The 57671-nt window shown below is 49.5% G+C and carries 51 protein-coding genes and 1 pseudogene (1 of these 52 running past the window's edge); 22 read left to right on the forward strand and 30 right to left on the reverse strand.

Going from position 1 to position 57671, the window contains the following annotated elements; genetic code table 11:
- Positions 1 to 222: 222 nt before the first annotated feature.
- The gene (locus EWA64_RS15630; protein ID WP_061894291.1) at positions 223 to 1842 is read right to left on the reverse strand and encodes an NAD(P)/FAD-dependent oxidoreductase; all 1620 of its coding nucleotides are present in this window, start codon (positions 1840 to 1842) and stop codon (positions 223 to 225) included.
- A 218-nt stretch (positions 1843 to 2060) separates the two neighbouring features.
- On the opposite strand from EWA64_RS15630, the gene fdxA reads away from it, so the two are divergent.
- Positions 2061 to 2384, forward strand: a complete 324-nt coding sequence (gene fdxA, locus EWA64_RS15635) for a ferredoxin FdxA (RefSeq protein WP_061894290.1) — start codon at positions 2061 to 2063, stop codon at positions 2382 to 2384.
- Positions 2385 to 2461: 77 nt separating this feature from the next.
- Here fdxA and EWA64_RS15640 read toward each other — a convergent pair whose 3' ends face one another.
- Together EWA64_RS15640 and EWA64_RS15645 are read right to left on the reverse strand one after the other, a co-directional pair.
- Positions 2462 to 3196 (reverse strand): RNA methyltransferase, encoded by a 735-nt coding sequence (locus EWA64_RS15640; RefSeq protein WP_061894289.1) that lies wholly within the window; start codon positions 3194 to 3196, stop codon positions 2462 to 2464.
- A gap of 68 nt (positions 3197 to 3264) precedes the next feature.
- Entirely contained in the window at positions 3265 to 4038 is a 774-nt protein-coding gene (locus tag EWA64_RS15645) for a siderophore-interacting protein (RefSeq protein WP_061894288.1), read from the reverse strand.
- A 463-nt stretch (positions 4039 to 4501) separates the two neighbouring features.
- On the opposite strand from EWA64_RS15645, the gene EWA64_RS15650 reads away from it, so the two are divergent.
- Positions 4502 to 6217, forward strand: coding sequence for an ABC-F family ATP-binding cassette domain-containing protein (locus EWA64_RS15650; protein ID WP_061894287.1), 1716 nt, complete (start codon positions 4502 to 4504; stop codon positions 6215 to 6217).
- An 86-nt stretch (positions 6218 to 6303) separates the two neighbouring features.
- Here the strand turns inward: EWA64_RS15650 and EWA64_RS15655 are convergent, their stop codons facing one another.
- From EWA64_RS15655 to EWA64_RS15670, 4 genes are all read right to left on the reverse strand, one after another.
- Positions 6304 to 6810 (reverse strand): GNAT family N-acetyltransferase, encoded by a 507-nt coding sequence (locus EWA64_RS15655; protein WP_061894286.1) that lies wholly within the window; start codon positions 6808 to 6810, stop codon positions 6304 to 6306.
- Between the two features lie 649 nt (positions 6811 to 7459).
- Positions 7460 to 7723 (reverse strand): hypothetical protein, encoded by a 264-nt coding sequence (locus tag EWA64_RS15660; protein WP_061894285.1) that lies wholly within the window; start codon positions 7721 to 7723, stop codon positions 7460 to 7462.
- A 352-nt stretch (positions 7724 to 8075) separates the two neighbouring features.
- The gene (locus tag EWA64_RS15665; protein WP_039428379.1) at positions 8076 to 11213 is read right to left on the reverse strand and encodes an efflux RND transporter permease subunit; all 3138 of its coding nucleotides are present in this window, start codon (positions 11211 to 11213) and stop codon (positions 8076 to 8078) included.
- Between the two features lie 11 nt (positions 11214 to 11224).
- A complete protein-coding gene (locus EWA64_RS15670; protein ID WP_082796651.1) occupies positions 11225 to 12385 on the reverse strand; it encodes an efflux RND transporter periplasmic adaptor subunit in 1161 nt (386 codons plus the stop codon).
- Between the two features lie 392 nt (positions 12386 to 12777).
- On the opposite strand from EWA64_RS15670, the gene EWA64_RS15675 reads away from it, so the two are divergent.
- From EWA64_RS15675 to EWA64_RS15695, 5 genes are all read left to right on the forward strand, one after another.
- A complete protein-coding gene (locus EWA64_RS15675; protein ID WP_061894283.1) occupies positions 12778 to 13179 on the forward strand; it encodes an NUDIX hydrolase in 402 nt (133 codons plus the stop codon).
- Positions 13180 to 13302: 123 nt separating this feature from the next.
- The gene (locus EWA64_RS15680; protein WP_061894654.1) at positions 13303 to 13842 is read left to right on the forward strand and encodes a YbhB/YbcL family Raf kinase inhibitor-like protein; all 540 of its coding nucleotides are present in this window, start codon (positions 13303 to 13305) and stop codon (positions 13840 to 13842) included.
- Between the two features lie 24 nt (positions 13843 to 13866).
- A complete protein-coding gene (locus EWA64_RS15685; protein ID WP_061894282.1) occupies positions 13867 to 14643 on the forward strand; it encodes a helix-turn-helix transcriptional regulator in 777 nt (258 codons plus the stop codon).
- 98 nt (positions 14644 to 14741) lie between these two features.
- Complete coding sequence (locus EWA64_RS15690) at positions 14742 to 15308, forward strand: mechanosensitive ion channel family protein (RefSeq protein ID WP_061894281.1); 567 nt, start codon at positions 14742 to 14744, stop codon at positions 15306 to 15308.
- Between the two features lie 105 nt (positions 15309 to 15413).
- Positions 15414 to 16964, forward strand: a complete 1551-nt coding sequence (locus tag EWA64_RS15695) for a cryptochrome/photolyase family protein (protein WP_061894280.1) — start codon at positions 15414 to 15416, stop codon at positions 16962 to 16964.
- A gap of 11 nt (positions 16965 to 16975) precedes the next feature.
- Here EWA64_RS15695 and soxR read toward each other — a convergent pair whose 3' ends face one another.
- Positions 16976 to 17425 carry a redox-sensitive transcriptional activator SoxR gene (gene soxR, locus EWA64_RS15700; RefSeq protein ID WP_061894279.1) on the reverse strand — a complete coding sequence of 150 codons (450 nt, stop codon included), beginning with the start codon at positions 17423 to 17425 and terminating at the stop codon, positions 16976 to 16978.
- 94 nt (positions 17426 to 17519) lie between these two features.
- On the opposite strand from soxR, the gene EWA64_RS15705 reads away from it, so the two are divergent.
- On the forward strand, positions 17520 to 18749 hold the full coding sequence (locus tag EWA64_RS15705) for an MFS transporter (protein ID WP_061894278.1): 1230 nt from the start codon (positions 17520 to 17522) through the stop codon (positions 18747 to 18749).
- Positions 18750 to 19086: 337 nt separating this feature from the next.
- Entirely contained in the window at positions 19087 to 21099 is a 2013-nt protein-coding gene (fusA, locus tag EWA64_RS15710; RefSeq protein WP_061894277.1) for an elongation factor G, read from the forward strand.
- Positions 21100 to 21126: 27 nt separating this feature from the next.
- On the opposite strand, the gene nqrM is transcribed toward fusA, so the two are convergent.
- The 5 genes from nqrM to EWA64_RS15735 all read right to left on the reverse strand — a co-directional run bounded on the left by nqrM (position 21127) and on the right by EWA64_RS15735 (position 22982).
- Complete coding sequence (nqrM, locus tag EWA64_RS15715; protein WP_061894276.1) at positions 21127 to 21336, reverse strand: (Na+)-NQR maturation NqrM; 210 nt, start codon at positions 21334 to 21336, stop codon at positions 21127 to 21129.
- A gap of 3 nt (positions 21337 to 21339) precedes the next feature.
- Positions 21340 to 21819, reverse strand: a complete 480-nt coding sequence (locus EWA64_RS15720; RefSeq protein WP_061894275.1) for a NifB/NifX family molybdenum-iron cluster-binding protein — start codon at positions 21817 to 21819, stop codon at positions 21340 to 21342.
- On the reverse strand, positions 21816 to 22100 hold the full coding sequence (locus EWA64_RS15725) for a DUF134 domain-containing protein (RefSeq protein WP_039429143.1): 285 nt from the start codon (positions 22098 to 22100) through the stop codon (positions 21816 to 21818). The genes EWA64_RS15720 and EWA64_RS15725 overlap by 4 nt, the downstream gene beginning before the upstream one ends.
- A 142-nt stretch (positions 22101 to 22242) precedes the next feature.
- The gene (locus tag EWA64_RS15730; RefSeq protein WP_061894274.1) at positions 22243 to 22437 is read right to left on the reverse strand and encodes a hypothetical protein; all 195 of its coding nucleotides are present in this window, start codon (positions 22435 to 22437) and stop codon (positions 22243 to 22245) included.
- A 197-nt stretch (positions 22438 to 22634) separates the two neighbouring features.
- Positions 22635 to 22982, reverse strand: coding sequence for a GlpM family protein (locus EWA64_RS15735; protein ID WP_061894653.1), 348 nt, complete (start codon positions 22980 to 22982; stop codon positions 22635 to 22637).
- A gap of 277 nt (positions 22983 to 23259) precedes the next feature.
- Between EWA64_RS15735 and EWA64_RS15740 the strand changes: the two genes are divergently transcribed.
- The 3 genes from EWA64_RS15740 (at position 23260) to EWA64_RS15750 (ending at position 25530) form a co-directional block, all read left to right on the forward strand.
- On the forward strand, positions 23260 to 24162 hold the full coding sequence (locus EWA64_RS15740) for a DMT family transporter (protein WP_061894273.1): 903 nt from the start codon (positions 23260 to 23262) through the stop codon (positions 24160 to 24162).
- Between the two features lie 84 nt (positions 24163 to 24246).
- Positions 24247 to 24771, forward strand: a complete 525-nt coding sequence (locus EWA64_RS15745; protein WP_061894272.1) for a DUF2799 domain-containing protein — start codon at positions 24247 to 24249, stop codon at positions 24769 to 24771.
- A 126-nt stretch (positions 24772 to 24897) separates the two neighbouring features.
- Positions 24898 to 25530: a DUF2057 family protein gene (locus EWA64_RS15750; protein WP_061894271.1), complete on the forward strand. Its 633-nt coding sequence runs from the start codon at positions 24898 to 24900 to the stop codon at positions 25528 to 25530.
- A gap of 73 nt (positions 25531 to 25603) precedes the next feature.
- On the opposite strand, the gene EWA64_RS15755 is transcribed toward EWA64_RS15750, so the two are convergent.
- Positions 25604 to 26368, reverse strand: coding sequence for a ferredoxin--NADP reductase (locus tag EWA64_RS15755; protein WP_061894270.1), 765 nt, complete (start codon positions 26366 to 26368; stop codon positions 25604 to 25606).
- A gap of 195 nt (positions 26369 to 26563) precedes the next feature.
- Here EWA64_RS15755 and EWA64_RS15760 point away from each other — a divergent pair, with 195 nt between their 5' ends.
- Together EWA64_RS15760 and EWA64_RS15765 are read left to right on the forward strand one after the other, a co-directional pair.
- Positions 26564 to 26998 (forward strand): acyl-CoA thioesterase, encoded by a 435-nt coding sequence (locus EWA64_RS15760; protein ID WP_061894269.1) that lies wholly within the window; start codon positions 26564 to 26566, stop codon positions 26996 to 26998.
- An 88-nt stretch (positions 26999 to 27086) separates the two neighbouring features.
- On the forward strand, positions 27087 to 28046 hold the full coding sequence (locus EWA64_RS15765) for a LysR family transcriptional regulator (RefSeq protein ID WP_369435841.1): 960 nt from the start codon (positions 27087 to 27089) through the stop codon (positions 28044 to 28046).
- Here the strand turns inward: EWA64_RS15765 and EWA64_RS15770 are convergent.
- Positions 28032 to 28322 (reverse strand): putative quinol monooxygenase, encoded by a 291-nt coding sequence (locus EWA64_RS15770; protein WP_061894268.1) that lies wholly within the window; start codon positions 28320 to 28322, stop codon positions 28032 to 28034. The two genes, EWA64_RS15765 and EWA64_RS15770, sit on opposite strands and share 15 nt — an antisense overlap.
- A 3-nt stretch (positions 28323 to 28325) precedes the next feature.
- On the reverse strand, positions 28326 to 28979 hold the full coding sequence (gene nfsB / locus EWA64_RS15775) for an oxygen-insensitive NAD(P)H nitroreductase (RefSeq protein ID WP_061894267.1): 654 nt from the start codon (positions 28977 to 28979) through the stop codon (positions 28326 to 28328).
- Positions 28980 to 29188: 209 nt separating this feature from the next.
- Here nfsB and EWA64_RS15780 point away from each other — a divergent pair, with 209 nt between their 5' ends.
- On the forward strand, positions 29189 to 30490 hold the full coding sequence (locus tag EWA64_RS15780) for an alpha/beta fold hydrolase (RefSeq protein ID WP_061894266.1): 1302 nt from the start codon (positions 29189 to 29191) through the stop codon (positions 30488 to 30490).
- Positions 30491 to 30578: 88 nt separating this feature from the next.
- Here EWA64_RS15780 and tnaA read toward each other — a convergent pair whose 3' ends face one another.
- The 4 genes from tnaA to EWA64_RS15800 all read right to left on the reverse strand — a co-directional run bounded on the left by tnaA (position 30579) and on the right by EWA64_RS15800 (position 36795).
- Positions 30579 to 31997, reverse strand: coding sequence for a tryptophanase (tnaA, locus tag EWA64_RS15785; protein ID WP_061894265.1), 1419 nt, complete (start codon positions 31995 to 31997; stop codon positions 30579 to 30581).
- A 211-nt stretch (positions 31998 to 32208) separates the two neighbouring features.
- A complete protein-coding gene (tnaC, locus tag EWA64_RS15790) occupies positions 32209 to 32280 on the reverse strand; it encodes a tryptophanase leader peptide (RefSeq protein ID WP_082796262.1) in 72 nt (23 codons plus the stop codon).
- A 219-nt stretch (positions 32281 to 32499) separates the two neighbouring features.
- Positions 32500 to 33591: a methyl-accepting chemotaxis protein gene (locus tag EWA64_RS15795; RefSeq protein WP_061894264.1), complete on the reverse strand. Its 1092-nt coding sequence runs from the start codon at positions 33589 to 33591 to the stop codon at positions 32500 to 32502.
- A 444-nt stretch (positions 33592 to 34035) separates the two neighbouring features.
- Entirely contained in the window at positions 34036 to 36795 is a 2760-nt protein-coding gene (locus EWA64_RS15800; protein WP_061894263.1) for a M16 family metallopeptidase, read from the reverse strand.
- A gap of 189 nt (positions 36796 to 36984) precedes the next feature.
- Between EWA64_RS15800 and EWA64_RS15805 the strand changes: the two genes are divergently transcribed.
- The gene (locus EWA64_RS15805) at positions 36985 to 38808 is read left to right on the forward strand and encodes a Na/Pi cotransporter family protein (RefSeq protein ID WP_061894652.1); all 1824 of its coding nucleotides are present in this window, start codon (positions 36985 to 36987) and stop codon (positions 38806 to 38808) included.
- A gap of 150 nt (positions 38809 to 38958) precedes the next feature.
- Positions 38959 to 40260 (forward strand): HD domain-containing phosphohydrolase, encoded by a 1302-nt coding sequence (locus EWA64_RS15810; protein WP_061894262.1) that lies wholly within the window; start codon positions 38959 to 38961, stop codon positions 40258 to 40260.
- A 128-nt stretch (positions 40261 to 40388) separates the two neighbouring features.
- On the opposite strand, the gene yghU is transcribed toward EWA64_RS15810, so the two are convergent.
- Complete coding sequence (gene yghU, locus EWA64_RS15815; RefSeq protein ID WP_061894261.1) at positions 40389 to 41246, reverse strand: glutathione-dependent disulfide-bond oxidoreductase; 858 nt, start codon at positions 41244 to 41246, stop codon at positions 40389 to 40391.
- Positions 41247 to 41415: 169 nt separating this feature from the next.
- Complete coding sequence (locus EWA64_RS15820; RefSeq protein WP_061894260.1) at positions 41416 to 43239, reverse strand: M4 family metallopeptidase; 1824 nt, start codon at positions 43237 to 43239, stop codon at positions 41416 to 41418.
- A gap of 363 nt (positions 43240 to 43602) precedes the next feature.
- On the opposite strand from EWA64_RS15820, the gene EWA64_RS15825 reads away from it, so the two are divergent.
- Together EWA64_RS15825 and EWA64_RS15830 are read left to right on the forward strand one after the other, a co-directional pair.
- Positions 43603 to 44598 (forward strand): D-2-hydroxyacid dehydrogenase family protein, encoded by a 996-nt coding sequence (locus EWA64_RS15825; RefSeq protein WP_061894259.1) that lies wholly within the window; start codon positions 43603 to 43605, stop codon positions 44596 to 44598.
- 87 nt (positions 44599 to 44685) lie between these two features.
- Positions 44686 to 44937, forward strand: coding sequence for a Rho-binding antiterminator (locus EWA64_RS15830; RefSeq protein WP_039428436.1), 252 nt, complete (start codon positions 44686 to 44688; stop codon positions 44935 to 44937).
- A 136-nt stretch (positions 44938 to 45073) separates the two neighbouring features.
- Here EWA64_RS15830 and ompW read toward each other — a convergent pair whose 3' ends face one another.
- On the reverse strand, positions 45074 to 45718 hold the full coding sequence (gene ompW, locus EWA64_RS15835; protein ID WP_061894258.1) for an outer membrane protein OmpW: 645 nt from the start codon (positions 45716 to 45718) through the stop codon (positions 45074 to 45076).
- Between the two features lie 447 nt (positions 45719 to 46165).
- Here ompW and EWA64_RS15840 point away from each other — a divergent pair, with 447 nt between their 5' ends.
- Positions 46166 to 46822 (forward strand): Qnr family pentapeptide repeat protein, encoded by a 657-nt coding sequence (locus tag EWA64_RS15840; RefSeq protein ID WP_061894257.1) that lies wholly within the window; start codon positions 46166 to 46168, stop codon positions 46820 to 46822.
- A gap of 30 nt (positions 46823 to 46852) precedes the next feature.
- Here EWA64_RS15840 and lhgD read toward each other — a convergent pair whose 3' ends face one another.
- From lhgD to EWA64_RS15860, 4 genes are all read right to left on the reverse strand, one after another.
- Positions 46853 to 48064, reverse strand: a complete 1212-nt coding sequence (gene lhgD / locus EWA64_RS15845; RefSeq protein ID WP_061894256.1) for an L-2-hydroxyglutarate dehydrogenase — start codon at positions 48062 to 48064, stop codon at positions 46853 to 46855.
- A 13-nt stretch (positions 48065 to 48077) separates the two neighbouring features.
- Positions 48078 to 50198: a TRAP transporter permease gene (locus EWA64_RS15850; RefSeq protein ID WP_061894255.1), complete on the reverse strand. Its 2121-nt coding sequence runs from the start codon at positions 50196 to 50198 to the stop codon at positions 48078 to 48080.
- A gap of 72 nt (positions 50199 to 50270) precedes the next feature.
- Entirely contained in the window at positions 50271 to 51284 is a 1014-nt protein-coding gene (locus EWA64_RS15855) for a TAXI family TRAP transporter solute-binding subunit (RefSeq protein WP_061894254.1), read from the reverse strand.
- A gap of 332 nt (positions 51285 to 51616) precedes the next feature.
- Positions 51617 to 52972, reverse strand: a complete 1356-nt coding sequence (locus EWA64_RS15860; protein ID WP_061894253.1) for a sigma-54-dependent transcriptional regulator — start codon at positions 52970 to 52972, stop codon at positions 51617 to 51619.
- A gap of 157 nt (positions 52973 to 53129) precedes the next feature.
- Here EWA64_RS15860 and EWA64_RS15865 point away from each other — a divergent pair, with 157 nt between their 5' ends.
- Positions 53130 to 55187, forward strand: coding sequence for a PAS domain-containing sensor histidine kinase (locus EWA64_RS15865; RefSeq protein WP_061894252.1), 2058 nt, complete (start codon positions 53130 to 53132; stop codon positions 55185 to 55187).
- Between the two features lie 15 nt (positions 55188 to 55202).
- Here EWA64_RS15865 and EWA64_RS15870 read toward each other — a convergent pair.
- Both EWA64_RS15870 and EWA64_RS15875 read right to left on the reverse strand, forming a co-directional pair.
- Positions 55203 to 55301 (reverse strand): annotated as a pseudogene (locus EWA64_RS15870) (AraC family transcriptional regulator); the annotation flags it as partial.
- Between the two features lie 185 nt (positions 55302 to 55486).
- Positions 55487 to 56392: a LysR family transcriptional regulator gene (locus tag EWA64_RS15875; RefSeq protein WP_061894250.1), complete on the reverse strand. Its 906-nt coding sequence runs from the start codon at positions 56390 to 56392 to the stop codon at positions 55487 to 55489.
- Between the two features lie 107 nt (positions 56393 to 56499).
- Between EWA64_RS15875 and accD the strand changes: the two genes are divergently transcribed.
- Positions 56500 to 57366, forward strand: a complete 867-nt coding sequence (gene accD, locus EWA64_RS15880) for an acetyl-CoA carboxylase, carboxyltransferase subunit beta (protein WP_061894249.1) — start codon at positions 56500 to 56502, stop codon at positions 57364 to 57366.
- Between the two features lie 108 nt (positions 57367 to 57474).
- Here the strand turns inward: accD and EWA64_RS15885 are convergent, their stop codons facing one another.
- A protein-coding gene (locus EWA64_RS15885; protein WP_061894248.1) for an MFS transporter crosses the window boundary here: on the reverse strand, positions 57475 to 57671 show its final stretch. It continues 1000 nt past the right edge of the window; 197 of the gene's 1197 nt are visible here — the last part of the coding sequence; the start codon falls outside the window, past its right edge — the gene reads right to left on this strand; the stop codon is at positions 57475 to 57477.

The following is a 57671-nucleotide window of genomic DNA, read 5'->3' on the forward strand; positions in this document are numbered from 1 at the left end:
TTGTTGGTAACCACTGACCAGCAACACGGTTTCTCTTAAGATATTGCGTTAAACCTCGGCAAAAGCTCACAAAACAACTGACCTCTCGCTTGATTGTGAGCTGGGCATTGCTGGTTTGACGCGGCGAAAACCATCGAGTTAAATGTGATTTACGGCTTTTAACCAAATAAAATCTACAAAAAAAGCAACTCTTTCGGAGTTGCTTTTTCTATTTAGCTTCACTTACGCATTTTCTAACTGTGCGACGATATCACGAGCCACCGCTTCGGCGACTTTGATGCCATCGATACCCGCTGACAAAATCCCGCCCGCATAACCTGCGCCTTCACCCGCTGGGTAGAAGCCTTTTAGGTTAATGCTTTGGAAATCTTTGCCACGCTTGATGCACACAGGCGAAGAAGTTCGAGTTTCTACCCCAGTCAATAAGCCATCGGCTGTGGCAAAACCTTTGATTTGGCTGTCAAATGCAGGAATTGCTTCACGAATCGCTTCAATAGCAAAAGCAGGGAGTGCTTTTGACAAATCGGTCAACTTGATCCCCGGCGTGAAGGATGGTTCAACATCGCCCAGTGCACTTGGATCGCGACCTTTGAGGAAGTCGCCAATTTTCTGCGCTGGCGCATCGTAGTTTTCACCGCCCAATCGGTAAGCATTCGACTCCAGTTCACGCTGGAAACGGATGCCCGCCAATGGATCGCCAGGATAATCGCGTTCAGGGTCGATACCCACCACGATGGCGCTGTTGGCGTTGCGCTCGGCGCGCGAATATTGGCTCATGCCGTTAGTGACAACGCGCCCCTCTTCTGACGTCGCCGCGACCACCGTACCGCCCGGACACATACAGAAGCTATACACAGTGCGGCCATTCTTACAGTGGTGCACCAGTTTGTAATCTGCCGCGCCGAGAATTGGATTGCCCGCATTTGGACCAAAACGCGCTTCATCAATCATCGATTGTTTGTGCTCGATACGGAAACCGACAGAAAACGGTTTAGCTTCCATGTAAACACCGCGCTCATGCAGCATCTCAAAGGTATCACGCGCACTGTGACCCACCGCGAGTACCACATGACGAGATTTCAGCTCTTCGCCGTTCGACAAGGTCACGCCGGTGATTTGCCCATCTTGCATATGGATGTCATCAACGCGAGTACTGAAACGGATCTCACCGCCTAACTCTAGAATTGTCGCGCGCATCTTTTCGATCATCGTGACCAGTTTAAAGGTGCCGATGTGCGGTTTACTCACGTAGAGGATCTCTTCTGGCGCGCCTGCGGCAACAAACTCGGTGATCACTTTGCGGCCATAGAAGTTGGGATCTTTCACTTGGCTATACAGTTTGCCATCCGAAAAGGTGCCCGCACCGCCTTCACCAAACTGCACGTTCGATTCTGTGTTGAGGGTTCGTTTTCGCCAAAAGCCGAAAGTGTCTTTGGTGCGCTCACGCACCTCTTTACCACGCTCAACAATGATGGGGTTAAAGCCCATTTGCGCCAACACTAGGCCAGCGAACAAACCGCACGGGCCAAAACCGATAACGATTGGACGCTCAGTCAGGTTAGCGGGGGCTTTGGCGACAAATTTGTAATCCATATCCGGCGTTTGACGCACATGCTGATCTTTGCTGAATTTGGCCAGCAACGCGGCTTCGTCACCCGCCACCACCACATCTAAGGTGTAAATCAGTTGAATTTGAGTTTTCTTACGAGCATCGTAGCCACGTCTAAACATGTTAAAAGAAAGAACCTGATCGGCCGGAATGGAGAGCTTGCGGGTTATCGCGTCGAGTAGCGCGCCTTCCTCATGATCAAGCGGAAGTCTGATTTCAGTTAAACGTATCATTGGATGTCTCGTTGCAGTTGGTGTCATAGCGAAGCCCAACCAAGTCAAGCCCGCTCACAATGGCGCGCATTTTACGAGAAATTGCCTTGTCTGTCATACTAAATCCCGTAAGCGAAAGGAGAAGAGCGAAGATTCACTGCGCGGAATGTTGAATTTTCGCTTCGGATCAGTATCATCCCCTTTCTTCAATTTTTGACTGATTTTAAGAGCGGATTGCCATGGCGTTTGTCGTAACCGATAACTGTATTCAATGCAAATACACCGATTGTGTGGCGGTGTGTCCGGCAGATGCTTTCCATGAAGGGCCAAACTTCATGGTGATCAATCCGATCGAATGTATCGACTGCGGCTTATGTGTCCCTGAATGCGACGCGCAAGCCATTTTTCAGGAAGATGAACTAGAAGACGATCAAAAGATCTTTGTGGAACTCAACGCCGAGCTTGCGGAAATCTGGCCAAATCAGACCGAAGTGAAACCCGCCATGGATGAAGCGGCGAAATGGAATGGTGTGCCCAATAAGCTGGACATGCTCGAACGCTAAAAAGCCAATCGAACCTAAGAAAAAGCGTGCCGATTTTACTGGGCACGCTTTTTTTGTTTTTAAATCAGCCGCTAACGTTAGCTATGCTGACGACGCATATTGTCAAGAATGATGCCTGTTGCCATCGCCACATTGAGTGATTCTGCGCCGCCAAATGCCGGAATGGTGATCTTATCGGTGACAAACTTTGACGCTTGTTCACGAATGCCATGAGATTCACTGCCCATCAGCAAAATACCTTGCGCTGCAAAATCCGTCTTGTGCACACTTTTCCCTTCAAGGAACGCACCGTAAATCGGCAAGTTGGACTGCTGCAAATAACTTGGCAGGTCAACTAAACTCACCTGCACTCGGCCAAAACTGCCCATAGTAGCGCTGATGGTTTTCGGGTTGTATGGGTCAGCGCAATCGCTGCTTGCCACAATATGTTTGATCCCGTACCAATCGGCCACACGGATGATGGTACCCAAATTACCAGGGTCAGAAACGCCATCTAAAGCAATCATCAAGCCTTGCGCCAGAGGAATTTCAACACGCGGAATCTCAACCACGGCAATGGCAGCATTGTTGCTCACCAAGGTACTTGCTTTGGTTAAGTCATCCAACGAGGCTTCAATGCATTCAAAGCTCGCCAACTCCTTGCCATTCTGTGCGAGAAATTCCTCAGTGGCAAAAATCTGTTGAACCGCAAGAGTACTCTTGGCGAGTTCAAGAACGTTTTTCTCACCTTGCACTAAAAAAAGGCCTTGCGCTTTACGCTGTTTCTTTTGTCCTAACGCACGCAGGAGTTTTAATTGGTTTTTCGAAATCATTGACTTTGTCCCAGATGAAAGCGGGCCGATTATAGAGCAAACCCGCGATCAGCTAAAGAGCGACACCGTTAGTCGACGTGACTTTCTGCATCCTCACGTTTAAGGACTTTGTGCCCATCTTCCGATACACCGTTTTTCCAATAGCTACTGATGTAGATATGTTCGCGTCCCACCTCGCGCTCATTGCGAAAGTACTGACGCAGTTGACGCATGGAGTCAAACTCGCAGGCACACCAAACTGATGCTCTGCCCGCCAGCCATGGCAAGTGAGTCACTTTCTGTGTCAACGTCTCTTCGCCGGTTAGCCAAATCAACTCCATATTGGCAGGCAGCTCAAGTGTCTGTTGGTCAGAGGCTTCGGTAATTTTGACCACAGCGTACCCTTTAGCTTCTTGTGGCAACCGTGCCGCTTTGGCAGAAAGTGCGGGTAACGAGGTCATATCTGCCACCATGAAGAACCAATCTGCGTCGGTGCTTATCGGCGCGATTGTGCCCGGACCGACCATCGAAATGGTGTCACCGACCTGCGCTGCCATCGCCCAGCGAGCAGCAAAGCCACAATGCGCGTCCGGGGTAATATGGCGCACAAAATCCACTTCGATTGCACCACGCTTGGCATCAAAACGGCGAATGGTGTAAGTGCGCATCACCGGACGTTCACCTTCCGCAAGCTGGCTTAAATCGGTATTACCGTGAGTATCAAACAGCAGTTTGATATAGCCGCCTTCGCACTCTTGCGGAAATTGCTTAAGAAAATCACCCTCAAAAACAATGCGTTGCATATTGGGTGTCAGGGTTTGCGTCGATACGACAGTCAGTACTTGAGGCGCAGGTCTATTCATTTCTCTACTCGATAATCATTCTCTTTTGCATTTATACTAGCAACCTCCCAGCAAAGCGCCTAGTCTCTTTAAGCAAATTTACATTCCGATTTCCTTTCTCGGCTTTTGACCAAGCACGATCAGCAGCTCACTTTGGGCAAAAAACGACGCGAAAGAGGCTGATCCTGTGTACATCTGCATCGGCAAGGCTAGAATAGCGAGCATGGTTTAACCCGAGAGTACCCAGTACTTTCCCAACGAAATTTAAGGAGGATCTTTATGTCTATGTGGTGTGCCATCTACCCACGTTTGTTTGGTATTAAGCTTCGCTCAAGAGTTTTAGATATCGCGCTGCGATAATCTCGACTTGAGCGAAACATCAACCACGACGACTAGCGTCCAATCCGAATACCTTCCCTCAAGCTCGAAGAATTATTGTCAGCCCTGACAACGGCCTTTTGCGCCCAAAATTCTTGAGAACATTATGAGTACTTTTTTAACTGCACAATCACTAACCCTTTCTCACACCTCACACGCACTGTTTGATGCGTTAAATTTTACCATCCAACGCGGCGACAAAATCGGCCTGATTGGTCATAACGGCTGTGGCAAAAGCTCCTTACTCAAACTGCTTAATGGCGAGTTGGAAGCCAGTGGCGGCCAAGTAATGAAAGCCAAACAATGCTTGATGCGCTATGTCGAGCAGTATCTGCCGCTTGCCGTGCAATCGATGAGTGTGATGCAAGCCCTCGCTGAACATTTAGCCGCAGAAAACACTTGGCAAGCTGAAGTGCTGTTGGGTGAGTTAGGCTTCGCGCCAACAGAGTGGCACATGCCAGTCAGCCACTGCAGTGGCGGTCAGCAGATGCGTTTACTGTTAGCCCGAGCCATCATTCATCAGCCGGACTTGCTGCTTTTAGATGAACCAAGCAACCACCTCGACTTGCCGTCGCTGATTTGGCTGGAGGGCTTTTTATCTCGCTGGAAAGGGGCATTTGTGTTGGTATCCCATGATCAAACGCTGCTCGACCGAGTGACCAACACCACTTGGATCATGCGTGATAAAGCCCTACACCACTTCGCCCTGCCATGCTCACTGGCAAGAGCTGCACTGGATGAGAAAGATCAGGCCGACCGACTGCGCCATCAAAGTGAGCAAAAAGAGATCGACCGAATCGAAAAAAGTGCCAAGCGTCTTGCACAGTGGGGCAAGGTGTATGACAACGAAGATCTCGCGCGCAAGGCCAAAACCATGTTTGCCCGCAAAGAGCGTTTAGAGGAGCAACAAACCGAGTTAAGTGAAGGAGCGCCTTGGTGTTTGAGCCTCAAAGGGGAAGCTCTGCCTGCCAAGCGGCTGGTGGAAATCTTGCCTTTTTCCGTGAAGCCAAGGTTAACGGATGTCACTTTATTCGCGATGAGTGAAGTACGGGTTAAAAGCGGCGATCGCATTGCTATCCTCGGCAGTAACGGCTGTGGTAAATCGACCCTGCTCAATGCTCTGCATGCGTCATTTCTGCGCCGCGACTTACCGACAGTGACTTTTCATGACCGCTGCCGTTTAGGGTATTACGACCAATCACAGCAGCAACTTTGTGATCACGACTCACTCAGTGACGCCCTGCTCACTTTTGCTCGCCTTAGCAATGAGCAATGTAAACGCGCTTTGATCAGCGCCGGATTTGAGTACGCGAGGCACCAACAGAAAGTCGTGTCACTCAGTGGTGGTGAACGCGCCCGTTTACTGTTTGTCGGGCTGAGCCTAGCCTGTTATCACCTGCTGTTTTTGGATGAACCGACCAACCATTTGGATATGGAAGGCAAGGAGGAGTTGATCGCCACCTTAAATACCTTTGCAGGCGCGGTGCTTTTGGTCAGCCACGACAGAACGCTGATTGAGCAAAGCTGCAACCGCTTTTGGTATATTCACGATGGCGCATTGACCGAATACCTCAGCGTTGAAGCGATCTATCAGCACATCTCTGAACTCGATCTCAATGCTGACACAGAGCAAAACGCAGCGTTGCAGGCAGGTCAAACCCATTCAAGCGTAAACCTGAGCGATGAAGAACAATTGCTTGAACGTCTTTTGCAGTTGGAAACCCTGTTGGAAGAAGATCTCGGGCGAAAGCCTAAGCATCAGAAGCCACAGTTACAACAGCAATGGAGAGAGGAGATTGCCAGCATCAACGCGCAGCTGTAAGTATCGAATATCACTCAACTTACCACTGCAACTTATCAAGCCAGAGCACTTTGCTCTGGCTTGTTTTCTCATTTCGCTCAAAGGCGTTAATCACATCGACGACGTGGATGGGTGAGCGTTTGCATGACCGCTTCAGCATCCAATCCATCAGCTAACACCATAAAATACCAAGCAAATTTCAGCCCGCTGTTGCTCAGGCTATAAAACCGCCCGTAACGGACAAAACCGTGCTGCACAAGATTATTCGCCGAGGCCTCGTTGTGATCTTTAATTACCGCATACAGCAGCTCCAAACCATGGGCCTTAGCGTATTCAATCCGCAGCCGGGTGAGTTCTTTGGCGATACCTTGCCTTTGATACTCTGGCAGTACAAACAAGTGGCCTAATTCGCCATTTTTTCCCTGCACTAAGCTCTTGATGGTCGCGACTCCCACTAACTGTTCACCATCCATCGCCACCACCACACAAAAGTCGCTGGCAAGATCAATGCTGCGCAGCAAACGTGCGGCATTTGGCAAGCTATTCAAATGCCTCTCGGCACAATCTCTCCGTTCTTTAGACGGATTAATCTCATAACGGAGGGAGGAAAACATTAAGTCTCCTATAACGCATTATTCCTAAAGAAATAAAACAAATTTATTCCACTGACTACGGCCACTCTAGCGTTACCTGAACCATAAAACCACAAGATCTCTAAGAATGTTAAACTGGTAACGTGATGGTTAACATTACCTTTTTCATCCTGATTTTTAGTTGGAGTAAACAACAATACATCAAAAGGTAAAAGACGGAACTAGGGACAAAATTCGTCAATTCAAACGTAAAACCCACAGACTTCGTAAGCATAATGGCGATATTTGTGCAAACTATGATTACCCAATTCACATTTTAACAATGGTAACAATAGTGTTACTTTACTTCCCGCTGGTCACACTGACTTGAAGCCATCCAATCCCGGGAAAGCTTCTTTACAGTAAAAGAAAATGGATCTTTTGCGACCATCTCCAAAATGAATAGACACACCAATATGGTGCCCTTTTTGCCCGTGTATCAGCCTATACACGGGCTTTCTTTTTTCAATGTCCTGAAAAGAAAAAAGCCAGGTACATAGGAGACCTGGCGAACGGGGCAAACAAGGCATATTTCATGACTGAAAGAATCACCTCATTTGCCTCAACTTTAAATTCGATCTGTTACGGGGCAGTGACAAGCGGTTCTGGCAAAGCAAAAATGATGCGCAGATTAGGACTCTTCATTGCCTTTTTGTTGGCATTTCAAATTCACTAATTGAGACTGTTCTTGTTTGATGTAGTTCACTAACAACGCGTCCTTATCTGCGATCGCTTTAACGTTTTCTTGCTGCACTTGAGCAATCGCTTCTTGTTTCATCGCTTCCATTTCGGCACTAAGATCACTGCTCAGGGAAGAGTTGTCCAGTGCGTTTGCGTTCGCAGCAGACGTCATCACCAATAGAAGCATTGCAGTAGATAGAATTGAACGGCGCATATTAAGTTCCTCGTGTAAATGAATAATCAACCAACGAACTCTATATAGCACTTAGCGTGCCAAGTTTTTATTCATTAAAAATCAACAACTTAATTTATACTGCTTAGAGATAAATACGTAACTTGGCGATATTTACAAAGTATGTGCAAATTTTACCAAGTATTTACAAGACGAATAATGTGCACATATTCCAACAGCATCACACACTCTGGTTCACCACTCCTCACTTATTGAGTATAGACATGATAAGCAGAGCGAGCTCAGACCATTCGAGCTAACCGGCATCTAGGATGCATAAAAAATGCAGCTCGAGAGCTGCATTTCGTTAGTGTTTGACCTAACTTTAACTTCACTAAGAGGAAGCAAGTTTACGCCGCCCAAACCAGCGCAGTGGGTAGGTCACGCCACGCCAAAGCTGTTTTAATCCGCGCTTAATGTCTTCCAAGATAAGATATAAACAGGGTACTAGCACTAAGGTTAACAGCGTAGCAAACAGCACGGCGAATCCCAATGCAACGGCCATGGGAATGACAAAGCGAGCTTGTAAGCTGGTTTCAAACATGATCGGCAACACCCCAACAAACGTGGTGATCGACGTCAGTGTAATAGCCCGAAAACGGGCGCAGCCCGCTTCAACCACGGCTTGTTTGATTGACATCCCCTCTTTTCTCACTTGGTTCACGTAGTCTGTCATGACCAACGAGTCGTTAATCACCACGCCAGCAGCAGCAATTAAGCCAAAGGTGGACATCATACTGATGTCGAGCCCAAGCCAGAAATGGCCCCAAATCGCGCCAGTCAAGCTAAATGGAATCACTGACATCACAATCAAAGGCTGGGTATAACTTTTAAGCGGTACGGCCAGCAGAATGTAGACGATGATCATCCCAGCGACAAAGAAGATGATCTGTTCATTGCGCTGTGCCTGCTGCTCTTCGATACTGCCACCCAATTCGGTACGAACACCAGGGAACTTCTCTTTGAGTTCTGGCAGTAGATTGTCACGAATGTTGTTCACCACCTCATTCGGCTCGATCAGCTCTTCGTCAATTGAGCCATAAACGTAAACCGTTTGATAACCCTGTTCGCGGCGAATACTGGTCACACCCGGTTGCTCGGTAATGTTCACCACATCGCCCAGCATCACTTTCTTACCCGATGGCGTTGTGATCACCGCATAGCGAAGTGAGGCAAAGGCTTCGCGCGTCAATTTAGGGTAGCGCACCATTACCTTAAGCTCTTCACCATCGCGAATAATCCGCTGCGCTTCACCACCGTAAAAGCTGCCACCAACCTGTTCGGCGATCATGGTGAGATCTAAACCCAAATCATAGGCAACTGGCGCTAGCGACAACAACACTTCTTTACTGCCTGAATCTATCGAGGAGGAGATATCAAACAAGCCATTTTGCTGCTGTAAACGGGTGATCAAGTAGCGCCCGGCTTCGTTAAGCTGCGCAATGTCCGATCCAAAGAGCAGATAACCAAACTCATCGCCGCCATCACCACTGTTGGTCGCGTCACGAATGGTCAAACTTTTCACCCCAGCGAGCTCTGGCATGCGTTCACGCCACATCCGCGAAAGTTCGAAGGTGTTAAATGGTCTGAGTTCTTCGTCCACTAGCGGTACCACAATGCGTCCTTTGGTACGACCACGATTGTAGGAGAGCATGTCACGAATCATTCCGCGTCCATGCGTTGCCACCGTTTCTTGTTCAACGTCCTTGATGACCGTTTCAATCGCTTTCAAGGTCGCAATGGTTTGTGCGCTGGAGACGTTATCGTTCATTTCCAACACCACCGCCGGGAAGTCCGTTGGCACTTTTGGGTTCATCACAATGCGCACATGGTTGGATGTCATCAGCGCAATGCTTATCACCAACAGGCCGACAAAAAAGGCCATCACACTCCAACGCCAGTGGGTGCAAGCCACCACAAAGCGCTTGTAAGGGCCATTGATAAAGCCAAAGAAACGGGCGTTGAAACGCTCACGCCAACTACCCGGTTCAATCGGTTTAAAATGGGTGTGTGCCAAGTGTGCAGGCAAAATCAGTTTCGATTCGATCAAACTGAAAGTCAGGCACAGGATCACCACCGAGGCGATGCCAAAAAAGAACGCACGCTCTGGACCTGAAGACATCAAAAACGGTGCAAAAACGGCGATGGTAGTCAAAACACCGAAGGTTGCAGGAGTGGCGACCCGCTTTACGCCTTTGATGACATTGTCAACGCCACCACCCTTACTCTCAATCTCACTGTAGGCACTTTCACCAATAACAATAGCGTCATCGACCACAATGCCCAGCACCATGATGAAAGCAAACAGCGAAACGATGTTGATGGTGACACCCAAGAACGGCATTAGCATCACTGCGCCTAAAAAACACACTGGCAAACCGATCATCACCCACAGCGCCAAACGTACACGCAAGAAAATGCTCAGCATCAGAGCAACTAGTACCGCCCCTTGCAGTAAGTTTTTCAGCATCATGTCGAGACGACCTTGCAGGTAGTAGGTCATATCCACCAGTGTTTTGATCTTAAGATCGGCAGGTAACTGAGCATTTTTATGCTCAATGTACGCTTTTACCGATTCCGCTACCGGAATCATGTCTTGCTCTTTGGTCGCTTTTACCGACAGATAAATCGCGTTTTGCCCCGAAAATTGGAAGTAACGTTCTGCCTCGGTAAAGCCATCTTTAATCGTCGCAATATCTTGCAGCAGCACTTTTGCGCCATTGGCACCCAGTTTCACCGGAATGTTGCGAAACTCTTCGCCTTTGTAGTACTGGTTTTCAATTCGAACCGCTATCATGCCCGCGTTGGTGGTGACTTCACCAGCAGAATAGTTGGCCGAATAACGGCGAATCGCATTGGTCACATCGTTTAAGGTGAGGTCATATTTACGCAACACCAGAGGGTCTATCTCAATCGCGATCTCCTCTTCCGGCGCACTGAGCTCGACCAGCATCACGTTTTGCAATTGCAGCAGTTCATCTTCAATTTGCTTGGCGATCGGCTTGAGTTCTTCCAGTGAACGATCGCCCACCAGCGACATTTCAATCACATCTTGACGAAACTCATATTGATAGATGTTGACCGGCTCCATCCCTTTGGGGAAGGTGGCGATGGTACTGATGCGCTGTTTGACATCGTCGAGCACCTCTTTGATGTCCGCTTTGACATCAATTTCCAGTTCAATCTGCGCACTGCCACGCGAGGCGGTGGAGACGGCTTTTTTTATCCCTGTGACATCTTTGAGCGACTCTTCCATCTTGATCAAAATGCTTTCTTCAATCTCCTGCGGTGACGCGCCGGGATAAGAAGCACTGACGTTGATGTAGTTCACTTCGATGTTGGGAAACATCTGCCTTTGAATAAAGAAAAAGCTCACAATCCCCATGATGATGATGAACACCATCAGCAAGTTTGCGGCCACGGAGTTATGAGCGAAATAGGCGATAAGCCCGCGTTGCTGGGTCGATTCCATGACGGCTCCTTCTAACCTTGCTTGTCGTTGCTGTCGGCCTCAGCGGACAATAACTTTACCGTCATGCCTTTTTGCGGATATTCAGGCACAGTTAACACCAGTTGGTCACTCTGTTCAATGCCTTCGGCGATGAGCATGAACTCCCCTTCAGCACGCAATACATTGACCGTTCTTGGTTGTAACTCATTGTTTTCATCAACCACCCAGACCGTTCGATTGTTGACCAATTCTTGAGGCAAGCGGTAAATATGCTTGAGCTCTTTACCCGCAAAGTTCACTTCAACGTAAGAGCCAAATTTGATCGCTGGCTGCTTACTGTTAATCCCGTAGGGATCACTAATGCGCACCACCACATTGGTCATCCGCGTGGCTGAATCGATCAAACCTTGATCGCGCACTACCTTGCCTTCGCGCTGCGTTTTTTGAATGCCATCCAACGTCACTAAAGCGTTTAGATCAGAGAGCTTCTCCGGCAAAAAGGCACTGTCGAACCCCGCAATCGGTAAGTGGATTTCGCCAGCTTCGATATTGTTAAGTACCGCAACCTCACTGCCCGCCGAAATAAACTGGCCGACACCTAAGTTACGTGACACGACTAACGCGTCGTATGGCGCAATCACTTTGCAGTTTTGCAGATCGCGTTTGGCGCGTTTTAGTGCCGCCTGCGCGGATTTCACCTGCGCCTCTGCGCTAAGCAGTTGCGGTTTGCGTAAGTAGAGGTCGGAAACTTGCTTATCACTCAGTTTACTTGCTTGCTTTTCCGCCACTTTTGCTTTGGCTCGCTCTTCAATCAGCGTAGCCTGTGCGCTGGCCAATGCCGCTTCGGCTTGTAACACAGCGGCTTCGTAGTTGTCACTTTCGATGGTGAACAGCACTTCGCCCCGCTTGACGATGCCACCGCTGACAAAGTTCGCATGCCACGAGGTCACCTCGCCCGACACTTGTGCCGAGAGTCGAGTCACTTCAAACGGCACTAACTCACCATGGCTGGTAATGAGCACGCGATGATTGGTGGGAAACAAACCTGCGACTTCAACCGTCGGTTGCTTTGATTCGACTTTTTTCTCTTCAACCACCGGGCCATGTGCCGCGATAGCCTGATAACCAAGATAGGAGCTGCCCAGCAGAGCGACTGGGACTAGCCAACGAATGGATTTGTGTAACATATGCATCCTTTATTGTAATGTACGCTTCCAGCGTGATTTCGACCTGAATCTGCTCATTTAATGTTTCGCGAACAGTTCTCACGCAAACTATTAATATTTTTCATAGAACTCAGACCAAGGATCGATAATTTATATCCCCGACCAATAAAAAACACTGTAAAAAATATTGCCTAACTCGTTTGGCGTTCTGATAGCAAATTAAGTGCCACATAATAAATTTATATTTTACATATAGTTAAAAACAAACTGCGGCAGTACCTCTGCGTTCTAACAGTGAAATTGACCAAAATTAAGTAAAATTCACCACATTTATCTGTTCACGATTCAAGCTGCGATGCAATACTATGATCCACGGTTTGGCCGTGCTGGAAAATCGAATAAATCTTAGAGGCTTTAACATGCAAGTTCACCCATGCGTATCATTTATCCTTCTGAAAGATAACCAAATTTTGCTTGAGAAACGCGCCAAAGAGAAAGCTTGTGATCCAAACATGGTCGCCATTCCCGGCGGTCATATGGAAGCGGGCGAAAGCCAAATCGAGACGCTTGAGCGTGAAGTCGCCGAAGAGCTCGGCGTCGCGGTTACGCAAGCCGATTATCTCTGCAGCCTCTACCATCCGACCTCTGAGCTGCAACTGCTGCATTACTACGTAGTGCGCGGCTGGCAAGGAGAGCTGAGCTGCCATGAAGCCGAATCGGTATTCTGGACTCCTTTACATAACCAAGCCGCCGACACAGAAGCCGACAACACCGCGCTGCAAGAGTTAATCCGCTTGCAGCAATATGGGCTATTCCTATAATCATCAAGAACAACCAAAAGTATCAAATTAATATTCAAATTCGTTAACATTGAAACTTTCAGGCAAAATAAGCACCCACGGATGACCTAGAATGGTGTTCACCACTTCAAGGAGAACACCATGATGAAAACGTTATTTAAAACCGCTCTAGCAATCAGCGCCTTTTGTTCAGCCAGTGCCATGGCAGCCAACTTTACCTTAACTAGCCAAGATATTGCGGAAGGACACAAGATGCACCGCAGTTTCGAATACGCCGGATTTGGTTGCCAAGGGGATAACCTGTCACCTCAGTTGAGCTGGCAAAACGTTCCAGAAGGGACCAAAAGCTTCGCCATCACCGCCTACGACCCCGACGCACCAACAGGCAGTGGCTGGTGGCACTGGTCGGTGATCAACCTGCCCGCCAGTTTGGCTTCATTGCCTCGCGGTGCGGATATGACCAAACTCGGGGCACGCGAAATGCGAAATGATTACGGCCAACACGCTTTCGGCGGCGCTTGTCCACCCAAAGGCCATGGAATGCATCGCTACCAGTTCACCGTTTGGGCACTGCCTGAAGAGAAACTGGCACTAGATGAAAACAGCTCTGCGGCGTTAGTGGGCTTTATGCTCAATAGCATGGCACTTGGCAAAGCCACGTTAACTGCCACTTACGTACGCTAAACAGACCCTCACATCGGAGAGAGAATGAACACGCACTTTGCTATCACCCATTACCGCGGCAACAAACTGCAAATGCTGCGTAATGTCGCCATTCTCTCTCCCAGCATCATTCAGGTACGCACAGGCAGCAAACGGCTGTATTGGCAGGAAAGCACGCTGGAGCTCAACCAGCGCCATTTGCTCTACTGCCCTGCGTCGCAAAAGCTCACGTTTGAAAATTTACCCGCACACGGACAATTTGCCTCACGACAGTTTAGCTTTTCTCTTTTGCCCGAGCCGGCGATGTTAGAGCTCAGCCAAGCGCGAGCGACATCAGATGGCCCGGTGCGCAAAACTTCGCCGAGCATTCTGCACAGCTTGGATATTCTTGTCTCGCTCAACACCCAAGAACTCACTTTAGCCACTCAGGCTTATTGGCTGTTTGGCCTATACCAGCAGCTTGCTGAGGCGGGGAAATTGCACCTTCTCTTTCCACTCGGTGCGGCGCGCTTTGAACAAAAGCTCAGTGAGTTCATCGCTGCCGAACCCGGAAAAAATCATCAGATTGAGGATGCCTGCCACCACTTTGCCCTGAGTAAAGCCACCTTGATTCGCCGCCTCAAAGAGGAAGGCACTCAGTATCGCCAAGTTTTAACTAACGTCCGGCTTGGCCACGCGCTTAACCTGATGCAAAACGGGGTTCGTTCTAGTGGCGAACTGGCTCTCATGTGTGGTTATCAATCCACCGAACGTTTCACCCAACGCTTTCGTCAGCGTTTTGGTCTCACGCCGCGTGAATACCTCAAAACGCTGCCAAGTTAGCCGTCCCACTGCAGCCACTGCGCTTGGTACTAGACAGTTCAACTGGATTGGGTTAATGATCACATTTCCTGTGCACCCAAACTAAGTTAAAGAAAACCATGCAGATATTTGACCTCAACGTCTCAGAATCCCTGATACATAAAGTGGTATTGGCGGTGGTGATGTATCTCATCTACCGCCTGTTCAAGCACCTGATAGGCAAAACGATTGTCGCGCTCGCCAACACCAAACAGGCGCACGCTTCACGCACCGCGTTCATTCTGCGCAGCGTCAATATCGCCTTACTGTTCGTTTTTGCCTCACTGTATCTTATCGCCACCGGCGTCGGTTATGGCGATGTGTCGCTGTTTCTCTCTTCGATCTTCGCCGTGCTTGGCGTGGCCTTGGTGGCGCAGTGGTCGATCCTCAGCAACATCACCGCCAGTTTTCTGATCTTTTTCGTTTTTCCTTATCGCGTTGGCGATTTGATTAAAGTGGTGGAAAAAGATGAAGATGTACGGGGCAAAATCATTGATATCACCATGTTCCATGTGTTGATCCAGCATGAATCGGGCACTGTCATCACCTACCCGAATAACCTGATTTTACAAAAAGGGGTGCTCAAATTGTCTGAGGCACCGAAAACCAAAAGTAAATCCCGTCTCTACACTCGTATTGGCAAATAGTTTTCGCTCATCCAGCCATCGCGGGTAGCAAACCCGCGTGGCAGCGAGTGATCTTCTGCCCAGCAGAGCGCGTACAAGCAGGCTAAAAACCGAGAAGCACGCCCGATGAAATTTGACACGCTACGCCTGATTTTGGGTGACCAACTCAATCGAGAACACTCCTGGTTTCAGCAGCCCAATGAAAACACTTTATATGTGATGGCTGAGCTTGCTCAGGAAACGGGCTATGTGAAGCATCACGTGCAAAAAATCTGCGCCTTTTTCTCGGCGATGCGCGCCTTCGCGCAAGAGCTGCGACAGGCCGGCCACCACGTCTGCTATTTCACTCTTGATGAATCGGCGGCTTACGCCGATCTGCCTGCGCTCTTGCATGCCCTTTGTGATTCGCACTCCATTCGCTATTTTGAATACCAGCAGCCAGATGAGTACCGCCTGCATCAACAGCTCGCTGCATTAGCTTTGCCGGTAGAGAGCCTTCGCTGCGTCGATAGCGAACACTTTTTGCTGCCGTTTAGCAATATTTCAAACCATTTTAAGCCCGGTCAACATCGACTGATGGAGCATTTCTATCGTCAGATGCGCAAGCAAAGCGGCATTTTACTCGATACGGATGGAAAGCCCGAAGGCGGAAAATGGAATTACGACAGCAAAAATCGCCGTAAACTGAGCGCCAAAGACATTGCCGAGCTGCCCAAGCCGCTTGAGTTTCGCAACGACGTTCGGCCGATTTTATCGCTGCTCGAAAAACATCAGGTCGACCATTTTGGTCAAGCCGACGAATGGCTGCTCTGGCCAATCAACCGCGCCCAGTCGCTCACCTTGCTGGCCCATTTTTGCCAAGTCTGTCTGCCAAGATTCGGCTATTTTCAGGATGCGATGACGGGCGAGCATGAGAGCCAGTGGAGCCTGTACCACAGTCGACTCTCCTTTGCCATCAACAGCAAAATACTCTCGCCCCGAGAGGTGATTGACGCGGCCATTCGCACTTATCATCAAGCTAAGGGGGCCATTGACATCGCGCAGATTGAAGGCTTTGTTCGCCAGATCCTTGGCTGGCGCGAGTACGTGCGCGGGGTTTACTGGAGCAATATGCCGCACTACGCGACGCTCAATTACTGGCAAGCTTCGCGCCCGCTACCGAGTTATTTCTGGACGGGCAAAACCAAAATGCGCTGCCTGCAACATGCACTGACGCAGTCGCTGCAACACGCCTACGCGCACCATATCCAACGCTTGATGGTGATTGGCAATTTTGCGCTGCTTAGCCAATGCCACCCCGATGAAGTGGATGCGTGGTATCTCGGCGTCTACATAGACGCATTAGAGTGGGTCGAAATGCCCAACACTCGCGGCATGGCGCTGTTTGCCGATGGCGGGATTGTCGGTACTAAACCCTACACTGCCAGCGGCGCATACATCGACAAAATGAGTGATTATTGCAAAAAGTGCCATTATCAGGTGAAGCAGCGCAGCGGCCCCGGTTCTTGCCCGTTCAACAGCCTCTATTGGCACTTTGTTCATCAACATGATGCGCTGTTTAGCCAGCACCCTCGCCTTGGTATGGTGCATCGTAACTGGTTAACCAAACCCGAACATGAACAGCAAGCGATACTCGAAACGGCCAAACACTATTTGATCCATCTAGAGCGCTTGTAGAGCACGCTTTTTTACTGAAAATCTTCATCTTGCGGATTGGTCAGTAGGCTTTCTCCGCAATGCTGGGCTGCTTTTTCATCTTTCGGATTGCGTAAATTGCAGCTTTCTAACGATAAACAGCCGCAGCCAATACACCCACCGAGTTCCTGTTGCAGAGCTTTCAACTGGGCGATGCGCAGTTCTAGCTTGTCATGCCAGCCAGTTGCCATCACTTCCCACTGCTGCTTGGTTGGCGCTTGGTGTTTGGGCAACTCAGCCAACGCTTCAGCGATTTCTTCCAGCGATAAACCCACTTGTTGCGCCGCTTTAATTACCGCGATGCGACGTAAAACACTGCGATGATATCGGCGCTGATTACCCGCATTGCGCCAACTGCTGATCAATCCTTTTTGCTCGTAAAAATGCAATGCAGAGACTTTGACTCCGGCACGCTTTGCCACATCGCCGACACTCATTTCCATCTTATTTCTCCTTTGGCGATAAAAAGTGCTTTACCTCAAGTTAAGTTGAGCTTCTACAGTAACCGCAAGTTGGTTATCTAGATGGAGAAAAAACATGAACTTGCGAACTGGAACGCAAAACCGTACCTTGCCTTACTTATCCGGACGTTTTTTTGATGGGATCTCTTCCGGTCTTTTTATGATGGCACTGCCGTGGATTATGCTGCAAACGCCCGATATGGGCTCCTTTGTGGCGATGACGGCACTGGCCTGTACTGCCATCTCCTTTGTACTCACCCCGTTTTTTTCCACTCTGGTTGACCGCCACTCGCGCAAACAGATCCTAGTGTTCAATCAGGTGCTTCAAGCCTGCACTGCCGCTTTGGTTGCGCTCGCGTACCTGTTCGATTTGGGCTCTCAACTGCTACTCGCCCTCGCGCAATTGATCTTCTGGGTTTCGAGCAACCTCGCGTGGAGCACCAACAACGCCTTTACCCAAGAAAACTACGATGCCCACGAGTACGCGGCCATTTCGGGCCAACAAGAAGTGGTGATGCAGGGCACCACGTTAGGCGCAGGGGCGCTTGGTGTCGTGTTACTGGAATACTGGGGAGTAGTGGAATTTGCCTTGTTTGCGGCCATCGCTTCGGCCCTTGCCACGCTCAGTTATTGCTTCACGCCTTACCGACGTCAGTTACGTTTGCATCAACCAAGCCGGTTTTGGACACAAATGGCTGAGAGTAAAACCATTTTTTCGGCCAGCCCACGCTTTTACGCTATCATTTTGCTCTCGTGCCTCTCGTATCCGGTGCTGACGTTTCTTAGCAAACTCGTGCCAATTTGGTTTGCCGAACAACAGATCTCCGGTGACTGGTTTGCAGGGTACAACATCGCTTTTGGCTTAGGCTCCCTTATTACGGGCTTGTTGGTTAGCCGCATTTTGGCTTTAACCAGCCCGTTGTCCATCATCCAATATTCACTTGGCGCTGCCGCTTTAGCCTTGGTTGGGATGAGTTTTTCCGCTTCACCCGCATTCATTCTGCTCTTTACGGCTGGTTTTGGTTTCTTTAATGCGTTAAACCGAATCGCTCGTATCAATTGGATGCACCACACCATCCCAATTGAGCAGCGCGGTCGGGTGGATGGGGGGATAGGTATGTTCTCCACACTAGTGCAAAGTTTGAGTTACGTGTTGATTGCCATACTCAACCACTATCAATCGACCCAAAGTGGCTTTGCCATTGCGGCCTTGGTACTGGCGGTGGCAACACTGGTGATTTGGCTGCTGCGCCGAAACGCTCACGCCACGTTGATGTCTAGCGCACCGGAACGCTCTGCCATTTAGACCGACTCCATGACGCTCAGCCGGCTCGCGCGACAAGCAAGCAAGTAAGCAAGTAAGTAAGTAAGTAAGTAAGTATGTATGTGCATTGCGGCGAATGCGAACGGTTGATCCGTGCAACAAATGGAGCAAGTTGTGGTGCGCGTCAGAGTGGATGTCGCTCAGTATGAATTGAATCACATAAAAATTGGGGCGATGGGTACACACTCTTGCTGGTATTCATGTCGTGTCGAGACAGCCTATGTATGGAGATCTGCGCAAAATGACTTGGAAGACGGGCAGGCGGTAACCCCGCCCGCTCAGGATGTTACGTCTCTTCCATTCATTGCAAGGAGCTCTTATGCCTATCAACCAAATCCGCAACATCGCTTTCATCGGCCAAACGGGCAGTGGCAAAACTACGCTCATCGAAAAACTGCTGTTTACCTGCGACGCTACCACGCACTTAGGCAGCGTCGAGAAAGGCGATACCGTCACCGACTTTGATGCTCAATCAATCCAATATCAGCACAGTATTGAAGCCACTCCGGTGGCACTGCGCTGGCAAAATCACCGCCTCAATATTATCGATACCCCCGGACAAAGCGAGCTACTGGGGCGCACGCTCAGCGTCTTTCCGGCCGTCGAAGCCACTGCGCTGGTGTTGGATCCGCACACGCCGCTGACTCAAATCTCCGATCGGTTATTTGAGTTCGCGAGTGAGCGGAAAAAATGCCAGATGATCATCATCAATAAAATCGACCACAACGACAAAGCGCTCAGCCGCCTGCTGCGCCAAATTGAAGAACATTTTGGCAGACATTGCCTGCCTATCAACCTTCCCTCTGCCGATGGCAACCAAGTCGTCGACTGTTTTTTCACCCCGCAATATCAAACACCAACACTGATTTCAGATGTCGAGACAACTCATGAAACCTTAGTGGATCAAGTGGTGGAAGTGGATGAGGATTTGATGGCGCTTTATCTGGAGCAAGGCTCGGAACTCACAGCGCAACAGCTGCATGACCCGTTTGAAGAGGCGCTGCGTACTGGCCATGTTATCCCGATCTGTTTTGTCTGTGCCGAAACGGGCGCTGGCATTGAACTGCTGCTACAAACCTTGTGCGAATTGATGCCGATGCCCAACGAGGGCAACCCACCGCTGCTGGAGAAAAATGGCCAACTTATTCGCGTCAACTGCGAGACGTTGGAGCACAGCGTGGCGCATGTGTACAAAATCAGCGTCGATCCTTACATGGGCAAACTGGCCTATCTGCGCGTATTTCAGGGGGAGATAAACACAGGCAGTCAACTCTATATCGGTGAGAGCAACAAAGCGTTTAAAGTCGGCCACCTCTATCAGTTACAAGGCAAGCAACGTAGTGAGATTTCTCGAGCCCTCGCAGGCGATTTTTGTGTGCTGGCCAAAGTCGATGAACTTGAATTTGATTCGATTGTGCACGATTCCCATGACGAAGATGGTATCTCTCTGAAAACGTTACAGTTCCCACAATCGATGTACAGCCTAAGCCTCAAACCCACAAAACGCGGTGATGAACAAAAACTGGGCGAAGTGTTAAAACGCATCGTCAGTGAAGATCCATCACTGCGGCTTGAACACCGCGCCCGCAGCAATGAGACCATCTTAAGCGGCCAAGGTGAATTTCATCTTAAGATTGCGCTGGAAAAAATGGCCAGCGTCTACAAACTGGAGGTGGAGACCGAGCAGCCAAGCGTGGAATACTTCGAAACCATCACCCAAGCCGCCGATGGCCAGTATCGACATAAAAAGCAAAGCGGGGGCGCGGGGCAATTTGGCGAGGTGCATTTACGTGTCAGACCACTTGAGCGCGGCGAAGGCTTTAAGTTTGTCAACAAAGTCGTCGGCGGCGCCATCCCCACCTCACTCATTCCTGCGGTTGAAAAAGGCATTCTGCAAGCGCTAGAAGAAGGGGCGATTTCCGGCAACCCAATTCGCGACATTGAAGTGACCGTTCACGATGGCAAATTCCATTCGGTGGATTCAAAAGAGATCGCTTTCGTGATTGCGGGTAAAAAGGCCTTCCTCAATGCAGTGGAAAACGCTGGACCGATTGTGCTTGAGCCAATTGTACAAATGGATCTGGTGATCCCCACGGCCAGCGTCGGCGATGTCACTGGCGATTTGTCTGCCAATCGCGGCTTGATTGAGGGCACAGAGCCGCAAACGAACCACTTCTCACTGATTCGCAGCAAATCACCGCTCAATGAACTGCAAGATTACGCGCGCAAACTCAGAGCAATGACAGGTGGTGAAGGCACATTCCAAATGACGCTCAGCCACTATGAGCCCGCGCCTCCTTCAGTACAGAAAAAAGTGTGTGAAACCGCCTAAACTTGCACAGCTAAGCTACAGGGAGCCTTACGCTCCCTTATTTTTCTCTTGCGGTTCCGCTATCTGATACAGTTTGTGTTCGGAGCAGGTGGTTTCGCAATTGCACACTTTATCGACACCAACTTGGTTTAACCCGCCGCAACTGCCTTGGATAGCTTTGCGCTTAAACATTACGCCTATCGCCATCAACGCGATAACGATGAGGAAAAAAGCAAATGCGTACAACAAAGTCGTCATGATTTACTCCTTAAACAGCCTGCGCAGCCCTTTGACTTGAAAGCCCTTGATGGGCGACATCGCCGCCGCGGTATCTGGTGTTGCGATCAAGCCACGAGCGCGCTCTCGGCGCGAGCCACAACAGCGACTTTTCGACTCGGTGCGACACTCACGCCCTTGGCTCGCCTCAGTCAGCGGCATGGCTCCAGCGCTCAACACAGTCGCAAGAGAGTTGCGCCCAGCAACACGCTCGACTAACACATTACCAGCCAGCAATTTCGCCAGCGATTTCTGCCCGATGTTTTTTACCAACACCTTGTTGACCTTGGCAGCGAGCAATTGCGCAATCAAGCGTTTTTTTCCGTGACAACCTTCACTGCTTAGCGCCGGATTATCTAAATAGTTTAGAACATTGCCGCGATCATCAAGCAAAGCAAAGCGCTGCGCTTTGGTGAAATGGTTCGCGACATTTTGATCGTTAACGGGGACTGCGATGATCATCATTCTTCCTCCAGTGAGAATTTCAACATTTTGCCTTGCACCAAACAGAGCGCGACTTTATGACGCGCACATTTAACAATGTTGCCAAACGTCTGTCGGGAAACCCCCATGCACTGCGCTGCATCTATCTGATTCATTTGCAGAAGATCGGCCAAACGCAGCGCTTCCAGCTCATCGGCATCAAGCGTTTCGGCTTGTAAGTTCGATGCCGGAATGCCGTTAGGCTTAAAACAACTGGCGGGTGGTCGGCAGCCGATATGGCGCGGTTTTCGTGGTCTGGGCATGGTGTTTCCAAAAAGCAAATCGATAACGAAAAGGTAAACCATGTTATTGGCATATGCCAATAACAAAAAGCTCAATGTAAGATTGCACGAAAAACAAAAGCCGCTCGCAGCGGCTTTATAGGGTGAACACTCAGGTGAACGTCTATTTGTCGAACGACAAGTTCATCTGACGAATTTTTTCTTCAAAATCAGCGAGGCTTTCCGCTTTGTAGGTTGGTGATCCATTAAAGTAACGTGGTTTTTCTGGGAGCATTGCCTCTTTTAACTCACGCTCCTGCTCGTGGTTGTCATGATAGACAGTGACACGATGCGGAATATCCTGCTTGAATGTAGCCATTCTGTTCTCCTTGCTGACTGACCGTAAAAACCAGCCTTAAGCGTAGTAAAGCTGGCTAGGCTGTCAACGGCAAAAAAGGTGTGTTTTGCAGCCAATTTCGCTAATCTTCTGGCAAATCAATAGAAAACAGTGACAAGAGGCAAAGTAAGCGGGATTCGATATGACAAAATTGTGATCCAGCACGTCAATTACACTGCTCAAATGGCCACGGATAGCTTTGTCCAGCCAACAATCAGCACCATAGCGCAAAGTAGCCAAACCAAGGTCGCGCCAAATAAGGTCGCCAGCAGTGAAAAACGGTAGCTGAGGTAATAAACCGCCAATAAATAAGCCGCGTATGGCAGCAGTGACCACAATCCAAATAAAGCAGTTTGACGCAAATCCTCCATGCTACGCTCACTGCCAATAATGAAGTGAGCGATCAGCGCAAAGGTGGGAAACAGCGGTACTAATCCGGCAATGTAAAAGCTTTTACTTTTAGACAGCAGCGCTATGAGAAGCACCGCAGCCGCCCCTAACAATGACTTGAAAAACAGGCTGAGCACTGGCCTTAACCTCTCGCTTAAAATGTGCGCAAATCGTAAAAGATCGCGCCCAAGAAGCCAGTGACAATCACGGCTAATTCTCGCCCTGTGAGAATTCAGCTCAAATCGGTTGCAGCCAACCGCCCAGTCGCGACGTTGTGCTATGTGCAACGCGCGCCACAAAATGCCAAACGGGTGGCGAAAGCACATCTTCCGCATCGCTTATTCGCTGCCGTGGCGTATAATCGCAGCGTCCATTACAGGGCATATACAATCCTCCAACAAAGAAGTCACAACCATGTCTGCTGCCAGTTTTTTTCGCTTACTCTTTCTTGCTGCTATTTGGGGCAGCTCTTTTCTCTTCATGCGTATCGCCGCGCACAGTTTTGGGCCTGCGTATCTGATTGAATTTCGAGTTCTGTTTGCCGCATTGAGCCTGCTGGTGGTTGCTCTCTATTTGAAAAAGAATCTCGCGCCTTTGTTACACCACCCGAAACATTTTTTGATGATTGGTCTGTTTAATACCGCCTTACCCTTTCTATGTTTCGCCTACGCTGCGCAAACTCTCAACGCCTCGACATTGGCGGTGCTCAACTCCACGGCCGTCATTTGGGGGGTAATCATTAGTTACCTTTGGTACCGCACCCCGATCTCCGCCAAAGGGGTATTGGGTTTGCTGCTCGGTATTAGCGGCGTCGTCGTATTAGTTGGCTGGGATGCGCTACAAATCGGCCAGCAAGCGATCTTACCGATTATCGCCGCCGTCTCTGCCGCGTTTTGCTACGGTATCGCCACCAACTACACCAAAAATGCTCCGCAAATTGCCGCGTTTGATAACGCGCACGGCAGCATGTGGATGGCGGTGCTGTTGGTGCTTCCTCTGCTGCCATTTGCACCGATGCGTGAAATGCCGAGCTCCTTTGAGATGCTTTCGGTTACCGCCCTCGGTGTGTTATGTACTGGTGTTGCTTATCTGATGTACTTTCGTCTGATTGCTGAAATCGGCCCAGCTTCCGCGTTGTCGGTGACGTTTCTTATCCCTGCTTTTGGTATTTTTTGGGGCTATCTGGTGCTGGGCGAGCCCATTGGTTTAAATACCGTGGCGGGAAGCGTGTTGGTGCTGAGCGGCACTATGCTGGTCACCGGATTTTCACTCAAAGCCGCGCTGAAACCACCAACCCCCAAAGCAGGAGGCATGTAGTTTATGTATGGATTTGTCAGTCGAGGTTGCAATTGAACGCCATTCAATTAAAATTGTCGCTTATTTTCCTGACGGTAATCTCTGATGAATCGAATCCTTACCTGCGCTACCTTCACGGTGCTTTTATCGGCCTGTACAACCATGAGCCCAGACGAGTGCCGTGTCGCCAACTGGCAACAAATCGGCTATCGCGATGGGCAAAATGGCAATGATCCCAGCATCATTCAGCGTTACAGCCAAGATTGCGCGGAAGCGGGTGTCGTAGCCGATAGCGATCTGTGGCGCAAAGGTTTTCAGCAAGGCACCGTACTCTATTGCTCGCCCGATAACGGTTATCGTGTCGGGAAACAGGGCCGGGAATACTACGGTGTTTGTGAGAGTGAACAATTTCTCAATAACTATCAGTTGGGCCGGCAAGAGTATCTCGTTCAGCAGCGAATTGCCGAGATTGACCGACAAATTGGCGACATCGATCGGCAACTGAGCAGCTTAAAGGATTCCGATCAAGATAAGCAGAAGCGCAACGTGCTGCAAAGCAAACGGCGCGATTTAGTCCGAGAACGCAGTTCACTGCTATCGCCCTCTTACAACATCAATTTCTCTTTCTGAATCTTATCGGCCAGATGTGTGAAGATTTGGTGAATTTCTCTAATTTTTCGCATCAGGTCGTTGCAAAGCCCCGTTGAACTAGGCACTCTCAAACTTGCCGTAACTGATTGTTCAGGAATAGAAATTGTGAATTTTATTAAACCGTTAACATACTTTTTATCGATAAGTTTGAGCGGATTTGCCGCTGCAGAGGTTACTCTGAACGTACCTGACGAGGTCACCTTATTTGTCGCCAATGGTAAAACCCCGAAACTCTCTGGCAGCCTCTTTTCCACCAGCAAAACGGCCACACTGCCCGATGGTGAGAATCAGATAGTATTCCGCTACGAGCCGTTTTTTAGCCAAGGCAATGACCGTATCGGCGTTGAAAGTGACGTGATTGTGGCAAAGTTTAATGCCAATGGTAGTGAACTGAGTTTTGTTATGCCGGAATACCGCGACCATCGTGTTGCTGAAAATGAGATCAAGCAGCTCGACTGGCAGTTGGTCGATGCCGATGGGAAAACGGTAAACAAAAAGGAAGACAAACTGGTCAAGGAAGGGCTGCAAATCGGCCGTGATTTTCATCGTGAAGTGGCAGACTATAACCGCGCTGGCGGCATCGCCGCAATTGGCGCCCCGCTCACCGTTGCTGCGTTAAAGCCTGTGGTAGAAGGGCATCAAGCCTCAAGCGCGGCTGAGGAGATGCTGCACTTCTGGTATGAAAAAGCCGACGATGAAACCAAAGCACGATTTAAGGCCTTTATCAATCAGCAGTGATTGACGCCACCTGAATCAAGAGCGCTGATTTTATCAGGGCTCTTTTTTTGCGACATCCGCCTCGCAGACTCACTTACCAATAGCGCTCGTAGAGGATATGTCCACCTGTTTGACGACGATATTTTTCCAACCCCAAACTTTGCAACACCGCCGTAGTCTCTTTAATCATCTCAGGGTTGCCGCACAACATGGTAAAACTGCGTTCAGCACTGAGAGTACACTGCAAATGGTCAAACAGCGCTCCCGATTGTAATAAATCAGGGATGCGCCCTTTCAGCGCGCCAGCACTTGACTCTCGCGAGACCACGGGCACATATCTGAGGCGTCCTTGGTAGAGCTCAGCAAGCTGTTCTATCAGGTAGCGATAAACGAGATCTTTCTCGTAGCGAACCGCATGCAACAGAACAATCTGGTCGCAGCGAGGTGGCTGAGTGATATCGTCAAGCAAAGAGAGAAAAGGTCCGATGCCCGTACCTGTGGCAAACAGCCAGAGATCTTGGGTTGACTTAGGAATCGTTTCTGCCGTGAGATCGCCGTGCGCGGTTTGCCCAACGTAAATCTCATCGCCGGGTTTTAACGCTTGCAGTTTCGGCGTCAATTGTCCTTCTGGGTTGGCGACAATGAGAAACTCCAACCAGTCACTATTGACCGAGGGTGCATTCACCAAAGAATAAGCACGACTGAGCAATTTATCGTTTTCCCCTGGCAACGCCAGTTTGGTAAATTGTCCTGCTTTGAAATCGAGATTGGCCCCGTTGATACGCAGACTAAATAACTCATCCGTCCAATCTGTACGCTTGCCCACAACCGCTCGATTAAAACCCGCCAGTTCTGTCATCGCTACTTCTCCTTGCGCGCACATTTAAGCAAAAGGTACGTTGCTCTCGCGTCTTAGTAAAGCTTACACCTTACCAATTTCAACATAAAACATCTTTTATTTTTACATTTTGTTAATCCAATCATTACATAATTGTCGCGTGCAATTTAGAATAAAGACTCGAAATAGTAAGACGAATCACGAAAAGGAGCGCCAATGCATTCGCTATTAGAAGAATTTCCGGTCATCACCGAGATTAAGGTCGCGTGGGGAGAAATGGACGCGCTACAGCACGTCAACAATGTTGTCTACTTCCGCTACTTTGAAACCGCGCGTTTGGAGTATTTTGCGCAAATCAACTTGATGGATGAACTGAAAAAGACACAGATTGGCCCCGTCTTAAGTGACACTCAATGCCGTTATCGCATTCCAGTCACTTACCCCGATACCTTGCTCATCGGCTCCAAAGTGACGCAGGTGGGTGAAGATCGCTTTACCATGGAATATCAGGTCGTGAGTAAAAACATGGACAAGGTCACCACCATAGGCAGTGCGACTGTGGTGATGTTCGATTTTAAAAATCAGTGTAAAGCGCCACTATCAGAGCGCTTAAGAGATGCGATGCTCACCTTGCAGCCCACGCTTAGCTAACGTTCGTACCAGCCTCAGCGCTATGACTGAGGCTTTTTGCTGATAAATCGGCTATAGTCGGGCAAAATTATCTCTCACGACACCTCCGATGAAAGCACTGAACGATCTGAACATTTTCGTGGAAACCGCTCGTCAGGGCAGTTTTTCAAAAGCAGCCAACAGCCTCGATCTCACTCCTGCCGCCGTCAGCGCTGCCATTAAACGCCTTGAAGAGCAGATCCATTTCCCGCTGTTTGTTCGCTCGACGCGCAGCTTACGCCTCACGGGGGATGGCACGCTTTTCCTGCAAAAAACCAGTGCAGCGCTCAACTTGATTGAAGAGGGTCTCAATGAGATCAACTGCGCTCGGGGCGAATTGGCCGGGCAGCTTTATGTCAGCGCCCCTTCCGATTTTGGCCGCAACATGCTCTTGGAGTGGATTGATGAGTTTATCGAACTGCACCCGCGCGTGATGGTCAAACTCGACCTGTCAGACAGCCTTACCGACATGTATAGCCAGCCCATCGATGTCGCTATTCGCTACGGCGAACCAGCCGATTCGAGCTTAATTGCGATTCCTCTGTGCAAGTCCAATGAGCGCATTTTGTGCGCATCACCGGAGTACGTCGCCTCTCATGCGCCGCTTCGCGAGCCTAACGACCTGCTTCAGCACAACTGCTTGTGCTACATGCTCTCTGGCTCGCTACACAACAAATGGCAGTTGCATCGTCAAGGAGAAACGGAAAGCGTGCTCGTCAGCGGCAATCCAACCACTAATGACGGCGAAGTGGCGCATCGCCAAGCGTTAAAAGGTAAAGGCGTCGCGTATAAATCGCTGATGGATATTAGCCAAGATATTCTAAGCGGCCGATTGGTGCGCGTGTTGCCTGAGTGGGATGGCGGCGTGGTACCGATTTACATGATGTGTACCGATCGGCGTGCAATCACGCCACTTATCCGTACTTTCCAAGAATTTGTACAAAATAAGTGCTGCCAGCAACGTCAAGCGGTACTGGCAGCAATTGAGCAACATTGTCAGCAAAACCACACAGAGCTAAGCCACGAATGAGAGCGGGCGAAGGTGCAGGTATTCTAAAATATCGGCACTGTCCACTTGTTGCTTGAAGGCTTGAAAGTGGTCGCTGGCAACGTGTCTATCAAGACTCTGCTGCGAACACCAAATCTCTTGCATCAAAAAAAGGCCTTCGATTTGGCTGTCGGCAAAAAGCTCATACTGGCAGCAGCCCTCTTCCAGACGCGTCGGCTCAAGCAGCGCAGTAAGTAAACCGCGAACTTGTTCGATGTGCTCAGCGTGCGCTTTAATTTCCACTAATAGATGAATCATGATTTAGATCTCGGTAAAAACCGTTTCGGCTGGCCAGCGCGATTTCGGTAGTTTGGCATTAAAATCGGCTTCACTATGATAGCCCAGCGGTACGATCACTAAACTGGTCAGCCCTTTATCACGCAGACCAAACTCTTCATCGAGCACTTTGGCATCGAAGCCTTCAATCGGCACCGCGTCAATTTCCATCGCAGAAGCGCCCAAAAGCAAGGTCCCCACGTTCAAATAGACTTGTTTCTCCATCCAGTGCTGCGCATCTTTGATATCAAAACGGTGCAAATTGACAAAAAAGGAGCGACCATTGTGCATGCCAGTTTTGCTCGCTTCATCGGCAAAACGTCCATCTTTGTCTTCGTTTTCAAGGAGATCCAGTAGATAGTTTTCATCAATGCTGGTTTTGGCACAAAACACCACAATGTGTGATGCATCCAGCACCTTACGCTCGTTAAAAGCAAAACCGCCTTGAGTCGCTTTGGCAATGCGCGCTTTGCCCTCATCGCTACTAGCAACGATAAAGTGCCAAGGTTGAGAGTTAACACTCGAAGCACTCATACGCAGTAGCTCTTTGATCTCTTCCACTTTCTCTGGCGCAATTTTTCGGCTGGCATCAAATGCTTTGGTGGAATAACGGGATTTGGCGGCGTGAACAATACTCATATTTTCTCCAATGGGTGGACTCATTGTCCTTCATGTCGTTAGTGTGACTAATCTAACCAACTGAACCCATTTGAAAAACCGCCAGTGATTAACTTCTTTTTCAAATTTTTTTTGAAAATAGTTCAGCACGACTCGACATTTGTTGGATTTAAGACAAACGTGACAATACTCGTTAAACTACTCCGCTACCCCCAGAACAAGGAAAGAAAATGCATCACGCACTGACGTTTCACCACGAAGGACTGACGTTCACCCCGCACTATTTTAACGTACCGTTGGATTATGCAGACCAAAGCAAAGGCGAGATTGAGATTTTTGCCCGCGCCGTGCGTCACACTGGTGATGAGGAAAAGCCTTGGCTCGTTTACTTTCAAGGTGGACCGGGGTTTCCAGCCGGAAGGCCCACAGGCAACAGCGGCTGGCTCAAGCGTGCATTACAACAGTATCGCGTACTACTTTTGGACCAACGTGGCACGGGCAACAGCAGCGTGATCAGCCATCAGACGTTAGCCGAGCTCAGCGCGCAGCAGCAGGCCGAGTATCTGCAACATTTTCGCGCCGATAACATAGTGCGCGATGCCGAGTTTATTCGCCGTGAGTTAGGCATCGAGAAGTGGGCCATTTTAGGGCAAAGTTTTGGTGGTTTTTGTTCCCTCACGTACCTATCGCTGTTCCCAGACAGTCTACTGCGCAGCTACATTACCGGTGGCGTGCCATCGATTTCGCGCCACCCAGATGATGTCTATCAGGCAACGTTTAAGCGCACCATGGACAAAAACCGCGCCTTCTTCGAACAATTTCCACAAGCGCAAACTCTCTGCCAACAGATCGCCGACCATCTGCTGACACATGACGAATATTTACCTAACGGCCAGCGTTTTACCGTCGAGCAGTTCCAGCAAACGGGCATTCACTTTGGCATGAGTGACACCTTCCTTGCGACCTATTATTTGCTGGAAAATGCCTTTATCAACCAGAATGGCAAAGCGGCACTGCGCTATGAATTTTTGCAGCAAATGCTGGGGCAACAGTCGTTTCACACTAACCCAATTTACGCCATTTTGCATGAGTCGATTTACTGTCAGGGGTTTGCGTCAAACTGGAGCGCGCACCGCGTGCGTCAAGCGCAGCAAGTGTTTGACTATCAGTCGGACCAAGCATTTTACTTCACAGGGGAAATGGTCTTTCCTTGGATGTTTGATCAATACATCAATCTTAAACCACTTCAGCAAGCGGCCGAGCTCCTCGCACAAAAGACCGATTGGGATGACTTGTATGATGCCGAACAGCTCAAGCGTAACAGCGTGCCAGTAAGCTGCGCAGTGTACGCCGAGGATATGTTTGTGGAGATGGATTTCAGCCGTGAAACCTTAGCGCTGATGCCCAACGCCAAAGCGTGGATCACTAACGAATATGAACACAACGGCTTACGTGCCGACGGTGAGCGCATCCTCGATCGCTTAATCACCATGGGCGAGCAGATCGCCGCCAATCAGAGCATGTCTCGCTAAGCGGCGCGCTCATCCGTGAGTTAGCAAAAACAGCAAGCGGGCGATCGTGCCCGGTTGCTGTTGCTTATCTTTTCTCACCGCTAAGGCTTTATTTCACCTCTTTAAAGCGCGCAGTGAAATGTCGCAGTACGGGCGGCTCGTAAGTAAATTCCAGCCCTTTGACGTTTGCCGCATTGGCTTTGACCTTTTCAAACGCTTCGATAATAAAATCCATGTGCGTTTGCGTGTAGGTCGCGCGGGGAATGGTAAGGCGCAACAGCTCTGCTGGGGAGGCAAGCTGCTTACCTGTTGCCGGATCACGCCCTAGCAGCAAAGATCCAATTTCCACCGCGCGAATCCCCGCCACTTTATAGAGCTCACACGCCAATGCATGCGCCGGGAACTGCTCCGCCGGAATATGGGGTAGCAATTTCCCCGCATCAACAAACGCCGCATGACCGCCTGCTTGTTGGCAAACGATACCCAAAGCTTCTAACCCATCGACTAAATATTGCACTTGGCTGATGCGATAGGCGAGCCACTCTTGGCGCATGCCGTCATACAAGCCAACCGCTAAACGTTCCATCGCGCCGCCTTCCAAACCGCCATAGGTTGGAAAACCCTCTTGCACCACACACAAGGTGCGACATTCGTTGTACACATCCAGCATGCGCTCGTCTTTAAAACAGAGCAAACCACCCATCTGTACCATGGCATCTTTTTTCGCCGACATCGCCAATCCATCGGCGTAGCGGTAAGCTTCTAAGGTGATTTCGGCAATGCTTTTTTCCTGATAACCCGGCTCGCGCTGCTGAATAAAATAGGCGTTTTCCGCAAAACGCGCTGAGTCCATAATCACCGGAATGTGGTAGCGCTGCGCGATTTCATACACCGCTTTCAAGTTGGCGATCGATACAGGCTGGCCGCCCGCAGAGTTGCAAGTAATGGTGCTGACAATATAAGGAACATTAGCAGGCCCGGCTTCAAGGATGGCGTGCTCGAGCTTTTCTAAATCAAAGTTGCCCTTAAAATCGGCGGTCACCGAAGTGTCAAACGCCTCTTCGGTGTAGACGTTTTTCGCCACGCAGCAGTTAATTTGTGTATGCCCTTGCGTGGTGTCGAAAAAATAGTTGGATAGCGCGACCATTTTACTGCGATCTAACCCTTTCTCCTGTTCGCGTTTTTTAATCAGAACCGGAATATAAATTTGCTCAGCGCCCCGCCCTTGATGCGTTGGAATGGTGTATTGATAGCCAAAAATATCTTGTACTGCATTTTTTAAGGCGTAGTAACTGCGGCTACCGCTGTACGCTTCATCACCACGCAGCATCGCCGCTTGCATGTCTTGCGTTACTGCGCCAGTACCACTGTCGGTCAACAGATCGATAAACACATCTTCGCTGTCGAGTAAAAACGGATTCATACCGGCATTGATAATCGCCTGTTGGCGATATTCTTCTGTGGTGCGTTTTACTGGCTCAATAACACGAATACGAAATGGTTCTGGAAGATGTTTGAAATTGTTCATTATTATTACCTTTCTTGCAGGTAATCAGATCCCGCCCGAATAGAGACTCAGAATATTCAGGATAAATATATTTAAAGCGTACTTTTTTGCACGCTACGGAAATAACCGTTCGCATGTGAATGAGTAAGCAGATTGTGGGATTCTGATTAATTAACGGTTTATTATTAATTTAAAATCAGACAGATAGCGGAAGACCCACCAATAGAAGAGACTATGCTGGAAAGAAGAAAGCGATTTTGTAATCTTTGGTAAACCAATAACTTGAGTAGTTGTGCATTTCCATATCACCACCATTTGAAATCGGATTGTTTCAAATTTGTCATACGAATATCAATATAATCAATATTAGTGAATTTCACTACAGTTTATTTTGCGATATTTACCTCGTTTTTAGAATTTATCACTCTATTATCAGTCAATGTGCAAGCAAAGACATGAGAATAATAGAGTGCTTTCAAAGGGATGTCGCCACGACCCACAACGCCGTGGCGAGTTTTATCCTTTAGCGTTTATCGTGAATCACTTCGTTAAGTAAGCGATCAATCACAGTAACCACTTGTTCACTGGACGATTCCATTGATTCTAGTTGGCTGACTAAACGGTTCATATCGCGCTTGCCGCCAGCATCCAATGCGGCGCGGCCAGCGTCGTGGACACGCTGATGTGGCGTTTTCAAACTACCATAGCTGGCGAGGTGGCTGTACTGTTTAGCGCCTTGTCCTTCGAAGTACCAGCGCCCTAAACGACATTCGCTGTGACTGTTCACCACAGTGTCGAATTTACGACGATTGATACTGTCGTAGACGTTATTTTTCCACACTGCGTGGTCTAGCTTGACCGTGTCAAGGAAGGCTCGGGTTGTCGCTACGCGGATCACCTCCTGCATTTGGCGGGATTTGACCACCACATCGCTGACCACAGCGCCGATTTGTTCTGACGAGCTGGCCACTTCCAACGAATAAGTCTGGTTTTTACCGATCGACTGTTTGATGTCTGAGGTTTGCACAATCACTTTGTTGACCAACTCTTCGATTTGCTCACTGGCCGTGTGCGCTTTGCCCGCCAAAGCGCGCACTTCATCCGCGACCACGGCAAAACCGCGCCCAGCTTCACCAGCGCGTGCCGCTTCAATCGCAGCATTGAGCGCCAACAAGTTGGTTTGCGCAGAGATCTCTTGAATCGCGTGGATAAGTTGGCCAATGGAGGAAGCAGTGTTTTCCAACACTTGCGCCCCTTGCATATTGCTGTTGGCCTGCTCATTAATGCGTTTAGCACGACTTTCCAACCTTGCCAGCGCAGCGTGCGTCTGTTCGAACATCTCGTCCAATTCGACCAGCGACTCGCGCTCACGAATCAGCTCTTCGGCGCTAGAGGCAAGCCCGGTACGAATCGCTTCAAGCATAGTGCCACCTTGCAATTGGCTTCTTACAAGGGCCGACTCAATAAAACGCGATTCTTTCAATTCTTGTATTTCTCGCTCTTTTTGCTCAATTAAGGCAGAAAACTCGGCGATTTCGGTGGCATGTTGTTGTTTGGCAGCATCCAATTCACTCTGTAATTGGCGTATTTCTAATTTGAGTTTTTGATTAAACATGACTAGCTTTCCTGGTCTGCTCACCCTGCAAAGCAGAAGGGCGAAATGGCGTTTCTTTTTAACTATTATTCTCATCACGTCAGGGCACAGCACACTCGCCGTTGTGGCTCATACATTGCACGGGAGTGGCAGCAATCACTCTCCCTCACCTAAGCCAGTGTATTTTCTCACTAGTGCCACGGTTTTAATATGGGCGAACTCTGAAGCACGGTTTTTTTTCTGTGACTGCACTTACGTTTATTGGTAAAACCAGTCAATTGACTAGCACACACCACACCAAAAACGCAACAAGATGCATATTAAATTACTGATAATATTACGAATACACTAAAGAGTATTAGCAAACTCTACGAAACACACAAGCAGGTCAGAGACGATTTTTCTCGGAACATTGAGAAACGTTCAGGCAACCGCCTCCGTTGCCTGAACATAGATAGACGAAGATTAGGATTTAGGATTGAGTACACTGGTAAAGCGTTTGGCCTGTGGGCCAAAGGCGTGCTTAGCCAATCGGCGAATCTCTTGCAGAGTGATGCTGTGAGCGGTTTTGTCCACATCAAGCAACACATCTACTCCATAGCCGCTGATTAGATAGCGAGTGTAGAACCAACAGCGCTGCTTGGGGTCCTTGTCAAGATCTTGCAGCGCCAAACTCAGTTGCTGCGCAGCGGTATCGACGTCTTGCTGCGTAATGTCATTCGCCAGTTGCGACAGTACGGTGGTTAACTGGGCTTCCATTTTTTCCACATCTTGCGGATTCAGTTGCGATACAAAATACCAGTCGGAGACCGCTTCATTGTCCAGTGCAACTGAAGTCACATTTGGGCTGTAATCTAAACTCGCTTCCTCACGCAGTTGTTTGAGCACGCGGCTAGTGCTGATGCGCTGGAGCATGTCTTCAGCAAATACCGATCTGCCCTGCTTGGTCTCCCCCTGTGGATTCCACAGCCGCACAAGGTGCATGGATGATGCTTCTGCCCCTTCATTCAAAGATTGATAGGCTTTTGCGTCTGGTCGATATTTTACGCTGAAGTCGACAGGGTCGGCGTCTTGCAGTTCAATTGACGCCACATATTGACGCAGCAAGGGCGTTAATTGCTCACTGGTCAAATCAGCGACAATGACCATTTTAAAACCGTGATTCTTATGAAATAACTCTCGATGCAGCGCATAGATCTGTTCTGCCGTAACCTCCTTAATATCCTCCGGCAGCAATAACTGGTTACGACTTTGCGGTTGGTAAAAGTTACTAGCAATACTCATCATCCACCGACCGAAAGGCGACTTGATAAACGACTCTCGGTTTTGCACAAAGCTTTTCTTCGCCGCTTCAAGCTGCTTAGCTTCCACCTTAATTTCTGTCGCGGTGTTGTATAACGCTTGCATCGCCACCGCTAAGTGCTTTTTCGCTGCGGTTATTTCCACGCCGTGGTGTGTCAAACCCAGATAGGGATTGAGGGCAACGTCCTTACTGCGCAAAAAGCGATCTAGCTCCGGGCCTGAAAATTGTCCCAAACCGCTTTGTATCGCCGCGGCCGTGCCCACGTCGAACGCAGCGAACAGCGAAGGATCCAACGCCGCTTTGCCACCTGCACTGGCAAAATTGACGTAAGCGCGATCGCCTGCTTGTTTGTCTTGCTGAAACCAGACTTCCACCCCATTCGATAATTGGAAAACTTTAAAACCGCCGGGATAATCAGCCACGCTTAAAATGCGCCCATCCTGCTTAGGCTGCAGCAAGCCATTACTTTTCACTTCCATATTGAGCGGCTTGATACCTGCTTGTTGATAAGCGGCACGAACGGCCCTAGTTGCGCCGACCCACTGGGCAATCTTATCGCCTCTATCTAACCCCATAATAAACGCAGGATCCGAGGATAATAAATCGCGTAGCTGCTGATTGGTTTGGCTTAAGTCGTAGCTGGCAACAAACTGGCTTAAGCTCTGCTGATAGTCCGCTTTGGATTGATTGATGCTATTTTGCTCGAGGGCAAAAACGCGCTGATCGGCGAAGTAAGCAGGCGTGTGCTTCGACCAATCGCTCTCTAGATTGTCTAGCCAGCCGTGATATTCAGCCAGCACCGTATCCAGCTCTTGCTGGGTCACGCCATGATCGCGCAGTGATGCGAGTGTGCTGGTGAACAATCGATTCATCTCATGTCGCTGTTCGGGCGCAAAAAATATCCCGGCAAAAGAGACTCGGCTGTAGTTGATGATTTCATTAGTGGCGTAGACGTCTAAAAAAGGCTCTGCCGAGTCATTCAGCGTTGCATACAAACGCTGCTGAATGAGCTTGGCGCTAATCTCATCACTCCAGTTTTGCCACTGCTGTGCGCGGCTCTGCACGCTGGCGGCACCACGATCAATCACATAATGGACACTTGGCGATTCTAAGGTATTGCTCAGTAGAACCCGATCTTCGACCACTAGGGGGATATCACGCTGTTTTGGCAAAGGCTCAGTGCTGCTTGACTGCCAGCTCGAAAAAGTCTGCTGAATCACTTCGCTCAACTGCGCAGCATCGACATTGCCAGTGACAATCAGTTCGCTATATTGCGGCTGATACCAGCGTTGATAGTAGTTTTGCAACGCCATGGCACTGGCATTTTGGATGGATGCTTCCGAGCCCAGTACATCATGCTGCTCGTAAGCCGTGTCATCGATCATGGCATTGTATAGATTATAAAAAAACGCTTTATCTTCCGGGCGAGAGCGACGCCACTCGCCCAAAATCACCCCTTTCTCTTTTTCAACTTCATTGGGGTCAAACTCAAGGCCATCGCCAATGTCACGCATCCACGTTAACGCGTCTTTAAGCCTTTTATTGTCTGCCAGATCCAATTTATAAGTTGTTTGCTGGTAACTGGTAAACGCGTTGATATCGGCACCAAAGCTACCCCCAGCTTGCTCAAACAGCTCAATCACTTGATTACCCGCAAAATGTTGGCTGCCATTAAACGCCATGTGTTCAATAAAATGCGCGTAACCTTGCTGCTGCGGCGTTTCTTGAAAAGAACCGCTATTGATCACCAAGCGCAGTGATACTTGCGAGTCGTCAGTGGGATAAAGGTGATATTTCATTCCATTCGGTAGTGTGGCCACCTGCCAGTTGCTGTCTGGCTGAAGTGGCAGTGACGACTCGGTCAGCGTGCATCCAGCCAGCAAAAGTGCAGGTATAACGGGTATAAACAGCATACTTCTCATTAATCTAGCCCTTCGTTAAATTGCTCTGACCAATATATCGGCCAGCGGATATGCATGCCATTCAATACTTACAACACCATGAAAGAGTTAGAAATCACTCGCAAACTGCTCAGTGAAACGAATCTGTCACGCTCTGATTATTAACGGCTAATCTTTAAGTAACGAAGAAGAATAAAAGTGATGCTGCCTATGTTGTCTATGCCTACTCGCCCTTTTCTGTCCAAGCTCGCCTTTCTCCTCACCTTGTTGCCTTTTGCCGTTTTTTCCGCCACTGAAACGGCGAGCACCCAGCAAAATGAGATCCACTACTTACCGATGAGCATTGGTCTTTTCGGCGGTTTGGCGATTTTTCTCTATGGCATGGAGAAAATGTCCGATGCGCTAAAACGCGTCGCGGGCAACAAGATGAAGCAGTGGCTTGCCAAACTGACCACCAACCGTTTAGCGGCGGTCGCAACTGGTACGGGCATTACTGCGATCATTCAATCGTCGTCGGTGACCACGGTCCTGTTGGTGGGTTTTATTTCAGCGGGGCTCATGACGCTGCCGCAAGCCATTGGCGTGATTATGGGCGCAAATATTGGTACCACAGTTACCGCACAAATCATCGCCTTTAAAGTCACCAAAGCGGCACTGGCGATGGTTGCAATTGGCTTTATGATGTTCTTTGTCTCGAAAAAAGAGACCACCCAGCACTACGGTAACATGTTGTTTGGCTTAGGATTGATTTTCCTTGGCATGAATCTAATGAGCGAGGCGATGGAGCCGCTGCGCAGCTACCAGCCATTCATTCAGTTAATGGCGCACATGCACAATTTCTTTCTGGCGATCTTAATTTCGGCCCTATTTACCGCACTGGTTCAGTCCTCGTCCGCCACCACAGGGATTGTGATTGTGCTCGCTGGCCAAGGTTTTATTCCGCTAGAAACCGGGATCGCACTGGCCATGGGCGCGAACATCGGCACCTGCATCACTGCCATCTTTGCCGCGGTCGGAAAAAGCCGCGAAGCGATGCAAACCGCGGCCGTGCATGTGCTGTTCAATGTGCTGGGAGTGATGATTTGGTTACCGCTGATTGGTTGGCTGGCGCAAATGAGTATCGCACTTTCACCGACGCAACCGGGCCTAAGCGGGGTGGAAAAACTGGCCGCCGAACTGCCAAGGCAAATTGCCAACGCCAATACCCTATTTAATGTGCTCAACACCGCAATCATGCTGCCTTTTGCCGGGGCGTTTGTCTGGCTGGTACGCAAAATTCTTCCTCCTCAATCGGGCGAGACAAAAACGCAATTGCAGACTAAATACATTGACGCAGCGTTTCTTCCCACCCCTGACATCGCGCTCGATCAAGCGAAACTGGAGATTGGCCGAGTCGGACGACGGGTCTGTAACATGCTCAACATGTTGCCTCCTCTCGCGCCAGGTTGTAAAAAGCGCCAAGAGGTGCTCGCGGTGAGAGACAAACTCAAAGAAATTGAAGCGATTGAAGAAGAGGTCGATCAACTGCACGGCGCGATTCTTTCCTATCTTGGCCAACTGCGCAAAGAGCCACTTTCTGATCAACAAAGTGCGCGGCAGATCAAATTGATCAGCATTAGCCACCAGCTTGAAAGCGTCGCCGATATCGTCGTCAACTCGCTCTTGCCACTGGCCTATAAAGCACTTAACGATGACATCAGCATCAGCCCCGAGATGCGCAAGACCTTAGACACTGTCCAAGAAAAAGTGAACCACACGTTACTGGATGCGGTTAACTCGGTGCGGCGCAGCGATGCCGCCGAAGCGCAAGCAGTAATCAACGCCAAGCGTGAACTCAATGCATTGATTGATGCAGTATTGGCCCATCAGGCGCAACGATTGGCGCTGCAAGATGGCAATCGCCTACGAGTTTTCCGCTATGAAATGGAGTGGGTGGAATCACTCAAACGCGTGTATACCTTAGCCAAACGGATGGCAAAGGTGCAACTGCGCAGCCGTGCCAGTGAAGAAGAGAGCCAATCGGTTGCCAGTTAGTAACTGCTCCGTGGCACGAAAATAAGACTAAAGTTGCAGTGCAAACACTATTTTTTGCACCGCATAATGAGTACTGTTGCACTATATTTTAAAGGGAACAACGTCTGCAAAAAGCTGCGAGCAAACTCGCTCTGTGCTGGGAGGGCTATCATGGAAACGGCTAAACATCACGGAAATGTCACCTTTGCAGTGAACCTGCAACACGCTTTGATTTGGGTTGCTCGTGCGCTCGATTATGTCGGCATTGATGATTTACACCACAATCAACGAGTAGCTTACATCGTCTATGAATCCGCTAAAGCATTGGGCTGGACACAAAGTCAGCAAGAGTTCTGTTTTTTCGCTGGTTTACTGCACGACTGTGGCGTATCGCAAACGCAAGAACATGAGAAATTAGTCAGCCAGATGCAGCCAAAAGATGCCGACACGCATTGCCAAGCTGGTTACCAAGCTTTGAAAGCGTGCGAATTGCTGGCGCGTTTTTCGAGTATCATTCTGTTTCACCATACCGAATGGCGAGAACTAAAAGACATGCCGATCATGGAGGATGAGCGGAACATCGCCGCATTGATTTTCGCCGCAGACAGACTTGATTTCCTGCGCGCCAAATACCTGCAAGATACACATCATGATCTGATAACGTTATACAAGCAGCAGATGATCGACGAACTGAATGTTCACCGAGGTACGCTGTTTTGTCCTGAATATGTCGATGTGCTGAGCCAACTTGTCAAAAAAGACGGCTTCTGGTTCGCCATGGATTCAACCCATATCGAAACCATTCCACTCCATTTTGAACATCTGGACTGGCTACGCCAAGATCTCTCACTCCCTTTGCTGATCCAGCTTGGCCGTTTTATCGCTGGTATCGTAGACGCTAAAAGCCCCTTCACCTACCAACACTCGATCAAAGTCGCGGAACTGTGTGAGTTTCTAGCACACAAAATGGGGTTAAATGCTGAAGTGGGCCGAATGTTGTATGTCGCCGGACTGGTGCACGACATCGGTAAATTACGCACTCCAGACGAGATATTGCACAAACGCGGGCTACTGAGCAAAGATGAGTACATTCACATTAAGCGGCACACCGTCGATACCGAGGTGGCACTCAGTATGGTTTTCCCCGATTCAAAAATTGGTGAATGGGCCATCAATCACCACGAAAGGCTAAACGGCAGTGGCTATCCCTACAACAAAACCGACAAGGAGTTGGATTTGCCTTCACGGATCATCGCAGTCGCAGATATTTTCCAAGCGTTGTCGCAAGATCGCCCCTATCGAGCCAGACTTTCAAGCGATGAGATCGTTGCCATCATGCAACCTTTGGTCGATAAGGGAGAAATTGATAAAGACGTCTATGCCTGTTTGGAACGTCATTTACAGACATGCTACGCACTTTCAACCCAAGCAACTGAAGAACCAGTGGGTAAGCCGATACCAGTGAACGCCTGATCGCACCGTCCCAGCACCATAAATACAAGAGCGCGGCTAGCCGACCAGCGAAAAACTTACGTCCTAACAAAAAGGAATGGCGTGGCATTCCTTTTCTATGGCTACTTGCAAGTGGCGCTTACGCCGGATTAGCTGCGTTTGGCAAGTACTTGGTCGATGTCCGCGGCGCTGTGTCTTTCGGCCACCATCTCCCACTCCTCGCCCCAAGTGCGGTTGACAATACGCCCGCGTTGCACGGCGGTGCGCTGCTCGATCGCTTTTGCCCAGCGCACCACGTTTTGATAGCTCGCCACATCCAAAAACTCCGCTGCGTTGTACACGGTGCCGAGCACCAAATTTCCATACCAAGGCCAGATGGCGATATCGGCAATGCTGTACTCATTACCCGCAATGTAGGCATGTTTGGCTAACTGTTTATCCAACACATCCAGTTGGCGTTTGGCTTCCATGGTAAAACGGTTGATCGGGTACTCAAATTTTTCCGGCGCATAGGCGTAGAAATGGCCAAATCCGCCACCAAGATACGGCGCCGAGCCCTGTAGCCAAAACAGCCAGTTCATCACTTCAGTGCGCGCAGCGAGATCGCTCGGCAGGAAATGGCCAAATTTTTCTGCGAGATAGAGCAATATGTTGCCCGACTCAAACACATTGATCGGCTGCTCAGCAGAGCGATCGACCAGTGCGGGGATCTTCGAATTGGGGTTGACCGCCACAAAGCCAGAAGAGAACTGATCGCCATCGCCGATTTTGATCAGGTGCGCGTCATATTCCGCTTGTGAGACGCCGAGTGCCAGTAACTCTTCGAGCAAAATCGTAACTTTTTGTCCATTTGGCGTGCCCATCGAATAGAGCTGCAACGGATGTTGCCCTACCGGAAGCTCTTGTTCAAAGCGCGCACCGGAATCAGGTCGGTTGATGCTTGCCCACTGACCGCCGTTGTCCGCATTCATGGTCCAAACTTTAGGTGGAATGTAGGTATCTGCCATGATGTTTCCTTGTGTTATTGGAGGGTGTCTTAACCAATATCAGGGCAAGAAAGTAAAAACAAAAGCGCTCAAGACAAAACATTGTCGTCTTATCTAGAACATTTGGTTATGTAAACGAAAAACCGGGCAGGAGTGCCTGCCCGGCCTGATTTTCTGTAAAACAAACCAGTTAGTGTTGCAGTTGTAATGTCACGCCGTTGTAGCTCGAATAGCCACGCAGCATCACATGGTAGGTGGTGCCGGGTTGCGCATTCACCGAACAGCTCTCGCTGTTGCCGTTGCGATAAGGGCGGCAATCCCAAGAACTGGTGGTGGGTTTGCTGCCCGCCTTGAGATAGAGATCCGCATCGCCGCTGCCACCAGAGATGGAAACCACCGCATTCGCTGCACTGTCCACAGTAAAGGTGTAGTACTCAAGTGAACCAGATGCGCCAGAAAGGTTGTTCACTGGTGTTCCATTGACCAACACACGTGAGTTATTCGTACCACAGTTGGCGTTAACACCCACTTGGTTAAACGCGTCAACCACATCGTTTACGCTGTATCCCATGTCACCAGCGGCTTTCGCAACACCACAAGCACCAGCATCAAAGGTACTGCTCGCGGTCCAGTACAGTTGGTTTGCCAAGGTAAACACTTCAAAGCCTTTGCGCACGTTCCAGCCGGATTTGTTCGCTAACAGGTAGAAAGCGCGGTTGTAAACACCACTGGAGTGGTGCACGTCCAAACCGTTGTAGTATTGCGAGGCGTGGTCGATTGAGCGTCCATCGCGTGATGGTTGCTCAAAGTAGCGCAGACCGCCGCTCGATTTGAAAATATCCGCCCCCACTAACCAGTCAACGCTGCCTTTCATGTAAAACTCAGCCGCTTCCCCTGCGATATCGGAGAAGGCTTCGTTCATACCGCCGGACATGCCGCTGTAAATCAGCCCTGAGTTTTGCTCGGTAAAGCCGTGGCTCACTTCGTGGGCACTAACGTTGATATCAACCAATGGATAGAAGGTTGAAGCCCCGTCACCGAAGGTCATCGCAGAACCATCCCAGAACGCATTCTCATAGTTGCTGCTGTAGTGAACGCGCATGGTCAGTTTGAAGGTCAGCGGCGAAGTGTTCATCCAATCTTGATACATGTCGTACACTACTTTGCCAAAATAGTGCGCATCATTGAGTGGAGAGTAAGCACCATTAACAGGTTTATACTCGTTGTAGTTGCTTTCACCAGTACAACTATAACTGTATGCTGTGTTTCCCGAAGTACGGTTTTTCAGGTCAACAGTTTTGACCACACTGTTGTCCATGGTACAGGTGGTGCCCACTTTGTCGATGACAAAACCCGGGTAGTTGGTACCGTACTCATAGCGGCCTGTTTTGCTGTTTCCGCCAGGGCCAGTACCGTGCGCCTCTGCATGGTTGAGGCCATCCCAGCTTTGCAGCACTTCGCCACTGTTGGCATCAATGAACATAAACGGACGAGATGGCTCCTCTTCAGCAACAAAGAAGCTGACTAAGTAAACCACTTGTGCTTTGTTATTTTCATCAAGGCGCACCATCAGTTGACCGTTCTCGTTTTCCACCTTAAAAGGTTGGCCATTGAAGCTGATCGTCTGGTGGCGCTGTAGCGCGATGTTGATGGCTTGTTTGAGGTCGATAACTGGTTTCACCGAGGCCACATCGCCTGCGATGCCTTGCGCCATGGTGCCATAAACATTGCTTAAACCTGACTGAGTTTCTGTTGCGACCACCGCAGTGTCAAAGACAGGGATCCCTTGGTAAGTCTGCTGATAACGAACTCGCACCTGACCGTTAGGAAGCTGAACGCTCTTGACTGCCTGAAAGCCATTGTCGACTGGAGCCACACTTTGTGCCTGTAGCGAAAGCGCCTGCTCCAAGATATTGCTATCGGATACGGGGACCATCTCGGCAGCTGTGGCTGGAAGAGAACAGATGACTCCGGCTGCAATCAGCCAAGGAATTTGACGTTGGTTGTGTTTCATTCTTGATTCCTGTTGATATAGTTTTTCCTTCTCCAACCTCATCTATGTGGTTGAAGGCCAACGGAACACCGCTGGCACGAGAAAGATGGTCAACAAAAAATCACTCAGCCAATTTTTTATAAAAATAAATTTAACCACATGTATACAAAATGATACATATTATTAACACTGAGACATTCAGTATTGATTTATTTTATAAAATACAACTATAAAAATCAGTGAATTATTCGCTAATTATATTTTTGTGCTTATCTGTTTTGACACAGAGTTATCAATAATATTACTGCGAACATTCTCTCAGAATCTCACTTAAGAATTTGATTTATTTGTGTTATATGCAGGGTTCATTCACAAGGAGAGTTCATGAAAATTGCAATTTTGGACGATTATCAGGATCAGGTGCGGCGCCTTAGCTGTTTTTCGCTACTTGATGGTCATCAGGTGACGGTCTTTAATCAAACCATCAACGACGAAACGACACTGGCGCAGAGGCTTCAGCCCTTTGAGGCTCTAGTCCTCATCCGCGAACGTACCCCGATCACCGCTTCCCTACTTCGCCAACTGCCAAACTTACAGTTAATTAGCCAAACTGGAAAAATCAGCAACCATCTCGATCTCGCTGCCTGTACGCAAGCCAACGTGGCAGTAGCCGAGGGGATTGGCTCGCCGATAGCACCCGCGGAGCTATGTTGGGCCTTGATCATGGCCGCACGTAGACAGTTACCTCAATATCTCAACAATCTACAACGCGGGCGCTGGCAGCAAAGCGACTTACCGGGGCTTGGGCAAACACTGCACGGACAAACGCTCGGGATCTGGGGTTATGGCAAGATTGGCCAGATGATTGCGCAGTTCGGTAGAACATTCGGTATGCAAGTGTTGATTTGGGGCAGTGACGCATCGCGACAAAAAGCGCAGCAAGATGGCTTTGACGCAGCGAAAAGTAAAAGCGAGTTTTTTTGCCGGGCGGATGTGCTTTCACTGCATTTACGCTTAAATGATGCAACGCGTGGCATCGTCACTCAAGCAGATTTAGCGCAGATGAAATCCGGCTCGTTGTTTGTCAACACCAGTCGGGCCGAGCTGGTACAAACGGGCGCGTTATATCAACAAATGGCTGACAACCCAGACAAGTTTGCCGCCATTGATGTCTACGAGCAAGAACCCGCCAACGCAGAGAATCAACCGCTGCTGACGTTACCCAACGTGCTCGCCTCGCCACACCTCGGCTATGTTGAGCAAAACAGCTACGAGCTGTACTTTCGCTGTGCGTTTGAGAACATCAACGCGTTCGCCAGTGGTAAAGCGCAAAATATCGCCAATCCTGAGACACTCACCGCACAAATAAGCGCGATTTAACATCTGTTTGTACCTGTTTGATTCGTCAACACTGCTAGAATGGCGATCTGTGCTTAGCAAACGATAACCACGTGAAACGGAGTCACCATGATCAGTTGCAGCCAATATGACTACATTGAAATCGCCTGCTTATATGGCATTGCGGTTGAGTTAACTTTAATCAACGGCAACAGCATTTCCGGATTGGCCCTCACGACCAGTTACAACCAACAGAAGCAGGAATGTATGGAGATTGAAGTTGGCGGCGATGCGGTGTTGGTGCCCACCAAACAGATCCTCGCGATGACCGCACTTTGCGAAAATCCCCATTTTACTCAAATTGAATTCACCCAAGAGTGAGGTGAGAGAGAAGGAAGAAGAGGAGCCTTGCCGGGCTCCTCTTAATATAAGGAACGAATTAGATAACTGACGGGCGAAACTTCGCCAAATAGTTAGTGAAACGGTGTTCTTTGCTGATGGTGTCTGTTTAAGCCGATTAGAATTTATAACCACCAGTGAACATCACAACCCAAGGGTCAATCGTCACATCGGTTTTATAGGTTGTACCGCCCGCTTTGTAGGTTGCTTCGGTATCGATATCGGCATACCACAATGAAGTGTTTAGGAACCAAGTGTCGTTCAGTGCGTAGTCAACACCAACGTTGGCCACCAATCCCCAAGAATCTTCTAAGCTCAGATCCGACAAACCCGCACCTTTGCCGCGATCATTAAACCCTTCGTTAAAGAACATGGTGTAGTTCAGACCCGCACCAACGTAAGGGCGCCACGTGCTCTCTTTAGTGCCAAAGTAGTACTGCACCATGAAGCTCGGTGGCAAATGCTTGGTTTTGGCAATGTTGTCCAAACCGCCCAGCTCAGTCGAGATGTTATGGCTAAATGGCGTTGCCGCCAGCACTTCGAAACTGATGTTGTCGGTGTACATATAACCGAACGTTAAACCAAGCTGGGTGTTCGAGTCGACTTCCAACTCATGAGAGGACCCTAAAATCTTATCACTGCTGTCATTTGGCATCACAGAGGCTAAACCGACACGTAAGATGTAGTCACCTTCTGCGTGCGCCAAAACGTTCGTAGAAAATAGCGCTGCAACCACTGCAAGACTAGAAAGTGTTTTTCTCATTTTTTATTCCTTTTATGTAGGGCTAAATTATCTTTCTAATTTGTAAGAATTTTTTGTTGCGCGCACAGTAGCACATAATAACCCTACCATTTTGATGGAAATCAATTTGTAAAATTTAGTGATGCTTTGATTACAAAAATGCTTCACCGATCAACATTTATTGCAAATAAACCACAATTATGTAATGCAAATTGCGTGTGTCACACCTTGCGTGTTGACCATGTCATTGACCAGCGTGATTTTCTTTCCTCAGTGTTATTTGAGAGCGGTAAAACTTTTTTTGCTTACCGCTCATACTAAAAACAAAAAAACACCACCTTAAAACCGCTACTAGACCGCTTATTTAAGCGATTTTGACACCTTTTAAATTCTTGTTTTTAAAGAAGTTAATTTCTTGGATTTTCAACAGCTTAACATGATAGCCTGCACGTTAACTGAGGAGTGACGATGCAGTACAAAAACCAACAATTCCACCAACACGACTTTTCCGCTCAAGATCTACAACATGTGATCTTTGAACATTGCCACTTTATCGAGTGCCGTTTTGATCGCGCCAATCTCAGTGAATGCCAGTTTATTCACTGCCGTTTCATTGAGGCATCTGGCCTTGAAGGATGCAGTTTTCGCTACAGCAAACTCAAGGAAGCCAGTTTCAAACATTGTATGTTGGCGATGAGTCAGTTTGTCGGCGCAGACTGTTTTGGCATTGAGTTTCGTGAATGCGATTTGAAGGGCGCTAATTTTAGCCAAGCCAACTTTAGCAACCGAGTCAGTCAGCGCTTCTATTTCTGCTCGGCGTTTATCACGGGATGCAATCTCAATTACACGAATTTTGAGCGCGCGATGTTGGAGAAGTGTGACCTGTTTGAAAACCGTTGGCGCGGTGCCAACCTGTATGGCGCAAGTTTTCGCGGCTCCGATCTCTCCCGTGGCGAGTTTTCTGCCGATCAATGGGGCACATTCACGCTAGAGGAGAGCGATTTAACCCACGTCGAACTCGATGGGCTGGATGTTCGCCGCGTCTCTCTCCAAGGCGTTAAGATCTGTCAATGGCAACAGGCTCAATTGCTAGAGCAATTTGGCTTAATCGTTTTACCGGATTAGCTCATCAGCGTTGATTTCAAGCGAAATCGCTCAGTAACCCTTCTGTTTCTCGATCACTTTTTTACCGATGTATTCGCCAATCGGAATGGCCGAGGTTGCAGCGGGGGACGGCGCATTACACACATGCAGGCTGCGTGGACTCTCCGCAAACAAGAAATCATGCACTAAGCTGCCATCCGAGAGCACCGCTTGGGCGCGAATACCCGCGGGATAAGGTTGCAGATCCGCCAAGGTGATGCGCGGGCAATATTTGTTGACCAATTGCAGATAACCCGGCTTCCACCACGAGTTGATAAACTCCTTCACTCCGGTGCGCAAATGTTTGGCGGTTACTTTCCAAAAACCGGGAAACGCCAACATCTGCGCGCTATCGCGCCAACTGAAATTGAACTTTTGATACCCTTCTCGCTTCCAGCCTTGTACGGCGTTTGGGCCAACCGTCACACTGCCATCAATCATTCGAGTCAGGTGGACACCAAGAAACGGCAAGTCGGGATCGGGGATTGGGTAGATCAAATGCTTCACCACCTGATTGTGGTGAGCAGGCAAGCGGTAATACTCGCCGCGATAAGGAATGATCTGGAAATCAGTGGCAATGCCCATCATTTTAGTGAGCCGATCCGCCATGAGTCCGCCACACGAGATCAGAAATCGCCCGTTAATCTGCACGCTTTGTCCGTCAGAAACACAGGTGATCTGCACTTCTTCTGCGTGCTCTTCAATTGCCACCACTTCGCTTTGCAAACGTACTTCGCCACCGCATTCGATAAACTCCTGCGCCATTTTTTCCGTCACCTGCTTGTAGTCGACAATACTGGTCGACGGCACATAAATCGCGCCAAGGCCAACGATATTGGGCTCCGCCAGTTTCAGTTGCGCAGCATCAAGCCGTTCAACCTCAATGCCGTTGGTATGACAGCGCTGATAAAGCGCCTCCATCCGTTCCATTTCTGCCCCGCTTGTCGCCACCAACAGCTTGCCGCAGTTTTCCACCGGGATCTGATGCTTAGCGCAAAACGCCTTGGTCGCTTCTACGCCGCGTTTGCAAAAATCCGCCTTCAAGCTACCCGGCGCGTAGTAAACGCCTGCGTGGATCACCCCGCTATTGTGGCCAGTCTGATGTTTGGCAAACTGCGCTTCTTTTTCTAACAGCAGCACCGATTTATCGGCAAACTGACGTTGTAATTGCCACGCGGTAGAGACACCCACAATGCCACCGCCGACGATGATGTAGTCATACACGTTTTGCTCTCCTCTATGCGGTCGCCACAGGCGGCTGCGTTTTATATGCCCGGCTACTGTAAATAAAAATCCCGATAAAAATCGCGAGCGAGAGCACACGTCCCCACAACGGCACATCATGCCACACCATCAGCGCGCCCACAGCTAATAATACGAGTCGGATCAGAACGTTAATCTTACTTTCCAAATAGCCTTCAATCGCGCCGATCAAAGCGTAAGTGCCAAAGATGGCGAAAAATCCCGTCATCAGCACCGTGGTCACATCCCAGCTCACCAGCCCAGTGTACGCAATCAACAGCGGCACCAAATACAAGCCTTTGGCAATTTTCCACGCAGTTAATCCGGTGCGCATGGGCGGCGTTTTGGCGATGGTTGCCGCCGCAAAAGCGGTCAAACAGACAGGCGGGGTGACGTTGCTATCTTGAGAGAGCCAGAAGATGATCAGATGCGCCGCCAGCAGCGCCAAGCCAACCGCTTCCATGCCTAAACTTTGTTCAAGCAAGGTTTCTTTGAAATCAACCGGAACCAGAGCCAACATCTCCGTCGCCGTTTGCAGCGACATCGGCGCGCTAAGCAGGGCAAATTTGTCTGGCGCGGCCAACATAAAGATCGCTTTGGCTTGCTCTGGCATCTGTCCGTTGACCATTAGCTCGAGCAGTTGATTTTCCGCGATCAGTTGATACAACGCAGGTGCGGACAGCGTACCCAAGACGATGTACGCAGCGGTCACGGGCAGCCCCATGCCCAGCACCAAGGATGCCAAAGCAATCAGCACCAGCATGATCAGCAGATCGCCCTGCGACCAGCCGTTAATCATCAGCGAAAAGGTATTGCCAATGCCGGTGGTGGTAATCACGTTGATCACCAGACCAATGCCGACCAGCAAGACCGCCGTGGTCGCCATGTTTTTCGCCCCTTGCGACAGCGCATCAATGATCTCTTTTGGCCCCATTTTGTGATCTTTAGAAAACCAAGAAGCGACGATCACCGAAAGGATTGAAATGCCTGCGGCGTAAGTAGGGGTAAACCCTTTCACCAGCAGCGTCACTAACACCAATAGCGGGATCAGGTTATGCCAGCCTGACAGCAGCACTTTAAAGAGCGACTCATCACTGGTGGTCACTTTTTGCACCCCGCTGCGTTTGGCTTCAATGCGGACAAAAAACGCCACAGACAAAAAGTAGATCAGCGCCGGAACAAACGACACCGCCACAATATCGACATACGGAATTTGCGTGTAAGAGGCCATGATAAACGCCCCAGCGCCCATCACTGGTGGCATCAACTGCCCTCCGGTTGAGGCGGCGGCTTCCACGCCTGCGGCGAAGCGCGATGGAAAACCGGCTTTTTGCATCAGCGGAATGCTGATAACCCCGGTTGAAACGGTATTGGCGACACTCGATCCCGACACAGAACCCATCAGCCCCGAGCCGAGCACGGCGATAAAGCCGGGGCCGCCAATAATTTTACCTGCCGCCGCACGCGAAACGTTGATGATGTAATCACCAACGCCGGATTTGACCAAAAACGCGCCAAACAAGATGAACATGAAAACGAAGGTCCAGCTAATGCGCGAAATAGAACCAAACATCCCTTCGGATGAGAAGAAACTGCGATACAGCAAGGTTTCCATACTCAAGCCGGGAAAGTGGAAAATGCCACCCGCCCATTTGCCCCACCAGACGACGTAGCTTAAGCAAATCACAATTAGCACCGGAATAAACCAGCCCATGGTGCGGCGGATCACTTCTATCGCGATCAGAATCGCCACGATGGAGACAACCCAGTCGGAAGTAACAAATTTCACGCCACGCTGATAGAGCGCATCTTCGGCAAAAGGAAGGTAGACAAGGCAGCCGAGTGCAGCGAGCGCGATCAACACATCGACCATTAAGGCCAATTTGCTGCGTTTTAACGAGGCGTGCGCGGGATACCAAAGCAGGCAAATCAGCGCGAAGCCAGCAAAGTGGGTCGCCGAGATCCACAGTTCAGAAAGGGTTGATAAGGTGTTAAACCAGATGTGCAGCAGCGATAACACCACGCCGATACCGGTAATCGCTGCCGTCACCCAAGGAAAATCAGTCCGAGTGGGTAACTCAAACTGCTGCAACTGTTGTTGTAAAGAATCACTCATTCGTTCGCTCCAAGGGGCTGAAATCACAAAGTCAGGGCACGCTGAACCAGCGCTCAGACATGCCCACAAGCATCAGTTCGCCATCAATCCTTGCGGGATTGAGATACCGACTTCTTTGTAGTAGCGCGCCGCCCCTGGGTGCAGTGGCAAAGGCAAACCATCGATGGCTTTTTGCAGCGCCATGTCTTTGGTCGCTTTATGAATGCCTTGCAAAAATGGCAGGTTTTCGTAAATCGCTTTGGTCAATTGATAAACATCTTCTTCAGAGACGTCTTCACGCACCGCAAGGAAATTCGGCTGCGCGATGGTGGTGATGGCTTTATTCACGCCGGGATAGGTGTTAGCCGGGATGACGTATTTGGTCCACAGTTGATACTTACCGTTGGCTTGTTTGATCTGTTCATCGGTAAATGACAGTAGCGTGATGTCATTGCCCATGGCCGCAAACGCCTGAGTCACCGCACCAACAGGAACGCCTGCTGGCGTGTTCATGCCGTCAATAGTGCCGTTTTGCATCGCGCTGGCACTGGCGCCATAGCCCATGTAGGCGAGGTTGAATTCATCCGGATTGACCCCCAGCCCAGCCATGATTTGCCGACCCGAATTCTCTGTACCGGAGTTTTTGGTGCCGATAGAGAATTTCTTGTCCTTCATCTGATTAAGATCCGCCACCGTACCGGAGGGAGCAAGATCGGTGCGGACGATAAAGTGCTCAACGTTTTGCCACAGCATAGAGACAGAACGCAGTTGAGTCTGCGGGCCGCTTTGCGCATATGGTCCATCACCACTGGAAGCCCAAGCGCCGTAAAGCCCTTGCAAAATCGCAAATTGCGCCTCTTTTTCATTTAACAACTTGATATTTTCGCCCGATCCCGCAGAGCTTATCGCCGAGAGGGAAAACTTATATTTCGGCTCCAGCTTTACTTTGCTCAACGTCGCCAGCGCTACACCCACAGGGTAGTAAGTGCCGCCAGTCGATGCGGTGGCCAAGATATAACTGCGTTGTTCGGCGGCCTGTAGATTGGACGCGGCAGTAAGAGACAGGGTTGCCAGCGCAAGGGATTTCATCAGTTTATTGAGTTTCATCGTTACACTCCGTGTAGGGTGGTTGTTATTTTTTTGTTACTAACAACCAACTAGAGCAAAAGCGATGCCATATTTTAAGCCATTGATATTAAATATAAATACGAGAGAAACAACACGAAATGAGCCATTTTTTGCTTATAAAGGACAAAATCAGTAAGCAAGATCTTGCCTATAAGCACATATAAATAAAAACAAACAAAATCATGTAATTATAGAAAATCAGCTTGTGACTCCAGCCACATCCCAACGCTGAGATGTGACCAAAGTAATGGATTTGTTAATTTTTATAACAGGCAAGATCTTGCTCATCGACAAAACGTGCAGCGGCAGGGTTAGCCATCGGTGTAATCGGCCCGGTTGAGCCCCAGCTTCTGCATCTTTTGATTAAGGGTACGGCGCGGCAGATCCAGCTCTGTCATCACCTCGACAATACTCCCCTGATGACGAAGTAACGCTTCATGAATCACTTTGCGCTCAAAGTTGTGCAACTGTATCGCCAGTGGTACGCCGCTCGGCAGGCTCTCTTGAGCAAAACCCGCCCGGTTGGAGAGAATTTCCATCACCGACAAGCTTTCATCCAGCGCAAAGCGTATCGCCACATTGCGTAGCTCACGCACATTGCCCGGCCAGCCATAGCTAAGTAGTGCGCGCGATTCTGCTGAGCTTAACGCTCGCTTGTTGGCATTGGACTGAGTCGCAAAATGTTCAAATAGCAGTAGTGCGTCTTCTTCCCTCTCACGCAAAGGCGGAAGATGCAACTGCGCCACGCTAAGGCGATAGAAAAGATCCTGACGAAAATCGGGATGGTTAAACAGATCCGCTTTCGCCGCGGCCACCACTCGCAAATCCACACCAATCGGTCGGTTACCGCCCACTCGCTCCACCTGATTTTCCTGCAAACTGCGCAGCACTTTAACTTGCATCGACATCGGCATGCTTTCTATCTCATCCATAAACAGCGTACCTCGGTCGGCGTATTCCAACTTGCCAACCCGCCGTTTACTCGCGCCAGTAAACGCGCCAGCTTCATGACCAAACAGCTCACTCTCAAACAGATTTTCCGGAATGGCGCCACAGTTGATCGCCACAAATGGATTGGCCCGACGGGTACTTTCGGTATGTAGGCTGCGCGCCACCAGCTCTTTACCCGTACCGGTTTCCCCATAGATGATCACATTGGTGTCCATGTCAGCCACTCTGGCGATCTGTTCACGCAGTTGGCACATCACCGCACTGTTACCAATCAGTTGTTGCTCGATGCCGCGTAGCTGCTGCAGATAGTGGCTACGATGAGTGCTTTTGGCTTGGTTTTGATAATCACTCACGGCGGTGTGCAGCGTTTGCGACAAACGCTCAGGATTAAACGGCTTTTCAATGAAATCGTAGGCGCCTTTTTGCAGCGCTTTCACCGCCATGTCGATATCACCATGTCCGGTGATCAAGATAACCGGACAGCTCACCTGCTCAGCCTGAATCGCCTCCATTAAGGACAAGCCATCCATACCAGGTAAGCGCACATCACTCACCACCCCATCAAAAGCCCGGCGCTTAATTTCCGCCAACGCCGCTTCACCTTGGCTAAATGCCTCAACGTGAAAACCCGCCAGTTGTAGCCATTGTGCGGTCGCTTGACGCACAATGTCATCGTCTTCAACCAGAGCAATGTAAGGGGGAGAAATTGAGTCCATGTCGCTGCTACCGCTTATGCTGTGTGATGTTTCGCTACGTTAGGCAAAAAGCGCCCGAGGGAAAAGGAGCTGGATCTCACTTCTTGACAACAAAGCTTTAACAAACGAATGGAGCGGCGCACTCTTGCACGGTTGAAATGCTCAGGGAAGTGAGTCGATGAGAGCAAAAGTGCTGCTAATTTTCGTGATTTTGATGTGGTTTTTGCTCAGCCAATGGGCCGGAAAAGAGTTGGTCCGACAGTGGCAAAGTGCGCAAAGCATCGAACAATCTCAGCAGCGCTTTCTCGACTATATTGGCGATGTTCGCCGCACGTTACACCGTTTTTATCATCTGCCATATCTGATCACCAACAACCGCAACAGCCAAACGTTTTTAGCTGGCGATAGCACGCTTTACCCAGCACTGCGCAATGAGCTGACCTTACTCGACAAAGCCGCCAATACCAAAGGCTGGTATTTGCTCTCGGCCAGCGGCGACATGCTCATTTCCAGCTTGGAAGATGAACGCCTCAGCGAGGCTGACATTGATGCGATTGTCGAGCAGATCCACGCCCAGCGTGAAGGCGTTTCGCTGGTGAGTAAAACTCGAGGCTCCTCGCCGTTTTTCTATCTCGCCGCGCCCATCAACATCGATTTCGATATTGTCGGCATCGCCGTAGTGCAGATCAATTTGCGCCTGCTTACCGAACAAGCGTTAACCAGCAGCGACGCGATCTTGTTTCAGAACCTGCGCGGCGACTATTTTCTCTCCAGCCACCCAGAGATGACCGCCGACTGGCTCAACGAACACCAACCGCAAATTGTTCAACAACACTCAGAGCTCAAAGACGGCACTTCGCTGCTGTTTTGGCTCAACCAAGACAACACCTATCTTGCACAAACCATCGTCTTGGACGATCTCCATTGGCAACTAACCTATCTGAGCAGTTACAAGCCTGTTCGCCAAGCGGTCGTTTCCGCCAGTTGGGGGATAACCATTGGCAATCTTGTGCTGCTGATGTTTGCTGTCATTGCCTACCAGCGTCAGCAAAAAAACTTGAGCCAGCAACGCATTCAAAAACTGATGGACGAATCTCGCCAGCGCATGAGCCAGATGATCAACAAAACCCATGTTGGGTTATTTCTGCTCAACGCCCAAGGCCAGATTGAAGACATCAATCCCATGGCCAAGCGCTACTTCAGCCTCTCCGACAGCATGACCACCAAGATGCCAGCGTGGCAGTTGTTTGATATCGGCAATCCCGCTTCCACGATTTTGCCGTTGTTAAAAAATCTGCCCAAACACCGAGATTTAGCCGAACTCACGGCCATCGAAACCATGGGGCGGCGCAGTGATGGCAGCCAGTTTCCTTTGCTGTTTTCCCTCACCGCTTTTCCTTGGCACGGCGAGCATCACTATTTGGTGACCGTGCTCGACATCAGCAAACGCAAAAAAGCCGAACAGGCGCTGCAAAAAGCCAATGAAGAGCTGACCAGCCGAGTCGAAGCGCGCACCGCCGAGCTAAAAGCGGCGCAACAAGAGCTGATTGAGAGCAGCAAGCTCGCCGCACTGGGTAAGATGTCCAGCGCAATTACCCATGAGCTTAACCAGCCGTTAACAGGCTTAAAAACGCTGCTCACCAGTAACGAAGTGCTGATGGAACGAGGCGAGTTGGCAATGCTGAAATCCAATAATCAGTTGATTCATCGCCTGATTGATCGCATGGGTAAAATGACCAGCCAGCTAAAATCTTTTGCCTATCAAAAGCCGGAACAACTTTGTCCGGTGTCACTGCCTGAGGCTCTGCAAGAAACGCTGCGGATTTACCAAGCGGAACTGGCCCCCATCGACGTGCGAGTGCGTCTGCCTCATCCACTCGCCAACGTGTTGGGCGAAGAGCAGCGTTTACGACAAGTGCTGGGGAATTTGATCTCCAACGCCATCGACGCGATGAAAGCCACCGCGCAACCTCAACTGATAATTTCCGCTTCAATAGCGCAAAACAAACTGAGCCTTGCTGTTAGCGATAATGGTTGTGGTGTAAGTGAGGAGCAACTAAGCCAACTATTTGAACCTTTCGCGACCAGCAAAAAAATCGGTGAAGGGCTTGGTTTGGGCTTGTCTATCACCGCCAATAACATGCGCGACATGCAAGGGCGCATCTCGGTCAACAAAAACGCCAATGCCGGATTAACCTTTATACTGACGTTTTTAATTGCAAAGCACACAGAGTAAAACATCGCCAACGCGCTATTTGATTGGCAAATAGATCTCCGTCAGCAAGTCAACCTCATCCACTTCGTGGACAAAGTTTAAGTAGTGGAAGAAACAAGGAAAATCTCTTAATTGAAACGCGAAACCCTGACCTTGACCCTCGATTTTGATTTGCAGATCAGCGATGACGTTGAGCATCATCAACTGGAATTGGGTGAGGTTTACCTCAAAATCCACCCACAAGCGTAGCGGCGAGCAGCGTCATGGAGGATTTCCGTGGCGCTGTTTTACTCACGATGAGCAAATCATCAGCGCATTTTTTAAATGCTCATCTCTTCGTTCGCTTGGCGTCGCAGATGATCGATAAACATGGGGATCTTTCTCGCTATGTGTTTTCTCGATGCATAAAAAGCGTACAAAACCAGATCGTCAGGCTGGTATTCCAATGCAACCGTTTCAAGATGGCCTGCTTTTATCTCCTCTTGGCAAAAATCGATTGGCAGGATGGCGAAACCAAGCCCAGCTAACGCAGCCGATTTGGCAAGATTGCCACTGTTGACTCGAAACGAGGAGTGAACTCTCTGTGTCACCAATCCGCCTTGCGCAGTTTTGAAAATCCAAGGCGTTCCGTTAAGCGCCGTTAAGCTGCTGATACAAGGGAGATGTTGCAAATCGGTGATGTGATACGGCAGAGGATGTGCTTGCAAGCATTCGGGCGAGGCCACCACCACACTCGGCCAGCGCTTTATTTCCGTCGCTATCCAGTTGCTATCGGCAAGCGGCCCACGCTGAAAACTCAGTACCACATCAAACCCATCGAGGAGGTCTTCTTTCGGGCTTAAGCTGGTATCACAGCACAATCCAATCGAAGGATGCTGGCGACAAAAAGCAACCACCGCCTGAGCTAATGCAGGTGAATCGGGCATCAAAATCTTGAGCTGCCCCATCACTTCGTGGCTATGCTGCGTCACCTCTTCAAAAGCCTCATCCAAACGTGCTAACAAAGCGTGGGTTCGCGCATAAAGTTGCTCTCCGGCATCGGTTGCCGCAATGCGGCGTGTGGTTCGGTCGAATAAACGCGTTGCCAATTTCTCTTCCAGCAAGGCAATGTGACGACTGACATTGGACGTCGGCAAATTGAGGAACTCGGCAGCGCGCTTAAAGCTTTGGTTTTCATAGACACAATGAAAGCTTCTTAACCACAGTTGATCAATATGATTGAGCATTCAATAATCCCATAAAGTTGGATTGTTAAATCAATTTTTGCCACTTTATTGCGATTTTAGGGTTAGTACAATCTTTCTGATGGGTGATTCACTGAGTAAGGAGCAGTATGGGCTGGCTAGAAAGACTCTTCGACAAAAGAAAACTTATCGCAACACGTAAAGCGACCATCCCAGACGGAATATGGACTAAGTGCGACGCCTGCGATGAAATTCTTTATCGTTTAACCTTGCAGGCCAACTTGCAGGTGTGCCCAAAATGTCATCATCATATGCGAATGGCAGCGCGGGCACGTCTGGAAAGCTTTCTCGATAACGCGCACAGAGTAGAAATTGCCAGCGAACTGCAACCCAAAGATGTCTTGAATTTTAAAGACATCAAATCTTACCAAGAACGCTTGTCGCTGGCGCAAAGACAAAGCGGAGAGAAGGACGCCTTAGTGGTGATGCAAGGCCGCGTGCTAGGTGTGCCCGTAGTGGCCTGCGCGTTTGAATTCTCTTTTATGGCAGGTTCAATGGGCTCAGTAGTGGGGGCACGATTTGTCAGCGCCGTTGAAGCAGCACTCGCAGCGAACTGCGGTTTGGTCTGCTTCTCCGCCTGTGGTGGCGCACGAATGCAGGAGTCTCTGATTTCCTTGATGCAAATGGCCAAAACCAGTGCTGCCCTTCGTCATCTTTCTGAGGCTGGGCTGCCTTACGTTTCCGTGCTGACGGACCAAACCTTTGGCGGTGTGTCAGCCAGCATCGCTATGCTCGGAGACATCAATATTGCCGAACCCAAAGCGCGCATTGGCTTTGCAGGACGTCGGGTGATTGAGCAAACCGTTCGTGAAACACTTCCGGACGACTTTCAGCAAAGTGAGTTTCTCTTAGAACACGGTGCGCTCGATATGATTGTTGATCGGCGTGAACTACGCGAACGCATTGCAAGACTGATGGCAAAACTGACTCATACGCAGATTGCTGCCAGCGAGTAAGCGTTGCCCAGGCAAAGTGACAAATCTCTTGTCTGCTATTGCGACGCGAGGCAAAAACATTGGCCAATGCGTAAACACTGGCCAATGACTAAAGCTGACAATCAACCGTTATTTCACTAGTGCCGCTTCTTTACCCCACGCACCGTCACGGCGTTTATCCAGTCGGCCGCTTAAACGAGTGAGCGCCAGCGCAAGCAAGACAATCAACGCCCCTACCCAAGGGGTGTGCATTAAACCGGCTTTCGCCACAATCACGCCGCCGCCCCACGAGCCCAGTGCAATGCCGACATTAAACGCAGCGATGT

This window comes from Vibrio cidicii, from assembly GCF_009665415.1.
Taxonomy (GTDB): domain Bacteria; phylum Pseudomonadota; class Gammaproteobacteria; order Enterobacterales; family Vibrionaceae; genus Vibrio; species Vibrio cidicii.

Coding starts and splice junctions, on each gene's coding strand:
- EWA64_RS15630 (WP_061894291.1), bottom strand. CDS start 1,842: ATGATACGTTTAACTGAAATCAGACTTCCGCTTGATCATGAGGAAGGC.
- fdxA (WP_061894290.1), top strand. CDS start 2,061: ATGGCGTTTGTCGTAACCGATAACTGTATTCAATGCAAATACACCGAT.
- EWA64_RS15640 (WP_061894289.1), bottom strand. CDS start 3,196: ATGATTTCGAAAAACCAATTAAAACTCCTGCGTGCGTTAGGACAAAAG.
- EWA64_RS15645 (WP_061894288.1), bottom strand. CDS start 4,038: ATGAATAGACCTGCGCCTCAAGTACTGACTGTCGTATCGACGCAAACC.
- EWA64_RS15650 (WP_061894287.1), top strand. CDS start 4,502: ATGAGTACTTTTTTAACTGCACAATCACTAACCCTTTCTCACACCTCA.
- EWA64_RS15655 (WP_061894286.1), bottom strand. CDS start 6,810: ATGTTTTCCTCCCTCCGTTATGAGATTAATCCGTCTAAAGAACGGAGA.
- EWA64_RS15660 (WP_061894285.1), bottom strand. CDS start 7,723: ATGCGCCGTTCAATTCTATCTACTGCAATGCTTCTATTGGTGATGACG.
- EWA64_RS15665 (WP_039428379.1), bottom strand. CDS start 11,213: ATGGAATCGACCCAGCAACGCGGGCTTATCGCCTATTTCGCTCATAAC.
- EWA64_RS15670 (WP_082796651.1), bottom strand. CDS start 12,385: ATGCATATGTTACACAAATCCATTCGTTGGCTAGTCCCAGTCGCTCTG.
- EWA64_RS15675 (WP_061894283.1), top strand. CDS start 12,778: ATGCAAGTTCACCCATGCGTATCATTTATCCTTCTGAAAGATAACCAA.
- EWA64_RS15680 (WP_061894654.1), top strand. CDS start 13,303: ATGAAAACGTTATTTAAAACCGCTCTAGCAATCAGCGCCTTTTGTTCA.
- EWA64_RS15685 (WP_061894282.1), top strand. CDS start 13,867: ATGAACACGCACTTTGCTATCACCCATTACCGCGGCAACAAACTGCAA.
- EWA64_RS15690 (WP_061894281.1), top strand. CDS start 14,742: ATGCAGATATTTGACCTCAACGTCTCAGAATCCCTGATACATAAAGTG.
- EWA64_RS15695 (WP_061894280.1), top strand. CDS start 15,414: ATGAAATTTGACACGCTACGCCTGATTTTGGGTGACCAACTCAATCGA.
- soxR (WP_061894279.1), bottom strand. CDS start 17,425: ATGGAAATGAGTGTCGGCGATGTGGCAAAGCGTGCCGGAGTCAAAGTC.
- EWA64_RS15705 (WP_061894278.1), top strand. CDS start 17,520: ATGAACTTGCGAACTGGAACGCAAAACCGTACCTTGCCTTACTTATCC.
- fusA (WP_061894277.1), top strand. CDS start 19,087: ATGCCTATCAACCAAATCCGCAACATCGCTTTCATCGGCCAAACGGGC.
- nqrM (WP_061894276.1), bottom strand. CDS start 21,336: ATGACGACTTTGTTGTACGCATTTGCTTTTTTCCTCATCGTTATCGCG.
- EWA64_RS15720 (WP_061894275.1), bottom strand. CDS start 21,819: ATGATGATCATCGCAGTCCCCGTTAACGATCAAAATGTCGCGAACCAT.
- EWA64_RS15725 (WP_039429143.1), bottom strand. CDS start 22,100: ATGCCCAGACCACGAAAACCGCGCCATATCGGCTGCCGACCACCCGCC.
- EWA64_RS15730 (WP_061894274.1), bottom strand. CDS start 22,437: ATGGCTACATTCAAGCAGGATATTCCGCATCGTGTCACTGTCTATCAT.
- EWA64_RS15740 (WP_061894273.1), top strand. CDS start 23,260: ATGTCTGCTGCCAGTTTTTTTCGCTTACTCTTTCTTGCTGCTATTTGG.
- EWA64_RS15745 (WP_061894272.1), top strand. CDS start 24,247: ATGAATCGAATCCTTACCTGCGCTACCTTCACGGTGCTTTTATCGGCC.
- EWA64_RS15755 (WP_061894270.1), bottom strand. CDS start 26,368: ATGACAGAACTGGCGGGTTTTAATCGAGCGGTTGTGGGCAAGCGTACA.
- EWA64_RS15760 (WP_061894269.1), top strand. CDS start 26,564: ATGCATTCGCTATTAGAAGAATTTCCGGTCATCACCGAGATTAAGGTC.
- EWA64_RS15765 (WP_369435841.1), top strand. CDS start 27,087: ATGAAAGCACTGAACGATCTGAACATTTTCGTGGAAACCGCTCGTCAG.
- EWA64_RS15770 (WP_061894268.1), bottom strand. CDS start 28,322: ATGATTCATCTATTAGTGGAAATTAAAGCGCACGCTGAGCACATCGAA.
- nfsB (WP_061894267.1), bottom strand. CDS start 28,979: ATGAGTATTGTTCACGCCGCCAAATCCCGTTATTCCACCAAAGCATTT.
- EWA64_RS15780 (WP_061894266.1), top strand. CDS start 29,189: ATGCATCACGCACTGACGTTTCACCACGAAGGACTGACGTTCACCCCG.
- tnaA (WP_061894265.1), bottom strand. CDS start 31,997: ATGAACAATTTCAAACATCTTCCAGAACCATTTCGTATTCGTGTTATT.
- EWA64_RS15795 (WP_061894264.1), bottom strand. CDS start 33,591: ATGTTTAATCAAAAACTCAAATTAGAAATACGCCAATTACAGAGTGAA.
- EWA64_RS15800 (WP_061894263.1), bottom strand. CDS start 36,795: ATGAGAAGTATGCTGTTTATACCCGTTATACCTGCACTTTTGCTGGCT.
- EWA64_RS15805 (WP_061894652.1), top strand. CDS start 36,985: ATGTTGTCTATGCCTACTCGCCCTTTTCTGTCCAAGCTCGCCTTTCTC.
- EWA64_RS15810 (WP_061894262.1), top strand. CDS start 38,959: ATGGAAACGGCTAAACATCACGGAAATGTCACCTTTGCAGTGAACCTG.
- yghU (WP_061894261.1), bottom strand. CDS start 41,246: ATGGCAGATACCTACATTCCACCTAAAGTTTGGACCATGAATGCGGAC.
- EWA64_RS15820 (WP_061894260.1), bottom strand. CDS start 43,239: ATGAAACACAACCAACGTCAAATTCCTTGGCTGATTGCAGCCGGAGTC.
- EWA64_RS15825 (WP_061894259.1), top strand. CDS start 43,603: ATGAAAATTGCAATTTTGGACGATTATCAGGATCAGGTGCGGCGCCTT.
- EWA64_RS15830 (WP_039428436.1), top strand. CDS start 44,686: ATGATCAGTTGCAGCCAATATGACTACATTGAAATCGCCTGCTTATAT.
- ompW (WP_061894258.1), bottom strand. CDS start 45,718: ATGAGAAAAACACTTTCTAGTCTTGCAGTGGTTGCAGCGCTATTTTCT.
- EWA64_RS15840 (WP_061894257.1), top strand. CDS start 46,166: ATGCAGTACAAAAACCAACAATTCCACCAACACGACTTTTCCGCTCAA.
- EWA64_RS15850 (WP_061894255.1), bottom strand. CDS start 50,198: ATGAGTGATTCTTTACAACAACAGTTGCAGCAGTTTGAGTTACCCACT.
- EWA64_RS15855 (WP_061894254.1), bottom strand. CDS start 51,284: ATGAAACTCAATAAACTGATGAAATCCCTTGCGCTGGCAACCCTGTCT.
- EWA64_RS15860 (WP_061894253.1), bottom strand. CDS start 52,972: ATGGACTCAATTTCTCCCCCTTACATTGCTCTGGTTGAAGACGATGAC.
- EWA64_RS15865 (WP_061894252.1), top strand. CDS start 53,130: ATGAGAGCAAAAGTGCTGCTAATTTTCGTGATTTTGATGTGGTTTTTG.
- EWA64_RS15875 (WP_061894250.1), bottom strand. CDS start 56,392: ATGCTCAATCATATTGATCAACTGTGGTTAAGAAGCTTTCATTGTGTC.
- accD (WP_061894249.1), top strand. CDS start 56,500: ATGGGCTGGCTAGAAAGACTCTTCGACAAAAGAAAACTTATCGCAACA.